The organism is Collinsella sp. AM40-7AC (assembly GCF_003468125.1).
Taxonomy (GTDB): domain Bacteria; phylum Actinomycetota; class Coriobacteriia; order Coriobacteriales; family Coriobacteriaceae; genus Collinsella; species Collinsella aerofaciens_O.
In genome coordinates, this window is record NZ_QSGK01000001.1 from 1 (window position 1) to 57671 (window position 57671).

The window sequence follows — 57671 nt, forward strand, 5'->3', positions numbered from 1 at the left end:
CCAGGCCCGATTTTGCCTCTTGACAATGTCCTGCTCATATTAAAAGGAACGTCCCTAAGTGCCGGCCGCAGCTACAGTAGCCCAAAGTGCTTGGCGGCGCTGTAAATGCCGTCGTCGTCTACGGCGGTCGTAACGTAGGTCGCCGCGGCCTTCACGGTATCCTGCGCGTTGCCCATGGCCACGCTCGTGCCCACGGCGGCAAACATCGACAGGTCGTTCTCGCCGTCGCCAAAGGCAATCGCCTCGCTCGCGTCGATGCCCAGGCGCTCCAGCGTCGCCGCCACACCCAGGTCCTTGCCGCCGTTTGCCGGAATAATGTCGCAGAACAGATCGCACCAGCGCGTAGTGAGCGAATGCGACACCGCATCGGTCACGATATGCTCGTCGGCCGGGTCCACAAAGGCGCAGAACTGGTAAACCGGCGCGTCAAAAGCGTGCTCAAACGGTTCCTCGTGGTAGACGATTCCCGCGTTGCTACCGGCCGTCACCACGCGCTCGGACAGGCGGTTCACAAACGAGTTCTCGCCCTGCATGCACAGCGAGTCGTAGCGCCCCTCGGCCACCTGGTCCACGATCACCGCGACGTCGTCCGGATCGATCGGGCAGCTGCGGTAAACCCCCTCGGCATCAAAGCAGTGCTGGCCCGAAAGCGTAATGTACGCATCCCAACCAAGATCGAATAGCCAATCGGGCATCTGATAGGTCGGGCGACCCGTGGCGATCACGCACGCGATCCCCTGCTCGCGAAAGCTGTCGAGCACCTGCTGCGCCGACGCCGGAATCCGATGGGTCTTAAAGCTCAGCAGCGTACCGTCGATATCGAAAAACGCGGCCTTGATCATCCTCGCCTACTCCTCGCCCTCGAGCTTCTCGCTCGCCTCGAGCCACGCCATCTCCAACTCGTCCATGGCGGCGTGGGCCTCGTCGATCTTTGCCTGCTGCTCGCCCAGCGCCGTGTAGTTGGTGGGATCGACCTGGGCCATTGCTGCCTCGGCCTCCTCAACGCGGGCGCGCTGCGTCTCCATTTTGCGCTCGAGCGAGCTCACCTCGCGGCGAAGCTTCTGGCGTTCGGCGTTGGAAAGGCCATTGGGCTGGCCGCTCGACTTGGGCTTTTCGGCCGCAGCCGCCGCGGCACCGGTGTCAAACGTGCCGGTCTTGGCACTCGGTGCGCCCACGGGCTCGCCCTCGGCAGTAGCGTTGCACAGGCGCAGGTACTGGTCCACGCCGCCGGGCATATGCGTCAGGTGGCCGTCGAGCAGCGCCCACTGCTGGTCGGTCACGCGCTCCATCAAGAAGCGGTCGTGCGTCACCAGGATCAGCGTGCCGGGCCAGCCGTCGAGCAGGTCCTCGACAATCGCCAGCATATCGGTATCCAGGTCGTTGCCGGGCTCGTCCAGGATAAGCACGTTGGGCTCGTCCAGGATCGTCAGCAGCAGCGACAGGCGACGGCGCTGGCCGCCCGAAAGATCGCCGATGCGACTCCAGAGCTGCTGTGTCGTAAAGCCCAGGCGCTCGCAAAGTTTCTCGGGCGAAGTCTCCTTGCCGTCGATGACGTAGTACTTCTTATAGTTGCCGAGCACCTCGCGGATCGTGTCACCCATGTAGGGCTCGAGTTCCTCGAGCTGCTGCGACAGAACGCCAAAGCGCACCGTCTGGCCAATCTTCACACGGCCGCGCGTGGGCTCAATCTTGCCCTGGATCACGTCGAGCAAGGTCGACTTGCCGGCGCCGTTCTCGCCCAACAGGCCATAGCGGTCGCCCGCGCCGATGAGCCAGGTCACATCGGTGAGCACCTGCTTGGGCGCACCATCGGTATCCGCATAGCCGGCATCCACGTCGATGACATCGATGACCTGCTTGCCCAGGCGGCTCACGGCAAGGCGCTTGAGCTCCAGCTCGTCACGCACGGGCGGTACGTCGGCGATCAGCTCGCGAGCAGCCTCAACGCGAAACTTGGGCTTGGTGGAACGCGCCTGGGCGCCGCGGCTCAGCCACGCGAGCTCCTTGCGCGCCATGTTGCGACGGCGCTCCTCGGTAACGGCGGCCATGCGGTCGCGCTCCACGCGCTGCAGGATATATGCCGAGTAGCCGCCCTCGAAGGGACCTACCTGGCCGTCGTGGACCTCCCACATGCTGGTGCAGACCTCGTCCAAGAACCAGCGGTCGTGCGTGACCACGAGCATGGCGCCCTGGCCGCGCTGCCAGCGGGCCTTTAAGTGACGCGCAAGCCAGTTGATGGTGCGCATGTCCAGGTGGTTGGTGGGCTCGTCGAGCATGAGCACATCGTAGTCGCCAATCAGCAGGCGCGCGAGGTCCACGCGACGGCGCTGACCGCCCGAGAGCTCGCCCACCATGCCCTCCCAGGGCACATCGCTAATAAGACCGGCCAGAATCTGGCGCGTACGCGGGCTCGACGCCCACTCGTACTCAGGCGTGTCGCCCACAACGGCATGATGCACGGTATCGGTGTCGACAAGCTGGTCCTTTTGGCCGAGCAATCCGATCGTCGTGCCGCGGCGGTGCGTCACGCGGCCGTCGTCGGGTTCCAGCGTGCCGGCGAGCACGCTCAGCAGCGTCGACTTGCCGTCGCCGTTTTTACCGACGATACCAATGCGGTCGCCCTCGCCCACGCCGAGCGTCACGCTATCGAAAATATGCTTGGTGGGAAACTCTAGGCTGATGGAATCGCATCCCAAAAGAATCGCCATATGCCCTGCTCCTTCGTAGAAATTCAACGTTGTCCATGATAGCAGCGAGCCCCGCCCCAAACCACCACGAAGGTGCCTGTCCCCTTTGTGGTGGTCGTTTCGGTCGCAGAGCAAAAAGGCGGGCCATCTCGCAAAAGAGATGACCCGCCTCTCCAATCAGTCCCGCGACAACCGTGGCCGCCGCGGGCCTCAAGCATGTCCCGGACTAGGAGAACATACCGGTGAGGTAATCATTCAGCCGCTTATCCTTGGGCCGTTGGAAAATCTCGTCGGTCTCGTCGTACTCGACCATATCGCCCATGTAGAAGAACGCCGTGCGGTTGGACACGCGCGACGCCTGCTCCATGTTGTGCGTCACGATGACGATGGCACGGTCGGCAACGATCGACGACATCAGGTCCTCGATCGCCAACGTCGAGATGGGGTCGAGCGCCGAGCAGGGCTCGTCGAACAGGATCACGTCGGGGTTGAGCGCCAGCGTGCGCGCAATGCACAGACGCTGCTGCTGACCGCCCGAAAGCGCGTAGGCGCTCTTGTCGAGCTTGTCTTTGACCTCGTCCCACAGCGCGGCACCGCGCAGACTTTCCTCGACCATGCGGTCGAGCTCGTCACGGTCGGTGATGCCGTGGCGCTTGGGCGCAAAGGTGATGTTGTCGCGAATGGACTTGCGGAAGGGGTTGGGCTGCTGGAACACCATGCCGATGGAGCGACGCAGCTCGTACGTGTTCTCGGTCTTGGTGTTCACGTTGCGCCCGCGGTAGTTGATCTCGCCCTCCACGCGACAGCGGCGAATCTCGCGATTCATCAGGTTGAGGCTACGCAAGAAGGTCGACTTGCCGCAGCCCGAAGGCCCGATGAGCGCCGTGATCTCACCCTTGTGGAAGTCGAGCGACGTATTGTGCAGCGCATGGTGGTCGCCATAGTACACGTTGACGTCCTTGGCGGAGAGCACGACCTCGTCGCTCACGGCCTTGCCGCTCACGCGCACGCGCCTCTCGCTCTCCCCCACGCTCGACAGAAAGTCCTGGGTCTCGGACGTGGCCGCCTCGGTTGCGGGCGTTGCATTCATCTCGCTCATTCGGCCGTCATCTTCCTTGCCAGTTGCTTGCCCACGATACGGGCGATTTCGTTAAACAGCAGCACGCAGATCATCAGCAGTGCCGCGGTGCCCCAGACGATCTGCTGGGCCTCGGGGCTGCCCTCGCCATAGATCTTGTAGATGTGCACGGCCAGCGACTCGCCGGGACGGAACACGTTCCAGGCGCAGGTGGGGCTCGACAGGTTAAAGCTCAAGAAGTTCAGACGAACCGGCGAGCTCATGCCCGAGGTAAAGAGCAGCGCCGCGGCCTCGCCAAACACGCGGCCGGCCGAAAGCACGATGCCGGTCACGATGGCGGGCATGGCCTCGGGAATCAGGATGTGCAGTGTGGCCTCCCAGCGAGTGAGGCCCATGGCCAGGCACGCATCGCGCTGGGCCTGCGGCACGTCCTCGAGCGCCTGCTGAATCACGCGCACCAGGATGGGGATGTTGAACATGGTGAGCGCGACGGCGCCGGAGATGATGGAGTACTTCCAGCCCAGCTGCACCGAGAACACCAGAAAGCCGAACATGCCGACGACGATGGAAGGCAACGAGGACAAGGTCTCGATAGCGGTGGAGGCGATGTCGCGGATAGGGCCGTTCGGCGCGTACTCAACCAGGAAGACCGCTCCGCCCAGGCTGATGGGCACCGAGATGACTAGAGTGATCAGCAGCAGGTAGAACGAGTCGAACAGCTGGTAGAGCACGCCGCCCTGGGTTCCGTTGGCGCGCGCAGGCTGCGTGAGGAAGCCCGGCTGGAACAGCGTCGAGATGCCCTCGAACAGGATGTAGGCCACCATGGAGACGACGATGAGCATGACGATGGCGACGATCGCCGTCAGCACGCCCGTGGCGATGCGGTCCTGCCTTTGGACACGCCCGAGTCTCGCCTCGTCGATATGGATGCGCGTGCTAGCCACGAGCCTTCGCCCCCTTGCGGCCAATGAGATGGATGATCAGGATAAAGATGAGGCTCATGCCCATCAGCAGAAGACCGAGCGCCCACAGGACGTCGTCCTGGGCCGAGCCCTCGGCATAGACCGCCATGGACGTGGTGAGCGTGGTGGTGATGGTGGAGGCCGGCGACAGCAGCGACGTCGGCATGGCCTCGATACCGCCGATAACCATGCGCACGGCGAGCGTCTCGCCAAAGGCGCGGGTCATGCCAAGGATGACCGCGGTCATGAGCGAGGACATGGCGCTCTTGAGCACCACGTGCCAGATGGTCTGCCAGCGGGTGTAGCCCAGCGCGAGCGAACCCTGACGGTAGCTGTCGGGCACGGCACGCAGGCCATCGACCGAAAGCGTGGTCATGGTCGGCAGGATCATGACGGCCAGCACGATGGCGCCGGGCAAGATGCCCAGGCCTGTGCTCACGTGGAGAACGCTCTTCATAAGGCCGACGACCACGTGAAAACCGATCAGGCCAAAGACGACCGAGGGAATGCCGGTCAAAAGCTCAATAAGCGGCTGAAAGACCTTGGAGCCAAACTTAGGCTGGATCTCGACCGCAAAGATGGCAGAGCCGATGGCGATGGGCAGCGCGATGAGCGTGGAGAGCACCATGACCGCAAACGAGGTGACGATCAGGGGCAGGGCGCCGGTGTAGGGCAGGCCGTTTTCGGCTGTGTTGGCCAGATCCCACTTGGTGCCGGCGAAGAACTCTACGACCGAGACGCCGTCCTTGAGAAAAGCCGAGAGGCCCTTTTGGGCGACCATAAAGATGAGCGCGGCAACGACAAGCGTCACGAGCGCTACGCACGCGCCCGTGACGCCCAGGCCCACGTTCTCAAGGTCGCGCTTTGGCAGCTGTTTTGCCATTGCAAACCTTTCCGGGGCGATTACTTATTTAGCGGATACCTTGCCGCTGGCGTCCTTGACGACCTTCATGGCAGAGACTGGGATAAAGCCCTGCTCCTCGACGAGCTTGCCCTGGACGTCGTCGGAAAGCATGAACTCCAGGAAGGCCGTGGTGGCCTCGTCGGCGTCCTTGGAGCAGTACATGTGCTCGGTCGCCCAGATCTTAAAGGAGTCGTCGGTAACGTTTGCGCTCTTGGGCTCGACGCCCTCGACCTTGATGGCGTTGAACTTGGAGTCGTCGAAGTGCGAGAAGTCGAGGTAGGAGATGGCGTTGTCGGTGCTGGCCATCTGGGTCTGGACGTCGCCGGACTTGTCGAGCTCGGCGTCGCCCTTAAAGTCGTTGGCCTCGTCGCCAAAGACGGCAGCCTCAAAGGTGGCGCGGGTACCGGAGCCGGCCTTGCGGTTGAGGACGACGATGGTGGCGTCGTCGCCACCGACCTCCTTCCAGTTGGTGATCTGGCCGGAGAAGATGCCCTTGAGCTGCTCGAGGGACAGGTCGTCGACCGTAACGTTCTTGGAGACGACGGGGCCCATGCCCACGACGGCGACCTCGTGGTCGACGAGGTTCTTGACCTGATCGGCCTCGAGCTTGGTCTCGGCGAAGACGTCAGAGTTACCGATGGTGACGGTGCCGGCGGCGACAGCGGTCAGGCCCTTACCCGAACCGTTACCCGAACCGGAGACGGAGACGTCCGGATTGGCATCCATGAACTTCTCGGCAGCGGCCTCGACGAGAGCCTGGAACGAGGAGGCACCGTCGTAGGTCACCTCACCGGAGACGGACTCGGCGGCAGCGGCGCTACCCTTGTCGGCGGCGTCGGAAGCGCCTGCGCCGCCGCAACCAACGAGGCCGAGGCCCACGATGCTGGCGAGACCACCAGCGAGGCCGAGGAACTGACGACGAGAATAAGCCTGATCGAGCATGATCTTCCTTTCATACAAGCGACTCGCGGGCACCCTGCCCGCTTTGCTGTTTGGAAAGATACGGTCTCGATCGGGCAGCGCCCGCGTCAGCTGCGCTTTATTACGGGCATCTGATAGACCCTTACCGCAAGCGCGGCCCAGCCTTTACAAACGAATAACAAACCCGCCGGCAAGCATGGCCAGCCTTTTACACCAATAAAAACAAAGTTGCGGTGAAATAGTTCCTGTTTGGCCATCAAATGGCCCATTCTAGGAACTATTCCACCGCAACTTAGATTGGGAAACCGCGAGACCTTAAAGCTCTAATTCATTCAAACGGAGGATCGCAACAATATAGATCTTGAGCGCCTGCTTGAGCTGGTCCTCGTTGGCGCACTCGTTGGGGCCGTGCATCTGGCCGCCCCATGCGGGCAGCTCCAGGCCGGTCTCCTCGGGGCCAAACGAGACGGCGCGGGCAAAGTTGCGCGCATACGTGCCGCCGCCCATGGCAAAGGGTTCGGCATGCTTGCCGGTGAACTCGTTATAGGTATCGATAAGCGCCTTCACGGCCGGATCGTCGGCAGACACCGAGAACGGCACCTTCGCGCGACCCAGCTGGCACGTCACGCCAAAACGGCCCACGAGCGGCTCGAGCTGCTCGCGGATGGTATCGGCACTCGTGCTGTCGGGGAAGCGCACGTCGATGACCTGCTCGATATGGCCATCCGCCACACGGATGACGCCAGCGTTGCAGGTAAGCGGGCCAAACGCCGGGCTCGTCGCATCGATGCCCAGGCCGCGACCATAGGCGTCCGCATGCACAAAGGCCAGGAACTTGACGAACTCGTGCTCGGCAGGCGTCAGCAGGCGCTCGTCGCGTGCACCAAACGCGTCTTCGGCCTCGCGCAGATACGACACGATCAGGCCGACGGCGTTGATGGTGCCCTCAGGCATCGAAGCGTGGCCGCCAATACCGTGGGCGAAAATCTGCGCACGCCCGTTATCAAGCGCCGTGATCTCCAGGCGGTCGGCGTTCTCAACGGGCGCCGGCAGCTCATCGGCGGCAATCGCGAGCTCGCAGATGGACTGCGACGGAATGGCATTGCTCGCCTCGGAGCCGCTCCACGACACGATGCGCCCGCCGTCGATCTTGGGACTCACGAACGTCGCCCCAAACTGGCCCTTCTCGGCATTGCAGACCGGAAACTCGGCATCGGGCGTAAACAAAAAGTCGGGGTCTGCGTGGTTCTCCAGATAATGGTGAACGTCGGACATGCCCACTTCCTCATCGCAGCCCAGCAGCGCGCGGAAAGTATAGCGCGGGGTAATGCCGTGCTTGAGCAGATAGGCGCCGGCGTAGAGTGACAGCACCGCCGGACCCTTGTCGTCGATAACGCCGCGGCCGAGCAGCCAGCCCTCGCGACGCTCCAGCGCAAACGGGTCGGTGTTCCAGCCCGGGCCGGCGGGCACCACGTCCACGTGGCAGATGGTCGCGAGCTGCTTGTCGCCACGGCCAGGGATATCGGCAATGCCCACATAGCCCTCGTCGTCGCTCGTCTGATAGCCAAGCTTCTGCGCGATGCCGAGCGCACAGTCGAGCGCGTCACGGACCGGGCGGCCAAACGGCGCGCCGGGCTCTGCATCGGCAGAAACTGCCACGGACGGATAGCTCACCAGTTGCTCGATATCGGCGACGACATCTTCCCAGACCTCGTCAACATACTCGGCAACGCTCTGCTCCACCTGATTCATGGACGACCTCCTAACCCATGAGCGGCGATCACGCCCGCCCCTCACATTACGTCTATTAGATAGCGAAAAGTTTAGCAAGCTCGGCCACCGAGTGCACCACCGCATCGGCGCCCGCCGCCTCGTGCTCCCCCGGCGCCGCCGCACCCGAATAAATGCCGATGCACGGCACGCCCATCGCGTGCGCGCCCTCAACGTCGTTAAAACGGTCGCCGATCATCACGGCCTCGTCCGCGACCGCACCCAAGGCCGCCAACGCGTCGCGGACCGAATCGGCCTTGGTCTCGCGCCCCTGCGGCGGATTCATGCCAACCACCGCCTCAAACTGAGAAAGTCCCAGCTCTCCCACCATGTCGATACACTTCGCCTCCATGCGTGACGTTGCCACGGCCAAGCGATGTCCCTGCGCGACAAGGCCATCGAGCAGCTCGGGGATTCCGTCGAACACGGGATACTCTTCCGGTCCCAGCTCATCAAAAAAGGCACGGTACTCGTCAGCCACCACAAGCGACTCCTCGCGGGAGAAGCCATAAAAGTCGTGAAAGCTCTTCCACAGGGGCGGCCCGATCATGCGGCGCAGGTCACCCATCTGCGCCTCCGAAAACCCGCGCGCGGCCAACGTCTTGCGCGTCGAGGTCATCACCGCCCGGCCCGTATCGGCCACCGTGCCGTCAAAATCGAACAGCACAACCGGCCGCCTGCATATCTCCAACGCCTCCATCGGCATTCCTCTTCCCCAGTTGATGATTTCCACACCGACACTTCAAACTGTTGACTATTCAACAATTGAACCTAGAAATGTGGAATGACTCCACTATACTTGTCGCACTTTGCTCTCAGAAGGCGGCACGCAAGCGCCCCAATGAAAGGTGCAATTATGTCTTTTGCCATCATAACCGACTCCACGTCGGACATCTCCCCCGCCCGTGCTCAAGAGCTTGGCATTTACGTCATTCCGCTACATGTGATTATCGAGGGCGAGGACCTGCTCGACCAGGTGCAGATTACCGCCGAGGAATACGTCGCCCGCATGGCCGGCTCCGAGCAGCTGCCACACACCTCGCAGCCGAGCGCCGGCGAGTTCAAGGCACTCTTTGACCGCGTGCGCGCCGACGGCCACGATAGCGCGATCTTTATCTCGCTGTGCAGCGAATGGTCCGCCTGCTATTCCAACGCATGCCTGGTCGCCGAGACCCACGAGCTCGACGTGCGCTGCATCGATTCGCGCACTGGCTCGGGCGCCGAGGGCCTGCTGGTGGAGTACGCACTGGCCATGCGCGAAGACGGCCGCAGCTTGGACGAGACCGAGGCGCAGATCCGCGCGACGCTGCCCGACGCCCACCTGCTGCTGATTCCCCGCACGCTCGAGAACCTCGTTAAGAACGGCCGCGCGCCCAAGCTCGCCGGCCAGCTCACGCAGATGCTCAACATTCGCCTAGCCGTTTCGCCGGAGTGGAAATCGGGCGAGATCAAGGCCATCAAAAAGGGCCGCGGCGCCAAGCGTATCGTCGCCAGCACCATGGCAGACTGCCTCACGTTTTTGGACGAGCACCCGGGCTCAAGCGTGCGCGTGCTCACGACCGGCGCCGCCGAGGAGCAGGAGCTCGTCAGCCAAGCGCTCGCGGGCCAAGACTACGTAGACGCCGGCACCGGCCCCATCGGCTGCACCATCGCCACCCATGTAGGCGTCGACGCAATAGCCATCAGCTACTGCCCCCACTACCAACCTGCCAATTAGGGACAGGTTTATTTTGGCAGGTTTTATCTGGGCAAACGTTAAACAGTAACAAAGGCTTGCCTGGCAAGATCGGACATGCCAAAGCCGTCGAACAACCGAAGTACACCCAGCCACAACAAAGCCATCACGCCGACGCGCCGCAACTCAAGGCGCGCCGGCGTCTTTTTAGGAGTCGCGGCGGAAAAGGGGCCGTTTTAGCCAAAAGGCCGCGAAACGCTTCCCATTACGCCGCAACTTCATTGCCGCCCAACCAGCCAATCGAGAAATTGGCGGCGATCGATGCTTTGTCCAACCCCCTTGCGATACCCTCTGGGCAAAAAATGGCAAATATGAGTACTGTTACCAGTTTAGTAACAGCGAAATCTGGCTGAATTTGCCGTCTTCCGCCAATTCCGAGCGTCATAAAGTCCCGAATCGCCATGTTTATAGGGTTGATTATATCCAATCCGAATCGATTGGTCTTAAATACTTTCCTGATGATATGTTACTGCTCAAACCACAGTACTCATATTTGCCATTTTTTGCCCACAGGGTCTATTCGAGGATAGTTTCCTGCGCCTCCAGCCCACCTCATGGCCGCCAAAACCCATTCAGCAACAGCTACCGCACATTTTGACATCAGCCAAACACCACTCACGGAGCTGTACTCCGCTATCGCCGAACCAAAATCAGAGCCGAGTCCCTTAAAAATCAAAATAACGTACCCTCATTTCAATGAACTCCGACAAGAACGGCATTTACATGAGCACCGTCACGCATCAATACGCCCTCATCGGGGGCACGCTATTCCAATTCAAGAAAATCGTCGCCCATGTATCGGAGCCGCACAGCCAAATCGTCATCTGCGGCAACGGTCCAGACATCCGTTACGCAACACTGGAAGAATGGGAGAAAGCTGGCGAATCTTTCGATAGACGGGCGCAGGTCGAGGGTGTCGTCACCAGTGCGAGCCCAGCGCGCGACAAACTCGAGCTCTTTCGCAATCTCTTTACTGGCCGCAAAGATGTTTACGCCCATGGGTACCGCAGAAAAGACGGGGGAATCGGCTATACGCCCGCCTGCGCAAACGAGTGGAAGTCAGGCATTTGTCCCAAAGCAAATCGTCAGAAAACCAAATGCGCTGAATGCGGCAACCGCGTCTTCCCCGAGTTGAGCGATACCGCGATCATCTCCCATTTCAAGGGCAGTGACGACAGACTCCGAGACGTCATAGGTCAATATGTTCTCGATAATGACAGCAACACAAAAGTCCTGGTCATCGACTTTGACGGAGCCGATTGGAAAGAAGCGACAAACGCCATTCGGCTTGTCGCAAAAAACCATGGAATCGATGCTGCAGTCGAGCGATCGAGATCAGGTAACGGCACACATGTCTGGTTTTTCTTCCTAGAGCTCACCAGCGCGAAGATCGCACGAGAATTTGGAAGCAGCCTTATCACCGAAGCGGCGGCGCTCAACAAGACAATCACCTTTGAAGCTTTTGACCGGATGCTGCCCGCGCAGTCCACCATTCCTGAGGGAGGCTTTGGAAATCTCATAGCGCTGCCTTTTCAAGGAAAAGCGCAGCGAAAAGGGAACAGCGTATTTGTTGACGAGCAATTTGAGCCCTTTCCCGATCAATGGCTTTACCTTTCTCAAATCCAGTTAATCCCGCGCACGACGGTGCAAAATCTGATCGAGAGCATCGACAATAGGTCGCACGGAATAGCGGCTGCGACGGCGGCAAACACCGCCGCACCGCATTCCCAGAGGCCGCGAAAGCGGCTTCCGCTCACACCGCGGGACCTCCCGTCATCGCTGTCCGTCACGCAGGCCGATATGCTCTATATCCCCGAAAAATCTCTGAGTCCCGCAGCTCAAATGGAAGTCCGCAGGCTTGCAACATTTGCCAACCCAGAATTCTTCCGCGCGCAATCTATGCATCAATCGGTATTCGGCAAACCGCGGTACATAGACCTCAGCGAACTTAGAGACGGCTGCGTCGCGATTCCCAGAGGCTGCAAGACTCAGCTTGAGCGGCTGCTTCAAGAAGCCGGCGTTGCTGCCCACTATTCAGACAAGCGCCAGTCTGGAAATCCAATTGTAATGACATTTAAAGGGACTCTTCGCCCTGAACAGCAAATTGCCGCTGAACAAATGCTCGGCCATGAAGACGGGATCATGTCTGCACCGACGGGTTTCGGGAAAACCGTCATTGGAGCCTATCTTATTGCTGCCATCGGTCTTCCAGCGCTCGTCATCGTTCCCAAGACTGCGCTCATTGCCCAATGGAAAACCCAGCTCGAACGATTTCTCGACATCACGGACAACAGAGAGCCCGTCCGAACCCCAAAAGGACGAATCAGCAAAAGGCAGCCTCCGCTCATTGGTCAAATCGGAGGAGGCAAAACCGCCATAAGCCATCTCATCGACGTTGCTTCATTCCAGTCTTTGTCCAGCAAGGACCCCCAGACCGAAGAACCAATAGCCAAGGAGTTCGTTCGTGATTACGGCCTCATCATCTGTGATGAATGTCACCATGCAGCCGCACCACAGCTTGAGCTCGTCCTCAAGTCCGCTCCAGCAAAATATGTATACGGCCTTTCCGCGACGCCCGAACGCTCGGACGGACTCACGCGAGCACTCTCAATGCTCTGCGGCCCGCTTCGCCATGCCATTGATCCAAAAACGCAAGCAATCCAACAGGGAATTCAGCGCGTTGTTAGGCCGCGTTTTACCGGAGTTCGACTACCCGCCTACGAACCAGGGGCGTCCTTTAATCAAGTTCTCGATCTCCTGTGTGCGCACACAGCGAGAAACGAAGCAATTGTCGACGATGCCCTCGAGACCGCGTCAAACGGTCGACATCCGCTTGTGCTATCCAAAAGGAAAAAACATGCCGAAGAGCTATGTAGGCTGCTTCAAAGCCGCGGACACGAACCTATACTCTTAACCGGAGAAATCGACGCCAAAGAAAGAAAGGCAATACTGAACAGCCTTCCCGGCTTCGAGCATGAGCATCGAATTATCATCGCAACCGAAGGCCTTCTGAGCGAGGGTTTCGACCTGTCTTACCTTGACACTCTGCTCAGTGCCACACCGATATCTTGGGACGGCAGCATAACGCAGCAGGCAGGCAGACTACATAGAAGTCACGAGGGCAAGCAGCGGGTTGAGATATTCGACTATGTTGATTTGTCGATACCCATGCTCGCGCGTATGTACCAGAAGAGACTCAAGACCTACGCAAAGCTAGGATATGAAGTCTTTGCAGCAAATGACAACAAACGGGCCGATCAAAACATCCTCGTTAGGCCGGCAAGGGCCGTGGAGGCCTTAGCGGATGACATCGCGCGCGCAACGAAAAGCATTTTTATTGCCGCGCCCTACGCATCCGCTGCATGCCTCGCAAAGCTCGCTGCCGTACTCACAGGCGCCGCCGCCCGTGGGATTGCCCTTGAGATTTCAATTGCCTCGACTCCGCACAATGACGTGAAAGCGATTTTTACCGAGATGAACGTCGACTATTCCATCAAAGCCGAAGGGCGCCTGTGCGCGTCAGTAATTGACGAGGAAACCGTCTGGTACGGAACCATTCCATTACTGGCCTTTCCTAAGAAAGAGGACTGCAGCATCCGTTTCAAAAGCAGCGAAGTTGCAGCCGAACTTTTAAGCGAAATCCAGCGAAGAGGAGAACCGGAGGTCGCAGCCACGAACGGGACGTCTCCAACAGTTACGGTGGAATAGGGGCCATTTTTGGCCAATCGGCCGCGAATCAATCCCTATTCCCCCGCGAATCATAAGCGAGCAATCAGCCCTGCGGGCCCTGGAATAGTTCCTCATGCGAGCCCATTCTGACCAGCCGGATCACAGGATTAGTCTTATGCGGCAAGTAGAGAACGACCACATCGACCAAGCCATCGGATAGATGGAAATCGATGTGGCCGTTGTAGTTGCCGCCCGGGTTTGAAAGCTCGTGGGCACCATATTCCGCGGGAAGCGAGCCGTGAGCCGCAAGCTCTGCGACTGCCGCCTTAAACTCGGTTTTTAGCTGCGGATGGATGCGCATCGTCCGTTTGTAATCCGCCTTAAACTGAGCCTCGACCTTAATCTCAAACATCGCTAGTCCTCATCGAGGAATGATATAAGCTCATCAGCGTTATTGAATGACGGGCTGTCGTCCGGCAGAATCCCCAACTCATGAGCTTCGGCGATCACCATGGCACGCCTCGTTGCCTCGTTGGGCACCTCCGCCCTTCCTACGATCTCAAAAGGAATCTTTCGTTGATTTACCAGCTGCCGAACAGCAAGGTTGAGATAGGAATTGAGGCTGAGGCCGACCGAATCCAAGAACTCAGTCGCCTGCTCCTTGAGCCCCTCTTCGATTCGAACCGTCGTAGGCTTAACTGTTGCTGTAGACATTTGCGACCTCCTCGCCCTCGTCTTTTACACCAGTATACCCAATATAAATGGCAATCTGATGTTAGATAACATCAGATTGCCATGCGTATTCATGTCGCGTGGGCACGATTGATCTACATCAGCCCGCTCAGGGCAATGTCGACGGCTTCGTTGAGGTCGTCGGTGATGTGCACGAGCTCGGGATCGAGCGGGCTAATCATACCGGCGTCCATCACCGGGCCGTTGAGCCAGTCGAACAGACCCTGCCAGTACTCGGTGCCCACCAGTACGAGCGGCATGCGCTTTACCTTGTGCGTCTGCACCAGCGTGAGCACCTCGAACATCTCGTCGAGCGTGCCAAACCCGCCGGGAAACACAATAGCGCCGGAGCTGTATTTGACGAACATAGTCTTGCGCACAAAGAAGTAACGGAAGTCCATACCGAGGTTCACATATTTGTTGAGCCCGTGCTCGTGCGGCAGCTCGATACCCAAGCCGACCGACTTGCCATTGACACTCGCCGCTCCCCTGTTGGCCGCTTCCATGATGCCGGGGCCGCCACCGGTGATGACCGCCACGCCACGTTGCGCGATCTTGCGGCCGACCGTGCGCGCCGCCTTGTAGAGCGGATCGGTCTTGGGCGTGCGGGCGCTGCCGAAGATGGTCACTGCAGGACCAAGCTCGGCAAGCGCGCCAAAACCATCGACAAACTCTGCCTGAATGCGCAGCACGCGCCACGGGTCGGTATGCAGCCAGTCGGTTGAATCCTCGGGCGCCAGCAGGTTGGCGTAGGTGTTGTCCTTAGGAATCATGGGGCCGCGCATGACCACGGGGCCGCGGCGGTACGTCTCGTCGTAGGCAGGCTCGCCCTCGACATTCTCGTTCTTAATCATGGGTACTCCTATCGAGAAAAAGAAAAACGGGCGGGGTCGACGCCATGCGCCAAACACCCGCCCGAACATCAACTATTCGGGATGGTACCCACGATGCATCAAGTGCTTGCAAGCTATCGGTCATCGGTCGCGCAGACGGTGTTAGCGAACGTGATGACCGGCCGGCGCTCGCCCCTTGCCGTTGCCTGCGCTCTGCAAGCGCCCGTGCCGCTCTTAGTAGTCCACCGCCGCAGGACTGTTCATCCAGTCGCTCACAAACGCGCCGTAGCGGCCCTCGATAATGGCCTGACGCGCCTGCTGCATAAGGTTGAGCAGGTAGTAGATGTTGTGCATCGAAAGCAGAATGCCGCCGAGCATCTCCTTCTGCGTGACCATGTGACGGATGAGCGCACGGCTGTAACCGCCCGTGCACACCGGGCAGGTGCAGGTGGGATCGATGGGACCGTCGTCGTGCGCAAAGCGAGCGTTGCGGAAGTTGAGGCGACCCTCGCTGGAGAATGCCGTGCCCATACGGCCGGTGCGCGTCGGCAGCACGCAGTCAAACATGTCGATGCCCACGCCAACGCCGCGCACGAGCGTGGTCGGGTTGCCGACACCCATCAGGTAGCGCGGCTTATGCTTGGGCATGTACTCGCTCACGAGCGGCGCCAGGGTCTCGAACATGGTCTCGTGATCCTCGCCCACCGAATAGCCACCGATACCATAGCCCGGGAAGTCGCCGCACTCCTCCAGATGGCGCAGCGAACGCAGGCGCAGATCCAGGTGCATGCCGCCCTGAACGATGCCAAAGAGCGCCTGGTCATCGCGGGTATGCGCCTTATAGCAGCGCTCGGCCCACATGCTCGACAGCTCAACGGCGCGCTCAACGTAGGCGCGCGTGGCGGGATAGCCCGGGCACTGGTCGAGCTGCATGCAGATATCGGAGCCGAGTTTCATGGCGATTTCCATGTTGTCCTCGGGCGTCCAAAACACGTGGCGGCCGTCGTAATCGTTGACGATAAAGCGCACGCCCTCATCGGTGAGCTTGACGGCATCGTTGTGGCTGAAGACCTGGAAACCGCCCGAGTCGGTGAGGATGGGGCCGTGCCAGTTCATGAACTTGTGCAGGCCGCCCAGCTCGGCGATGGTATCCTCGCCGGGACGCATGGACAGATGATAGGTATTGGCGAGCACGATCTGGGCGCCGAGCTTCTTGACAGTCTCGGTAGGAATGCCCTTGACGTTTGCCTTAGTGCCCACGGGCATAAAGATCGGCGTCTCGATGTCGCCGTGCGGGGTGTGCAGTACGCCGGCGCGCGCGTGCGTCGTCGGATCCTCGGTAATCAGGTCGAATTTAAAAAGGTTCTGGTCCATAAACTGGAACTCCTTGGTTGCGGTTCATACGCAAACCATTATACGGGCAACCCGCAAGAAGCACCGACTCGACAGAAACTGGTGCGAGGAGGATACGGCAGGGACACGGCAAATGAGCGTGGATTTTTGGACGCTTACCGGATGAGCGTGGATAATCTCCCACTTTTGCCCAAAGCACAGCCCAAAAACGGGAGATTATCCACTTTCATTCTGCGGGCACTCATTTAAGTACGTCCCCGATGAGTGGAGCTATTTACCAGCCACGGCAACGCCGATATTTTGGCAACGTCAGCGAGCGGTCACCAGGGCGAACAAATTGGCATGAAAAGAGGGCGGCATTGACCTTCTGGTCATGCCGCCCTCTTTGAATGACAAGTTGTCGCCCTGGTGACCGCGCAGCGTCGACCCGTTACGCGGTTTGGTAAAACCGCGTAACCCTACGGACGCTGGCCCATGCCACCCTCGAGGGTGACGGTCTCGCCGTTCATATACTTAAAGTCGGGACCGCAGAGCTGAACGACGACGCGGCCGATTTCCTTCTCGACGTCGCCGTAGTGACCCGCCGGCGGCATGTGGACGTTGGCCTTGAACGCCTCGGGATAGGCATCCTGGAAGTTCTCGAGCGCGGCGGTCCAAGCAAGCGGGCAAACGATATTGACGTTGATGCCGTCCTTGCCCCACTCGTTGGCGGCAACGCGAGTCAGACCACGGATGCCCTCCTTGGCGGCGGCATAGCTGCACTGACCATAGTTGCCAAACAGGCCGGCGCCCGAAGCAAAGTTGACCACGGAGCCCTTGGTCTCCTTCAGGTGCGGGTAGGCCTTCTGCATGTACAGGTAGGTGGCATACAGACCGGAGTAAATGGCGAGGTTGAACTGGTCCATGGTGTGATCGGCGATCGTCACGCCCGAAGCGCTGGCCTGAGCATTGTTGACGACGGCGTCGATGCGGCCGAACTCCTCAATGGCCTTGTCGATGACGTTCTGGACGACGGCCTCGTTGTCCTGACCAGCCGAGACATCGGCCTGAACAGGCAGAACCTTGACGCCGTACTCGGCCTCGAGGGATTCCTTGGCAGCCTCGAGCTTGGCAACGTTGCGGCCGGTAATGACGAGGTTTGCGCCCTCCTTGGCAAAAGCGATATCGATACCGTAGCCGATGGAGCCAGCGGAGCCGTCCTTGAGCGTGGCCTTGCCGCCGCCGGTGACGATCACGGTCTTACCAGTGAAAAGTCCCATATAAAGTCCTTTCAAATCGCGACGGGCCTGCCCGTCGACTGCGCGCATCCAACTTCACGCGCCAAAAGCTGAAATGCAACTTTAGCGGGTTCAAGTGAAAAATAAAGCCCATGGCAGGCGAACGGCGCAACGTCTTTCGGCGAAGGGAATGTCAAGTACAAACTGGATAAAGTGGCCGAGTTTTTGCTATCGACGCGAGCCATCGAACACGTTTTGAAACTTTGCTGCAGCGCGCGGGATGTCGGCGCGAGACTTTATCATAGGGTGACAAACAACGATGAGGAGCACATGCCTATGACAGACGAGCTGGACCCCCAGACTCAACAGCATATTGATGATTCCGCAGACGTCACTGCAGATGCCGACGCTGTGACCTGCGATGATATTGACCTCGACGGCCCATTCTTGGACGAAAGCGCTACGGCGGAAACCCCTGGCGCCGAAGATGCAGACGAGCAAAACGACGATGCGCCCGCTCAGGACGACCGCCCCGTACAGGATGCTGCTCCGCAAGCTGCGGGCCCTATCGAGGTTTCTTCGGAAGAAGAGCTCGACGCCGTCATGGACTCCATGATGGATGCCGTCAAAGCGATGAAAGACGCCGTGGCCGACGCTGACGTTGACGCCGAGGAAGAGGAGGCCGCCGAGGCAGCCTCGACCTTCGTACCCGGCGAGACTCCGGTTGCCGACCAGGGCAGCACCATGCCCTCGTTTCTGCAGCTCGAGCATCCCACGATTGGCACCGATGCGGTCGACCCGCACGCAGCAGGCTTTTCTGTGATCGAAGGCGGTACCGGCAATATCGCCGTGCCGCAGACTGCCGATGCGGACGCTGCCGACACCGCTCGCCCGACCGCCCCGCACTCCTCCGCCGCGAGCCGCGATCTGGGGACCGCTGTCTCGAACACTGCGAACGCCGTGGGCACCTTTATCGCCCAGGGTGCCTCGGCCATGCGCGAGATGAACGCCGCGAAAAAGGCACTTGCCGATGCCCGCGCCCACCTGGCCGAACTTGAGCAGCGCATTGCCGATCAGGCCGAGGAACTCGAGACGCGCCAGGATATCGCAGGCCGCTACGACCAGATCGTCGCCGACCAGCGCCAGGCGATTGCCACGGCCCAAAAGACTGCAGCGGCCGCCGAGATTGATCGTGATGCCCACGCCTCCAAAGCGACAGAGCTCAAGGGTCAGCTCGAACAAATGAAGACAGAGGATGACGCGACTGAGCTCCGCCTGAAGGCCGCGCTCGACGCCGTGGAGGTCCGCGAGGCGAGCTCTCGCGAGACCGGCAACCGCCTCGTTCGACGTCTTGAGGATTCCAAGCGCATCCGCGACAAGGTGAAGGCCGAGCGAGACGCCGGCATTGCGGCCGCACAACAAACCGTCGACGCCACGCGCGCCCAGCTCGAGACGCTGCGCCATGAGTATGCCGAGCTGCAACGCAATCCCTCGGCAAATCCCGCCAACTATACGGTGCGCACCAGCGAGCTCTCGATGCAGATTTCCGACACGGCAGATGCCCTGCGTAAAGCCGAAGAAGATGTCCCGCGCATCACCGCCGACCTTGAGCACTCGCTTGCCGCAGCCGAGCAGGCCGTCGAGCAGGCTCAAGCCCCTATCGCCGACGCAAAACGCGCGCACCAAGCCGTGACGACCGAAGCCGATGCCGCGCGCGACGAGCTGCAGACGGCGAAGACAGCCGCCGCGACTCGTCAGCGCGAACTGCGCGAGAAGATCGCCGCGGAGGACAAGGCACGCCGCGAGCAGGAGCAGACCATCGCCAACGCCCAAGCAGATGCCGCACATGCACAGTCGATCATCGAACAGGCGACCGAGGTGCACGACCACCCAGAAATCACTGAGTCGCTTGCAGGATCCTTGGCCCGAGACAAAGCCGAACACGCCGAGACCGAGCGAGAAGTCGCCCAGCTCGAGGCCACCGAGGACGCGGTGCGCGAACGTACCCGCGACTCACGCATCAAATTCACCGGCGCCATCGTCTGCATCGTCGCCGCAATCCTGGCGATCATCCTAGTCTGGCTGTTCGCAAGCAAGTAGTCATTGGGGACGTTCTTAAACGACTAGTCAAACAAGAACGTCCCCAACGACTAGCCCAATGACGAGAGTGGATAATCTCCCACTTTGAGCCCCCAAGCAGGCCAAAAACGGGAGATTATCCACTCTCATTCTGCAGGCACTCATTTAAGTACGTCCCCAATGAGTACCTGCCGATGCTTTGGCAAAGTCAGCGAAAACGCCCCTGAGCGAGCAAGGTGACGTGAAAGAGGGGGGCATTGACCTTCTGGTCATGCCCGACGATTGAACATCAGATTGCCGCTTAGGGGGGTTTGCAGCGTCGGCCGGTTACGGCGTTTGTAAAACGCCGTAACCTACAAAATGAGCATCGCGTCGCCAAAGCTGAAGAAGCGGTAGCGCTCTTCGATAGCAGCGGCGTAGGCATCCATGATCTGGTCGCGGGTGGCAAGCGCGCTTACGAGCATCATGAGCGTGGAGCGCGGCACGTGGAAGTTCGTGATCAGCGCGTCGACCACGTGATAGGTCGAGCCGGGCATGAGGTAAAGCTGCGTCGTGGCGTTCTCGCGCGCCACGATGTCGCCGCGGCCGAGCGTGTCGGCACCGTCCTCGCGGCCTTCAAAATAGCGCGCCGTCACAGCCGGATCGGACACCGGCGCGTCCGCGTCAAACGCACTCTCGAGCGAGCGCACCGCGGTGGTGCCGACGGCGATCACACGATGACCCTCGGCCTTCGCCTTATGCACGGCGTCGACAACCTCCTGCGACACGTGGTAGCGCTCGGTGTGCATGACGTGCTGCGTAGGGTCGTCCTCCTCCACCAAGCGGAAGGTATCGATGCCCACCTCGAGCTCGACGGCGGCAAACTTCGCGCCCTTGGCCTCGATAGCGGCCATGAGCTCGGGAGTAAAGTGCAGACCCGCCGTAGGAGCGGCAGCCGAGTGCTCCTCCTTCATGGCGTAGACGGTCTGGTACTTCTCGGGATCGCCCTCGTAATCGGTAATGTAGGGCGGCAGCGGCACGTGACCGGCAGCATGAATGGCCTCGTCGAGCGTGCGCGGCTCGCCGGCGGCATTGCAGCCGGCCGGCTCAAAGCGCACCAGACGGCCTCCGCGGCTATCGGTGACAAAGTCGATGACCTCGGCCGTCAGCACCACGGGAGCCCCCTCGGGCGCATGGGCGCCACCGGCGCGATACTCAATCTGAGCACCGGGCTTCAGGCGCTTACCCGGCTTGACCAGGCACTCCCAAACGTGGCCCAGCGGGTCAACATCCTCACGGCGCTTGAGCAGCAGCGTCTCGACCACGCCACCCGAGCCGGCTTTGCGACCGATCAGGCGGGCCGGCATCACACGCGTCTTGTTGATGACGAGCACATCGCCCGGCTCGATATAGTCGATGATGTCGCGGAAGATGCGGTGCTCAACGGTACCGCCGTGCTCCAGCGGCTTCCCCGCCTGGGAGCCTTTGCGATCCACCACCAGCAGGCGGCAGGAGTCGCGCGGCTCGGCAGGAGCCTGGGCAATCAGTTCCTCAGGAAGGTTGTAGTCAAAATCATCGGTACGCATAGACACGTCGGATACTCCTTATATAGCTAAAGTCCGCTCTACATCCTAGCAGGCTGACGTCCCAAACGAACTACTTTTTGGCGGCTTTGCGCTCGTCGCGGATGCGGGCGCGGTCCATGGCCGCCTCGACAGCAGAAAAGCGGCAGCCGCAGTAGTTCTGTCGATACATGCCCAGTTCGCGCGAACGGCGCGTAGCCTCGGGATAATACGGGCGAAAATCGCGAATCACCGGGGTGAGCCCATGGGCGGCCGCCAAACGCTCAAGCACGTCATTGCAGGTGTCGAACAGCTGATACGGCGAGACGGCGAGCGTCGTACCCACATATTCAAACCTGCGCTCCTGGGCAACGCGGCATGCCTCGGCCAAGCGCAAGGCATAGCACGAGCGACAGCGACGGGGCCGATCGGCACCCAGCGGGGCCACGCCGGCCTCCCAGCGCTCGCGGTCCTCCCCCGCCTCGATGAGCTCGATGTCGCCATCGGCACACCACCGGCGCAGCTCGTCCAGACGCCGCCGCCATTCATCGCGCGGTTGAATATTGGGATTGGTCCAGCAAATCGTGGGCTCAAACCCCTCCTCGCGCAGCAGGCGAACCGGCTCAAGCGAGCATGGTGCACAGCACGCATGCAGCAACAACGACTTCATCGACATCCCCGTCCCAGAAAACTCACACCGACATCATGGCAGCTAAAATAGCCCCGTCCCAAAAAGACTACTTTGCGAAAAAGCGCACGCCAAAGGACGTATCCTCGCAGGCGACGATACGGCGGTCGCGCAGAATGGTCCGCACGTAATACCAATCACCCACACAGCCCGACAAGTGCAGACCAGCCGCCAGGTAGCACAGCAGCGGATAGTCCGAGAACGCAAACCCCAGGGCAAATGCTGTCGTCACAACAACCGTCGGCGCCAGGCAAACCGCCATGTACCGCCGGCGCGAATACACAACGCCCTCGGCGCAGGCATAGATCATCGCCGTCTCGCGATTCGCCCCAAAGGTCACCTGCGCGCCCGCAGGCGCCAGCAGCTTAAAAAACACCGCATGCACCAGCTCGTGCACGGCAAACGATGCCATTGAGACCGCAGCCAAGCCGACTATCCAGCCCACGACAGCCATCCAGCCGCCCGCCTCAGCCGCGTCCAAGTCCGCAGGCCCGCCCAACAGCATAAACACCGGCACCAGGCACACGGCAAACACCGCGATCACGGCCATCCCCCACACGAAGCAAGCGTGTAGAAAATCCTCGTCCTCAAACGCATGTATGTTGGAAATCTCATTCATAGCATCTTAGGATAGCGCCCCTGCCACGCACCCGCCCGCATGTGCGATAATGTCGAACGATATGCACGAATTGACCACCGCGCCGCCGAACCCCGTGCCCGGCCGCGCTCTTACCTATATGCGAAGGAGTCCCATGGCATCCAAATACTCCATGAACGACCGTCCCAGCTGGCCGCGCCGCGCCATCGTTACCGCCGGCGAGCCTTACGGCAACAAAGGCCTGCACTTTGGCCACGTCGGCGGCGTCTTTGTCCCGGCCGACTTCTTTGCCCGCTTCCTTCGCGACCGCCTGGGCCGCGAGAACGTCATCTTCACCTCGGGCACCGACTGCTACGGCTCGCCCATCATGGAGAGCTACCGCAAGCTCAAGGAGAATGAAGGCTACGATAAGTCCATCGGCGAGTATGTCGAGTCCAATCACTCCCGCCAGGCCGCGACCCTCAACAACTACAACATCAGCTGTGACATCTACGGCGGCTCGGGCCTTGAGCCGGCTGCGCAGATTCACAACGAGGTGACCGCGGAGATTATCGAGCGTCTGCACGAGCAGGGCACCATCTCCAAGCGCTCCACGCTGCAGTTCTACGATGCCAAGGCCGGCACGTTCCTCAACGGCCGCCAGGTCATCGGCCGCTGCCCCATCCAGGGCTGCAAGTCCGAGAAGGCTTATGCCGACGAGTGCGATCTGGGCCACCAGTTTGAGCCCGAGGAGCTCATCGCGCCCAAGAGCCAGCTCACCGGCGAGGTGCCCGAGCTGCGCCCGGTCGACAATCTCTACTTTGATCTGCCGGCCTACCTCGACTTTATGAAGACCTATACCGCCAAGCTCGCCCAGAACCCGCAGGTTCGCTCCGTGGTCTCCAAGACCATGGAGGAGTGGCTGCTGCCGGCTCAGCTCTACATCCAGAACAAGTTCCGCGAGGCCTTCGATGCCGTCGAGGACCAGCTCCCCGAGCACACCGTGCTGGAGCCCGAGGGCAACAAGAGCAGCTTTACCGTCACCTTCCCCAGCTGGAAGGAGCGCGACGACGCCCACGCGGTGCTCGCCAACGGCGGCGTGCGCTTCCGCAGCGGCAAGGCGCTCGTGCCCTTCCGCATCACCGGCAACATCGACTGGGGCGTTCCGGTGCCCGAGGTCGACGGCGTGACCGACGTCACCTGCTGGTGCTGGCCCGAGAGCCTGTGGGCGCCCATCAGCTACACTCGCACCGTGCTCGCACGCGATGCCAAGGCCGCCGGCGTGACCGAGGGCGTCGCCGCCCAGGATGCCGCCCTCATGGGCGAGCCCGCCGCCGATTCCACGCAGGTCCCCGCGCCCACCTACCAGCACAGCTCGCTCGACTGGCGCGACTGGTGGTGCTCTGACGACGCGCAGATCTACCAGTTCATCGGTCAGGACAACATCTATTTCTACTGCATCGCGCAAACCGCCATGTGGGAGGCCCTGGGTTGGGACCTTACGCAGAGCACCGTCAGCGCCTGCTACCACCTGCTCTACATGGGCAAAAAGGCCAGCTCGTCCTCGCAGACGCCTCCCCCGCCGGCAGACGACCTGCTCAACCACTACACCTGCGAGCAGATGCGCGCTCACTGGCTGTCGCTCGGCCTGTCCGAGAAGCCAGTGAGCTTTAGCCCCAAGGCATACGACACGCGTGTGACTGGCAAGGACAAGGACGGCAACGAGGTGCGCGCCTGCGACGACAAGCGCGTCATCGATCCGGCCCTTAAGGAGAGCGCCCTTTTGACCGGCGTGTTCAACCGTCTGGCCCGCAGCTGCTTCTACGGCGTCGCCGTCAAGGAGGGCGACGAGAGCCCCTACCGCAACGGCTGCATCCCCGCCGGTGCCGCTTCTGACACCGTGGTCGAAGCCGCCGAGCAGGCAGCTCTCGCCTTTGAGCAAGCCATGTACAAGTTCGAGACGCACCGCGCGCTCGCCGTGTGCGACGACTACCTGCGTGCCGCCAACAAGCGCTGGAGCGACGCCTCTAAGGCCGCCAACAAGCTCGAGGGCGAGCCGGCAAACGCCGCAATGACGCAGGCCCTCGTCGACGCCTTTACCGAGCTGCGCGTGGCGACCGTGCTCATGCACGGCATCGTCCCTGCCGGCTGCGAGCTCATCTGCGAGTACTTCGACGTTGACCCGGTCGCCTTCTTTAGCTGGGATAACATCTTCGCCTCCACGGATGAGTTTGTGGAGAGCCTGGGCGAGAAGCCCGGCGAGCACCGCGTGAAGCCGCTACCCCCGCGCTTCGACTTCTTCAGCAAGCACGAGAGCCAGTACTAAAACACTCGACATGTAATGGAATGGGAAGGAAAGACGGATGTCCAAGCCGCGTCGTCGTAAGCAGAAAAAGCAGGTCAAGGCCGAGCTCAAGCTCAGGCAGTTTGCCGCCACCGAGCTTTCCGACCAGCTTGCCGCCCAACACTCCGCCGCCGATCTGCCGCGCTTTATGGTCGACACGGTCGCCGGCGCCTATGCGCCCGCCGATGCCGAGCTCATGATCAAGGGCTTCGGCGCCGCGGTCACACGCCCGGTCACGCTGCGCGCCAACACGCTCAAGGCGACCGCCGAGGACATCGCCGCCGCGCTCGACGCCGCCGGCATCGCCCACCAAACCGTCGCCTGGTACCCGGACGCTTTCATCCTGCCCGAGGCCCAGGTTTCCGACCTGTGGGACCTCGACATCTACCGCGACGGCAAGATCTACTTGCAAAGTCTGTCGTCCATGATGCCGCCGCTGGTCCTGGGCGCACAGGCAGGCGAGGACATCCTGGACATGTGCGCAGCCCCCGGTGGCAAGACGACGCAGATCGCCGCCCTCACGCAGGGGCAGGCGCACCTTACCGCCTGCGAGATGAGCATTCCCCGCGCCGAGAAGCTCGAAGCCAACCTCCACCGCCAAGGCGCAAAAAACGTGCCCGTCATGCGCATCGACGCACGCGAGCTCGACGAGTTCTTCCGCTTTGACCGCATCCTGCTCGACGCCCCCTGCACCGGCACGGGCACCGTCATCAGCGGCAACGAGAAAAGCCTGCGCGGCCTGACCGAGCAGCTGCTGAGCAAGTGTGCCCGCTCGCAGCGAGCACTTCTGGACCGCGCCATGGGAGCCCTTAAACCGGGCGGCACGCTCGTCTATTCGACTTGTTCGATCTTGCCGCAGGAAAACGAGGACGCCCTGCAAGAGGCCCTCGACAAGCACATGGATTGCGAGCTTATCCCCCTCGACGGCACGCCGAGCGAAAGTGAAACGCGCCGTGCTCAGGAAGTTGGCGAAGAGCCACGCATCGAGTGCAACGCCCTCACCGAGGCCATCGCCGCCAGCCACGTCTCGTCCGTCGCCAACGGTATGCCCGGCACGCTGACCATTCCGCCTAGCCGCGACTTTGAGGGCTTCTACATTGCCCTGATCCGAAAACGCAGCTAGCGCACGGATCCAAAACTCAACAAGCTATCTCTGTGCGCGTTTGCCCTGCTGGTCGCGATGCTGTTTAAGCATCGCGCGCTCCTTGCGTTCGACCCTTTTGCCCTTAATGGCCGTGACCACAAAGTAGATGACCGCGGCGGCAACGATTGCGCCCACACACAGGCCAATCGAGCCCAACATTGCTGTCAATTCCATACCGCGTCACCTCTCTTTTAAACGGGACTTTCAAGATAGCACCTCGATCCCCGCCACCACAGCTCCTTCACGTTCGCCGCCCTTCGGTCTAACGGAGGACGCGGCGGGGAAAAATCAACTCGTCAAACGATTTAGCAAGCACAACGCTGCCGGTACCCTGCCGGCCGTCATCACATAGAATCGAGCCTCCATGGATACCCTCAACGATCTAAACGAGCGCGTCGACGCCTTCGTCGGCACCAGCTCCTTCGACACGCCTGCCGCGGCAAACGACCAAGCTCCCATCGATGTGCCCGCCGAGGTTCACGAAGACATCGTCGCCTCGGTCGATTTCTCCGAGGTCGAGCTCGCAGACGAGTTCACCGAGCCCCAGGTAGCCGTCACGCCCAACGGCCTGCTCCCTATGGAGCCCCTGCCCATCGACGGACGTCTGCGCAAGGCTGCCCTTCGCATGCCCGACGAGATCGAGGAGGCCAGCGGCTTCACGCTCTTCGGCCGCCGCATCAAGTCGCTCATTTACACCACCGATGTCGCGGTTATCCGCAACTCCAACGCCGATGCCGTCTTTGCCGTTTACCCCTTCACGCCGCAGCCGGCCATTACGCAGGCACTGTTGACCGTCGCCGAGTGCCCGGTCTTTGTAGGCGTGGGCGGCGGAACTACGACCGGTAAGCGCTCCGTTCAGATGGCAGCCGTCTCCGAGATGCAGGGCGCGGCGGGCTGTGTGGTCAACTCCCCCGCCACCGCCGAGATGGTCGAGCACATCACCAACATCGCCGACATCCCCGTCATCGCCACGGTCGTACGTTGCGACGACGATGCTCACGCAAAGGTGCGCGCCGGCGCCAAGATTCTTAACATCGCCGCTGGCAAAAACACGCCGCAGGTCCTGCGTGAACTGCGCGAGCACTATCCCAACCTGCCGCTCATCGCGCCGGGCGGCAAGACGCCCGAGAGCATCCGCGAGACCATCGCCGCCGGCGCCAACGCCATCATCTGGACGCCGCCTTCGGCACAGCAGCTACAGACCGACATGATGCAGCGTTATCGCAAGATGAAGGAAGACGCCACGCCCGTTATCTCGCGCGACGATGTGCCCATTATCGACCAGGTCGCCGCCGCCGAAGTCAGCCAGGTCGAGAACATGAATCCCGACGTGCCGATTCCCGACGAGGTCATCGAGCGCGTCGCTTCGATCCACGAGCGCGTCGAGGAGCGTCGCGCCAACCGCGGGCTCAAGCCCTCACTGCACGGCTTTTTCTTCCGAGGAAAGAAACGCTAGCAAAACATCTTGGCCCGCCCCACAAACGTGAGGCGGGCCGTTTTCGTTTGAGCAATCATGCAGCGATGTGATGGGGCAAATTAATCCACGCGCTTGTCGCCCATAAAGAAGAGCGCCACCGTACCAGGTCCGGTATGCGAGCCAATCAGAGTACCGATGTTATTGATCTCAATCTTGCCTTTAAGCTGCGGAACCTGTTCCTCAATCAGCGCCGCAACTGCTTCGGCATCCTCGCGGCACGCCGAGTGCGACATGATGCACTTACCCGAATAATCCGCACCGTCCTGCACGTGTGCCATCATGGTCTTAGCCATCTCGGAAATCGCGCGCTTCTTAGTGCGAATCTTCTCACGTGGCGACAGCTTGCCGTCGCAATCGACCGTCATAAGTGGGCAAATCTTAAGCGCCGTGCCGATGATCGCGCTCGCAGCCGAAATGCGACCGCCGCGCAGGTAGCTCGACAGATCGGTCGAGAAGAACCAGTGGTGCAGGTTGAGCTTATGCTCCTCGATCCAAGCGGCCGTCTCGTCGAGTGAAGCCCCGCTATCGCGCACGTCGGCGGCACATTCCGCCAGCAGGCCAAAGCCCGAAGACGCTGCCAGCGAATCGATGACGCGCACCTTGCCGCCCTGGGGATAGCGATCCGCGAGCATCTGCGCCGCAACGCAGGCCGATCCATACGTGCCCGAAATACCCGACGACAACGTCAGGTGCAGCACGTCTTTGCCCTCGGCAACAAGCGGCTCCCAAAACTCCTCGTACTCACCCACGCTCACCTGAGACGTCTTGGGCATGGCGCCCGCGGATATCTGGGCAAAAAACTCGTCCGGCGTAATCGACTGATACAGATCGTCCGCATAGACAACATCGTCGATCTCGTAATGAAAACACACGACAGGGATATTGCGCGATTCAAAGAACTCCCGAGTTCGATCGGCGGCGGATTCACAGGTCAGGACAAAATCACTCATATGAGGCTCCTTACGTATAGTTATAAAAATTATCGCACAGCAAGCATAAATACGGTACAAATGTCCACTATTTACCAAATAGAGCCAAAGGTGGTGAACATCTTTACCGTCATCATCTCTATCGATCCCGGAGGCATACGTCTGTAAAAGCGACCCTACGTCTCCACCCAACCGCCATATCTACCTCAACTAAATCGATTTACCAAACCGTTCGGCCAACAATTCGACCTCCCATCCCCAATCGAAACAAAAGCGGCGCATACTGATAAACGTTTGACGCTGTTTATCAGTTTTACCAGCTCCATCGGAAGGTGTTTCATGGTCGCATTCGATCGCAATCCGCAAGACTTCAAGTATCTGCGTCTGCTGTCGAGACAATTTCCCACCGAGCAATCCGCGTTTACCGAGATTATCAATCTCTCGGCCATTCTCAACCTGCCCAAAGGCACCGAGCATTTTATGAGCGACGTGCATGGCGAGTACGAAGCCTTTATGCACATCCTCAACAACTGCTCGGGCGTCGTGCGCGAACATGTCGACGAGATTTTTGGCGACACGCTTTCCTTTGACGAAAAGGGCGAGCTGTGCACGCTCATCTACTACCCGCGCGAGAAGATCGACCTGGTCCGCAGCCGGCGCGAAGACTCGCCCACCTGGTACAGGACGATGCTTGACCAGCTCATCATGGTCGCCCGCTCGCTTTCGAGCCGCTATACGCGCTCCAAGGTGCGTAAGGCCATCCCGCGCGATTACGCCTACATCATCGACGAGCTGCTGCACACGCATCCGGACGAGAACAACTATCGCGTGCGCTATCACGAGCGCATCGTGGAGTCCATTCTGGAGACCGCCAGCGCCGACGACTTTATCGAGTCGCTTGCCTCGCTCATCAAGCGCCTGGCCGTCGACCACCTGCACCTGGTGGGCGACATCTTCGACCGCGGCGGCGGCGCGGCCAAGATTATGGACCGCCTGCTCACCTACCATTCGCTCGACATCCAGTGGGGCAACCACGACCTGCTGTGGATGGGCGCCGCTGCCGGCGAGCCCGCCTGCATCGCCACGGTGCTGCGCAACAACCTACGCTACGACAACTACGAGATCCTGGAGAACGACTACGGCATCTCGCTGCGTGAGCTTGTCGCCTTTGCCGATGCCACCTACACCGACGGTGAGCCCATCACCCCGCTGATCAAGGCCATCAACGTGCTGCTCTTTAAGCTCGAGGGCCAGATTATCCAGCGCCACCCCGAGTTCGATATGACCGACCGCCTGTTACTCGACAAAATCGATCACGACACCGGCACGGTCACGCTCGCCGACGGCAGTGTGTGGCCGCTCACGACCAACGACTTCCCCACCGTCGACCCGGCGGACCCCTATACGCTCACGCCCCAGGAGCAGCACATCATCGACAAGCTCGTGTCCGAGTTTGTCACCGCCGATCACCTGCATCGCCATATCGATTTCCTCTTTTCCCATGGCTCGATGTACAAGGTCGCCAACGGCAATCTGCTCTTCCACGGCTGCGTACCGCTCAACGAAGACGGCACCTTTAGCAGCATGAACTGTCTGGGCACCTGGCACGCTGGCCGCGATTATCTCGATTTTTGCGACCACATCGCCCGCCGCGCCTGGCGCGTGGGCGACCGCGACGCCCTCGACTGGATGTGGTACCTGTGGATTGGCTTTAACTCACCCGCCAGCGGACGCCTGGTGCGTACCTTTGAGCGCGCCTATATCGCCGATAAGAGCACCTGGGTCGAGCCGATGGACCCGTACTTTACGCTTACCAAGTCGCCCTCGGTCTGCGATGACATCATGCGCGAGTTTGGCGTCGTGCCCATGGCATGTTCACCGACCGGCCACATCATCAACGGCCACACGCCCGTTAAAACCACCAAGGGTGAGCAGCCCATCCGCGCCGAGGGCAAACTGCTGGTCATCGATGGCGGCTTCTGCCGCGCTTACCATCCCAAGACGGGTATCGCCGGCTATACGCTCATCTCGAGCTCGCGCGGCTGCCGCCTCAAGTCGCACCGGGCCTTTACGACGGTTGCCGAGGCACTCACGCGCAACGTGGACATCGAAAGCGAGACCAACCGTTTTGACCAAGCAGACCGTCGCCGCATGGTGAGCGACACCGATACTGGCGCCAAGATTCGCAGCCAGATCCAGGATCTGCGCCAGCTGCTCGATGCATATAGAAACGGTGCTATCGAGGAGCGCGTCTAGCCCCACCCGCGGGGATTGGCTAAACTTGCTGAGTTTGTCATCCCCACGGCGCCCCGGCGCCACCATAAGGCAGGTACCATGCAAAAGCTCCTTGCGCAGATCATGAAGTTTGGCGTCGTCGGTGTCATTGCCACGGTCATCGACTTTGGCATTATGAATCTGCTCCACTACGGTCTGGGCCTCAACATCCTGATCGCCAATACCAGCGGCTTTATCATCTCACTCATCTTTAACTACCTCGCCAGCATGAAGTACGTGTTTGCACACAAGGAAGGCATGAGCCGCCGCCGCGAGTTCATTATCTTTGTCGTGCTGTCCGTGATCGGCCTGGCACTCAACGACGGTATCGTGTTGACACTCAACGCCGGTCTGGGACTCGAGGCCAATATCGCCAAGATCTGCGCCACCGCGCTTGTCATGGTCTACAACTTTGTGACCCGAAAGATCTTCCTGGAAGGCGACGAGACCAAGTAACTCGCAACCTTACAGCTTTACGATGCCCACGGATGACGCGCGTCGAGCGCTGTGTTGTTCGTGGGCTTTGCTCGTTTACGGGCAAATTTTCAACGTTTGCGGATTAGCTCTTGAAAATTTGGCGAGTTCGTATAGTTCTTGGCAAAGACCTTACGTTTCCCTTGCAAAAGCTCTAAAGTATCCTCTGCTCGATTCATCAACGCATTGGATGTGATTACGTGCGCAAGGCACTGGCACAACCTCATACCAAGCAGTTCCTCAAGTTCGCTGTCGTGGGTCTTATCTCCTTTGGCATCGACTGGGGTATGCTCATTGCGCTTGTCGAGCTGTTTCATCTCGACTTTTTGATGAGCACCACGGTCTCGTTTACCACGTCCGTCGTGGTCAACTACTGGCTCAGCATGAAGTATGTGTTCGACCACCGCGAGGGCATGAGCCGCAAGCGCGAGTTCACGATCTTCACCATCCTGTCGGTGATCGGCCTGGGCCTCAACGACCTATACATGTTTGTGGGCGTCACGTTTTTGAGCATCGGCTACCAGGCCATGAAGGCCATCGCCACGTTCCTCGTCACCTGGTACAACTACTTCAGCCGTCGCTTCTTTCTCGAGGGCGCACGGTCGTAGTCGATTCACTATTTGCTTGAATGTATAACCGGTTGGAATTCCCGTTCCAACCGGTTTTTTTGTTTGCCGAGAGACCCGGCGACCCAGTCCCATTCGCATGAAAAACGGGCGGCCCGGATGTTTGTCCGAACCGCCCGTCTGGCGCACTATGTCGAGGTCCCTAGCCTGTAACGTAATACCAGACCACGTTGTCGCCATTGGAGAGAACGTAGTTACTGCAGGCCGTCATGGGCGTTGTGCCGTTGACGGAGTACATCCAGCCGCTCGTGCCACCGTACTGTTTCTCGGCCAAACCACCAATCGCGGAGACATACGTGCCGTACGACGAGCCATGTGCGTTAACGGAAAGGCCCAGCGCGCACAGGGCATCATAGACGGTAGCGCCTTCGTTAAAGGTAAAGGTGCCACCAGAAGACACAGGATTGCCCACAGCGCTCGATGTGACCGAAACCGTCACTGTTACGTAGCTGGACTCCTGCGAGCCGCTCTGGCCGCCCGAGGAGGCGTTTCCACCATTAGAGGATGAGGCTCCATCAGACGACTGGCCACCGCCAGACGCATTGGAAGTATCACCGGCTCCCGTATTTTGGGCAGCGGATTTATCGCCAGACTTCTTGCCGTCCTGGTCCTCGGACTTCTTGTTATCCGAGTTCTTGTCCGATTCCTTGTTTGAAGACTCGGAATCGTCCTTGGACTTGGACTCATCTTTTGCGTCATTCGATGACTTGGAATCCTTGGAACTGGCCTCGCCCGAAGTCGTAGTCGAGCCAGACACCTTGGTGTCCTTGGTGACGACGCTCTCCCCCGTCACGGTCTGAATGATCCAGTCGATGGACCAGGCACCGCTCTCGGAAGGATGGACGAAACCCAGCGAGACGACGATCAGAATGGTGCACGCGGCAGTCAGGACGCCGAGGAGCGTCTTGCGACGAGGGGCGGACGCCGCCGAAGCGGCGCCCTGTTGCTTTGCTTCGTCGAACTGAATGAACGAGGAATCTGGTTGCTTGGGGTCAGCGTCCTTGGATTTATTGGACACAGCCCTCACCTACCGACGTTTGGTGAACACGAACACGCCGACGATGGCGAGACCGATGACGCCGGCGGCAACGCCAACAATGGCGAGCGGGTTGGTGCCAGTCTCCTGCTCGGAAGCACTAGAGGACTTCTTAGCAGTGGTCGTGGAAGCAGCACCCGTATCGGACTTGGAATCGGACTTGGAATCGGACTTCTTGTCGGACTTGTTGTCCTTCTTGTCAGACTTCTTGTCAGACTTCTTCTCGTCCTTCTTATCGGACTTATCGGTGTCCTTCTTGTCGGACTTGTTGTCCTTGGTCTCGGTCTTGGTCGACACCGTCGTCTTGGTCGTCGGCTTATGACCCGGGGCGATAGCGCCGCCGGCCTGCTGGCCCTTAGAGCCGGAGCCGGAACCCGTGCCAGTGCCAGCGCCAGCGCCGGAACCGTTGCCAGCGCCACCGTTGCCACCATTAGTGCCAGAACCGCCATTGCCGCCAGGGTTAACGGCATTCTTGGTCCACTTGGCATACAGTGTCAGATCGGCCGTCACTGGCGTACTGAAGTCATACGCCTGCGTGCAAGCCTCATCGGTGAACCAACCGCCGAAAGTGTAGCCCTTGCACTGTGGCTGAGTCGAGGGCTCCGTCGCCGCCTTGCCTTCCTTCACGCGTTGAGAATCGGGCATCGCCGCATCCTTACCGTTGGCGTCGAACGTCACGGTATAGCGTTTGACCCTTTGGCCATTACCCTTGACAGCAAACAGCTTGCCCGAGTCATTGACATAGTAGAGTGAACCATCGGATCCGACCGAAATAGAAGCCATGCAGTACTGCTGGTCGCCCGCCACGGGCGTATAAAGCAGTTCGGCCTCGTCATCGCCAATACGGTAACGATAGATGCCGCCCGGGTTGTTGTTGGACGTAAAGTAGACGTACGTCTCGCCATTCTGGACAGAAACGACCGGCTGCGACTTTACATCACCGCCGCCCGAAGCCCCCTGACGAATATAGCTACCGTCCGCCTTGCAAATGGAATAGTCCACGGAAAGCGTCTCGGCATCAATCACTGTAAGCTGACCGTAGTGATACGTGTACTTGTTCTGATAACCGCCCATAAAGGATTCGGTCGATGAGCCTCCGACCACAATCTTGCCGTTGGCCAGCACCGGCGTCGAGGTCGAGCTGCCACCAAACGTCACCTTGCCAAGCTCAGAAAGGGTTCCGTCCGTTCCAACCGAAAGCTTATGCAAAACGCCATCGGCGCTCACGACATAGGCAATCGATCCATCGACCAGCACCGTCGTGCGCACGCGCTCGGCAATCTTGAGCAACGCAACGGTCTTTCCAGTTTCGGGGTCGACCGTGCTCACCGTACCGGAATCATCTGCGATGACGCCATAATTGCCCGAGAACGCCAAGCCGGCCCAGTAATAGCCCTTGCTGTTCTCGTTCTTATGCTGCCACATAACCTTGCCATCGGAGATGCGCACGCAGAGCAGGTAGCCGTCGCTCGAGTCGGACCAGCTGGCCGATGCCGTCCCAAAGTAGGCAAAGCCGTCACGAACCGTAATGGACGCAAGAGACTGCTGAGCACCATCGGGGCCAGCAGGCAACTCATCGGTTACCCAAACCGTCGCCAGAGTATCAACCGTCAGCGCCTGCAGGCGACCGCTCGAAAGCGGCACGAGCATCACGCCGCCAGTGTATACCATACGCGAGGTCGAATCGATCTTTGCCGCCAAAGGCGATTCGGCAACGGTCTCACCCGTGTCGACATCTTTCTTGAGCAGCTTGGAACCAACGGCCACGTAGAGGTAGTCACCGACCAGCAACGGGTCGGAAATACCCTTGCTCCATTCGTTCGAGCCCTTGAGCTCGCTCACCCATTTTGCCTCAGCGTCTTTCGTGGGCACAGGAGCGTCGGTTACTTTGTCGGCGCTCGTATAACCAGGCCAATCGCTATCCCAGTTAGGACGTGCGGCACCCGGGTCAACAACAACACTGTCGACGCCGGGCACAGTATCGCCGGGAGCAAAAGCCCAGACGATTTTGTCGCCAGACTTGAGCACATAATCGCTATCGAGCTGAGACCCAGGAACGCCGTTGACAAAGAACGACCATGCACCCGACAGCTCGATGCCATCAAGCGGAGATACGAGACTATAGACGCCACAATAGCCAAATTCGTCGTACATTTTTGACTTTATGCCAAGGGCATCGAAGTAAGCAGCGGAGGCATCCTTGATCGACGTGCCCTTAACAAACACCTGGATCGACGGGTTCGTCCAACGCTGAGCTATCCCGGTCTTTTTGCCAATAATCTCCATCGTGACGGAAACCTGCTCGGGCGCGGGGTCGCCGTACTTCGAGTAGCACCAGACGACGGAGTCGCCGTCCTTGAGCGTGTAGCCGCCCGCGCCGACCTCGGAGGCGCTGCCGTTGACGAACAGCTGCCAGTGCGCGCCGGTCGCCGAGTCGTAGCCGAGCTTGCGGTCCTTATCGAAGGGCGACGTGATCGTGTTGAGCGCCCAGCCCCAGGTGCCGTTGGGATCATAATCGGTGGTCAGGCCGGCCTGCTTGAAGAGCTGCTCGGAGAGGTCGGCCGCGGTCGAGCCCTCCTTCAGCGTGATCCGCTGCGCGGCGGCCCAGGTCTGCTGGGCGCCCTTGGCGTCGGTGCCGACGACGGAGCACGTGGCAGAGACATCCTGGCTCTCGGCCTTGGCAGGCTGAGTCTTGGCCTCTCCAGCGGCAGAGACAACGGCGGCGTCCTGCTTCGAGGCATCGGACGTCGATGCAACCGGCGCCTCATTGCCTGCAGCGCTATCGTCCTCAGTCTTGTCGGTAGGGCCCGAAGTTGTCGCGGCGGCATCTTGCTCGGCAGTGCCCCCATTCGCCACCACGCCGCTCGCATTGAGGTCGGCAGCGGGGCTTGTCGCGGACTCACCAGAGCCGTTCTCGGCAGGCGTCGCAGCCTGAGCCACAGCCCCGGCAATGCCCTCGGCGCCCTCGGCCCACAGCTGAGCCGGCGTGGTGCCAAAGGCCATCGCGAAGGCCAGGAATGCCACCAGGCCGCGCTTGGCTACGCCGCGCGCAATTGCGCCACGGCGATGCGAGACGCGCTGGCGCTCGTCCACAAACATATCCATTTGTCTCCCATTGTCTGTACTTGGAGCGTTGCCTTGAGGCTGCCCCACGTCATCGCGCATGTTGCGCTCGAGTTCCCCCATCGGGGTCCCCCTTCCCTCCAGAGCCCTATGCACACCGGCGGCATACGCCGCAGCCGCATGCAAGATGGGAGGCGATCCGACTTAACCTTAACGACTCGGGCACGTCGTCCGATCTGCGACGCGAACATCCCGAGCCAAGAGGAATTACGGTTACTGGTACAGCCGGGGACTTGCACCCCAATTCTCCCAAACGCGCAGGTAAACCGCGCATTCGTGCGTCTCCGCACCACCATCTAGGCCATCGATTATTACCGTCAAAATGGTATCACGCAAAAGGGCCTCGCACGCAGGCGAAGCCCAAGGTAAAAGCTATTGTTTGCGATAGGAAAATGCGGTGACGGTCGCGGCCTCTAGTGCTTGCCGCCGTGACTGTTGAGCCAGATATTGCGGCCCAGCATAAGCGCCAGCACCAGTGCGCTGACGTAGCCCATAAAGCCAATGACCGGGATACCAAACACAACCGGCTCGATGCGCGCGTAGTACACCACCGACGAACCGATAAACAGGCCAGCAATCACAATTGCCATCGACATACGGTCGATAATTCCGCCCAGCTGTCGCAGCGCTTTATCGCTGCTCATGATCTGCGTGTTCACCTTAAGCTGGCCGCGCGTGAGCATACGCGAAGCCAAGCCCAGATACTCGGCCGCCTCGAGCGAACCTTTTGCCGCGCGATAGCTGCTCGCGGCAAGATCGCGTCCCATATCACGCACGCGCGCATAGGTGCTTTTTTCGTTTTTGATGTGCGTCTGGATAATCTGGATCATGTTGACATTGGGCATATACTCGGTCAGCAGACCCTCGAGCGTCACCATGCCGCGGGCGAACATCGTCACCACGCTCGGCAGCTCAACGTCGTTTTTGCGCGCCAGGTTTAACAGCGAGGTCAAAAACTCGCCGATATCCAGATCCTTCAGGTCAAGGCCCGCAAAGTCAGCCACGATAAAGTCAAGATCGGACAAAAAGGCCGAATGATCGAGCTCAGCCGAGTCGCCACGCGTCACGGCGAAGCGCATGAGCGAATCCTTGAGCTTGGGCACGTCACCCTCGGCCACGGCGAAAATCATGTCCTTGACGATACCGCGATCGTGACTCGACATGCGTCCGACCATGCCCAAGTCGATAAAGTAAACGATGCCGTCCTTGAGAATAATGTTTCCCGCATGCGGGTCGGCATGGAAAAAGCCGTCGTCGAGCACCTGCGTCGAGTAGTCCTCGACAATCGCGGCACCGATCTTTTCCAAGTCATAGCCCTCGGCCACCAAGCGTTCAGGATCGGCGATCGAAATGCCGTCGACGTAGTCCATAACCACCACGTGCTCGGTGCACAGGTCCAGATAGGATTTAGGGCACGTCACGCCATGAACGCTCTTATGGAACTCGTAGAAGTCGTTGAGGTTTTTGGCCTCGGCCAAAAAGTTGGTCTCCTCGCGAAACGAAGTCCACAACTCCTCGACTACGCCGTGCAGATCAACGAATTGATCGGTGTTGACGAACTTGGAAACGATACGCACCACCGAGCGGATGATATCGATGTCCTGTGCCATAACCTGCTGCGCACCGGGGCGCTGCACCTTGACGGCCACGTCCTCGCCCGTCACCAGACGAGCGCGGTGCACCTGCGCGAGTGATGCGCTACCAAGCGGATTGGGGTCGATCGCATCGAACATCTCCCCCAGGCGCAGGCCGTATTCTTCTTCCAGACAACTGAGTACGACCTCGTACGGCACCGGCTCCACGTCGGACCGCAGACGACGCAGCTCGTCGCAAAAGCGTTGCGGCAGAATCTCGGACCGGTTAGCCAGAATCTGCCCCATCTTGACGAACATGGGGCCGAGCTCTTCGAGCAGGCGGCGCAGGCGCACCGGCGTGAGGTTATCCCACACACGATACTTTTTGACCAGGCGAACGATCTGACCGATGCGTTCGCGGCGACCTGCCGGTGTGAGCTGGTATTCCTCGTCCGGCGCCATCGCGTCGGGCTCCTCGGGGACCATATCGACAGCGCGCGGCTTCTTGCGAGCGCCCGAGACGGCGGCGTCGACCTCATCGACAACCGCCGCCTCGTCACCCAAGGGATCTAGATTGTTGTAATCGGTGGTGGAATCTGCCATCTGCGCTGCTACTCGGCCTCTTCGGTATCCTTCGCATCGTCGGGCTCAACGGACTCGACGGGCACCGAGGTCACGTTGTCCTCGACCGAATCGACGATGTCGCGCACATGGGCCAGGAAGGCCGTGCGCTCGGGGGCGGTCATGACGCGGACGCGGGCAAGGATGAGCTCGTCAAGCACGCGCTGGGCCGCGGTCTCGCCCTGCATGCCCAAGCGCTCGGTCAGATCGGAGATGGTACCGCCGGCCTGTTCGAACATGTCGGACACACTGCGGGCGATACCGGGGGCGCCTGCGTCCTTGCGCACCTGCTCGCCCTTGGTGTTAAGGTCGTCGAGAACCTTCTTGCTGCCCTCGACGGCAACGGCGGCGGCGCCGAAGCCCACGTTGATGGCGCCGTTAACAAGCTGATCGAGTTTCATAACCATGGTTGTCTCCAATCACAAACAACTGCATTGGCGTTCTTGTACCCAAGATTGAGTGAAAGCGACAAAGCGTTTAAGCGCTATTCGATCGACGGGAAATCCCTATCTCACGTTGTCGTTCATCGCGAAAGAGTTCTTCATGGCGCAGCTCGTGGTGTAGAGCACCTTGCCCAACAGGGCATCGGTCTCCACGCGCACGAGCTCGGCAAACTCCTCGTTGGCGCGTGCAAGCTCGGCAGGCACCTCGGCCTCGGGCAGAACGGCTACGGCAGCGTCGACGTCATGAATCTGCTTGTGGCCCATGCCGCCGACCTTCTCCTGATAATCCTCGACTGCGCGGCCGCACTCATGGAAGCGGACGTCGGCCAGCGCGCCGATCAGGCGGTTGGCCCAGTAGAAGTTTTCGGACGTCACGCGAGCCTGCGTGTCGGCAAAGTACTCGGGCATGGTCTCGACGTTGGCGTACAGCGGAACCAGCGCGTTAAACGAGTTGGAGCCAAAGGCCATCCACTGCACGGCGCGGTAGGCCGGATGCGCATAGGGGCGCAGCTGCAGCACAGCGAGCTGGCTGTTGCGGTTGATGCCGATGGGGCGATAGGCGCCACGCGTGGCGGGCGTGCCCTTGCTGCCGTAGCAGTCGTACTCCGTGCCCTGGTAGTGGCTCGAGAGTACGTACTTGATGTCCTCGATGGTCACCTTGCGCTCGGGCACGCGGCTCCAGGGAATATCGTCGCTCTCGGGCGTGTAGTCGGCCTCGGGACCGTCCCACACATCGCTGGGGTTAAGGCAGCGCTGCATATACCAGGCGCGCGGCGTGTTGTAGACGTGGTCGCTGTCGCTGTGCGAGCCAAAGGCCTCGCGCGGGTTGAAGACCGCGGCCGGACCGTCGCCCTCGACGCCCAGCGTCAGGTCCAGATGCCACTCGGCCATCCAAGCGCGCAGGTCGGCGGAGCACATGTGATCGGCCTGGGCGCCCTCGGCGTCATCCAGGTCAAAGCTGTCGATACCCAGCTGGTTGGGCATGGTCACATAGGCGTCGTCAGGCACGCGCTTGGCGATCCAGTGGTGACCGCCGATGGTCTCGAGCCACCAGATCTCGTCCACGTCGCTAAAGGCGATGCCGTTGTTCTCGTAGGTGCCATAACGCTCGAGCAGGTCACCCAGAATGCGTACGCCGTCGCGGGCGGATTTGGCATATGGCAGCACCAGGGTCACCATGTCCTCCTCGCCCAGACCGCCGGGCTGCGCCGGAACATAGCCGTCCTCGTCCTCGTTGCCCTTGGCGGGCACGTAGTCGACGAGCGGGTCGGCGCCGCGAACGCGCTCGTTGGTGGTGAGCGTCTCGGTTGCGGACATGCCCACATTGAGCTCGTTGAAACCGGCCTCGGCCCAGATGCCGTGGCCCGGGACAACATCGGGGACGCTCGTGTAGCGCATGGGGTTATCGGGCAGTTCAACGGTCAGGTGACTCAGGACGCTCGTATAGACGCGCGGCTGCTCGTCGGGATGCACCACACGCATACGCTTGGGCTCAAACACCCCGTTGGACGAATCCTCGTTGCGGGCGACCAACGTCGACCCGTCGTAGCTCGCGTTCTTACCAACCAAAATCGTTGTGCACGGCATGCGCATCCTCCTTGAGCGAAGAAATCAAACGATAACAGTGTATCGCTTCGGCGCAGAAAGGGCGAAACCACGGCGCTGGCAACCCCTGTGGTCAAAAAATGCCAAATATGAGTACTGTCACCAATTTAGTAACAGCAATTTTGCTACGTATGGGTGTCGAAAGTCTACATTTGTTCAAAAATTAGATGATGTAATTCCTCATAGGTCCAATAAAATAAGCTCTCTATCGATAATAAATATCGTTAGAGAGCCTATTTGACCTAAAATATATGTGACTATCTTGGCAACAGTACTCATATTTGGCATTTTTTGTCCACGGGGTATAGAACTAACCCCTCAAACAGCCCAAAACGCCTATTTCGATGCGCGCTCGGCCGCTTCGATCACGTGTTTGGCGAGGATCGCCGTCGTCACAGCGCCCACGCCGCCCGGCACGGGCGTGATGGCGTTAACGACCGGCTCCGCAGCATCAGAATCGACGTCACCCACCAGCTTGCCAGCGGCCTCGTCCCAATTAATGCCAACATCGATGATCGTCTGGCCCTCGCGAACCGCATCCACGCCAATCGTACGCGCGCGTCCAACGGCGGCAACCACAATGTCGGCAGCACGGCACTCGGCAGCAAGGTCGCGCGTATGCGTATGGCACGTCGTCACGGTCGCATTGCGCGCCGTAAGCATGGCGGCAACAGGACGCCCGATCACCAGCGAGCGCCCGACCACAGCAACCTTAGCTCCATCCAGCTCAACGCCGTAATGATCCAGCAAAGCAAGCACGGCTTCGGCTGTGCAGGGGGCAAAACCCTCGCCGCGCCCCGAAAGCGTGGTGAGCAGCGAAACCGGCGTCATGGAGTCAACGTCCTTGGCAGGATCGAGTGCCGCGGCAACCGCATCCTCGTCAAGGCCGGCGAGCAGCGGGCGGAACATCAGGCAGCCATGAACAGACGAATCGGTATTGATGTCCTCGATGGCCGCCAACAGCTCGTCCTGCGAAACATCGGCGGGAAGCAAAACGCGGCGAGCCTCAATGCCAACCTTTTCGCAGCGCTTGAGCGCACCGCGCTCGTAGGATAGGTCGTCCTCGCGTTCACCCACGCGCACGATAGCCAGCGTCGGCACAACGCCGCGCTCGCGCAAAGCCACGCAGCGAGCAGCAAGTTCCTCAGTCAAAGCGCGAGCAACGGGGGCACCCTTCAGCAGTTCAGCCATGGCTATCCCCTCTTCCTTGCGGCGTCGGCGGCGCGGCGCGCCAGCGCATCGGCGCGCGGCAACCACATGTCGAGCAACTCATCACACGCCGTCTCGAGCTCCTCAGCACGAGCGCGATCCTTCATAGACGTGGTGTTCGCAAAGAGCGTCAAGCTCGCGCCCTGCATAGCGGAACGGCAGAACACGGCGCCGCACGCCACATCGGACAGCAGCTGACGCGAACCCTTGTCGGCCATGTCCTCGAGCAGCGCCAGCGCGCGCCCGCAGGCATCCATAATGCGATACGGCGGCATAGCGGCCACATGCAGCGCATCCTGAATCGCGGTCGCTCGAGCCGGATCGTCACGCGGAATACCGTATGCCGCGGACACCTGCCCATAGGCACGAACGTCCTCGGCAACCAACTCGACAAGCTCCTGGGCCAGCTCATCAGCATGGGCAAACGCACGCGTCAGGTCATCCGCACGATCAGCAAGCGCGGGATTGGTCGCACCGTAGCGGGCAACCATTCCGCACAGCGAGGCGCCCAGCGCGCCCACAAAGGCGCTCGCGCTGCCACCGCCGGGAACCGGCTCGCGCGCGGCCAGCGCCTCGGCAAACCCGCGGCAGGTCTTGTCCATCATCTCTTGGCTCATGCACATGCACCTTCAAGTCATATACATCGGTCGGGTGGCAACCGCCGACCGACCGCATCGATCACGTAATGGTGCTAAGTCTAGCCCATAAGCACATGAGCGTCAGCGCACCTGGCCATCGCGGATTTCTATGGCACACGATAGGCGGCAGCGACACAAACATGGGACACATGGCCCACCTTTCGAGACTCCCGGGCAGCACAAGCTGGGGCATACATATAGGTAAGGAGCCCTATGTTGGGGCAAGCTCATCACGGCACCGGACGACGAATGGAAGAATAACCGCACAGTAAACAAAGACATCATGCGCATGCGTAACCGCCGCCCCAGCGATCCGCGGCACACGATGTCCCTGGCAGACAAGGAGGACGCCACCATGAAGAAAAAGACCCTATCGATCCTTTCCCTTTGCATCGCCCTCTTTGCCGCGTTTGCCCTTGTCGGCTGCGGCGGGAGCGCATCGGGCGGCGGTAGCGCCCCCAAGAGCGAGAGCAAGGAAAAGGCCCCCGTCGCCAAGAAGACCGACTTTATCTGGTTTAAGGTCGAGATGCCCGAGAACGTTGGCGTGAGCGACTCCGCCGGCAAGAATGCCGACAGGGTCCAGCTCACCTTCCCCGAGAACGAGAATGCCTCGCCCGATCGCTTTATCCCCGTTTGGAAAAAAGCGCTGACGGCCGAGGAGTCCCACGCCGACCAGGCAGAAAAGAAGGGGGATACGTTCCAGTGGAAGGATGGCGGGTCCGTCGAGTATAACGGCAGGACGTGGCTCGTCGGAACATACGAGGACAACAGCGGCATCTCAACCATGCTTTTTACCGACGTTGAGCCGGGAAGCGTCTGCGTCCTCATCTCGAACTTCGACCAGCACAAGAAAGAAGCCGAGACGCTCCTCAACTCCATCGAGTTCCCCGATGACATGGCAGAGGCAGTTTCCGAGGCGCGCGAAGTCGAGATTTCGAGCATCGAGCTCAAGTAACGGGACACCCGCACGCGCCTACGCGCACCTGCGCACATGCGCCCCATTAAAGCAACGGGCACCCAACCCCGGGGAGGGCCGACAGGCATCGGCCCTCCCCTCTTTTGGACCCGCGCATATTGCCACTTGTCGGCGCAAATCCGGCCCTCAGAATGGGACACATGGCCCACCCTAGCGAGCCGTCCACGCGTACAGTAAAGGCAGGTAATCCATGGGCGGTTACAGATCGAGGAGGACACGACCATGAAAAAGAAGGCCTTTGCGATTCTCACACTCTGCATCAGTCTCCTTGCCGCGGTTGCCCTGGTGGGTTGCGGCGGAAGCGGCGGCGCTACCGGCAGTGGCGGTGGCGGCGGCGCAGAAAAGCCAGCCGTGGATATGAGGACCGACTTCATTTGGTTTAAGGTCGAGGTGCCCGAGGGCGTCGAGATCACCGACGTTGCCGGCGACACCGCCGACAGGGCCCAGTTTAAGTTCACCGAGAGCGAGCACGCCAGCGATCGCTTCATCCCTGTCTTCGACTCTGACAAGAACGCTGACGAGCTGTTCGACTACGAGACCAAATGGAAGGCCAACTTTGAGTGGACCGAGAATGATCCCGTCAAGTACAACGGCAAGACCTGGCGCAGCGCCTACTTTACGCACTCGGGCGGCGTGACGACCGAGTACTTCACCGACGTTGACGGCGGCAGCGTGTACGTGCGTATCGACAACGTCGAAGAGCACAAGGACGCCGTCGAGACCATGATGAAGTCTCTGGAGTTTGCCGACGACATCGCCGAAGCCAAGACCGAAGCCATGGACGTCAAGCTCGACGATATCGAGATCAAGCGCTAAACGACTGGCGAGCGCAGCGGGAAACACGGGCACAGTGCAAACAAGCGACGATACCCGAGCGCTTCGCACCAAGGGAGGATCGGCTCGCCGGCCCTCCCTTTCTTATGCCGATAGCCGGCGAACGCGAGGGTGCCGGACGCCGGAACCGCCCCAAATGTGGCAACAGTACGAAAACGACAAACACCTCAACACGTCCGCCCACCGATTTATTGCGCCGCGCAGACAATTAAACCAGCATCTTTAAACATCTGGGCAGTATAGTGACCAAAACTATCGCATAACCGCACGCTGCGAATGGAGGAGTTATGACCGAACACCATGCCATCAGCCGCCGAGCATTTACGCTGGGCTTAGGTCTTGCGGCGCTGTCGCCGCTTGCAAGCCTGCCAGAAACCGCGGCACCGGGCATTCCCCTGCGAGCGGCATTTGCAGACGACACGCCCAAACCGGCGGAGCACCTCGGCAATTTCGTCATTCGCCTTCGCCCCGCGGGCTATTTTCGCACCGCGAGCGTCAACCAAGACGGCAACGTTCGCGGCAACGTCTGCCACTTGTTTAACGACGGCACGTCCAGCAAGCTCATCCTTGAGAACGTAACGACCAAGAATGACAATACAAACTGGTATGCCATCCGCACCTTGCTCAATTTCGAAGAGCATAAAAAGACGGGCTACAGCATTTGGTCGGTCGATGGCGACTCGGACAAAGATGGAAAGGTCATCCACGTATGGGGCGGCGAGTATGACAACAAGCCCAGCCGCGCTTTTGCGTTCGAGCGTCAATCAAACGGAACCTATATCATCCGAGACCGCACGGTCGAGAAAGAAACCGAGAAAAAAGACATTAAGTACCTGGCAATAGAATCGAACGGCAAAGACCAGGACAACAATAAGATCTGCCATAAGAGTAAGAGCATTCCGTGGGAGCTCGAACTTATCGGTTACGACATGAAAAAGAACGATGCCACGGTTAGCAGCCTCGACTGGATCACGTACAGCAGCTACGTCGATGGACCATGTTGGATGAAATACGTCAACGACAACAAGTTCCTCGACGAGCTGAGCATCCCGGGCACGCACGATTCGGGCACCTGCAGCGTGGACAACGACACTGAGCCCCAATCCTCGCAAGTAAAATGCCAGCAGGATTACATTCCCACGCAGTTGCTCGAGGGAATCCGCTATTTTGATATCCGACTCGGAAAGGGCGACGACCCCGGCATCGACCACGGGATTTTCTACCTACTCAAAAAAGACGGGAACTATCTGCATCTCTCCGATGTCATCGGGTACTTCAAAACGTTTTTGAACGAAAACCCGTCAGAAGCGCTCATCATGCTCGCATCGCGCGGCAACGATGAGGCTACCGACGAAAGCATAACAACGGCCTTCGCCAAGGTTATGGACGATAATCCCGATCTGTTCTACACGTCGAGCCATGTCCCCACGCTGGGCGAGGTTCGCGGAAAGATCGTTCTGCTGCGTCGATTTAGGCTCGCCGGCAACAGTGTAAGCGGCCATACGTGGGGCCTCAACCTTACCGAATGGGATGACAAGATCAAGGCTCACTCCGACAGCACCACTATGTGTCTCGTCCAAGACGCGCGGGGCTTTGAAGCCGCGGGGGGAACAGGCGACAAAGAGCCCTATTGCACCAAGGTATACGCCCAGGACAAGTACAAACTCACGGGAACCGACAAGCTCAGCTGGGTCGATAATGCGCTGAAGGAAACGACCGGGCGCACGCGCAACGAGGTAGATGTCGAGGACGATAACGGGGCCAAGGAGCAAGTCCTGGAGCGCTGCTGGTCTATCAACTACACCAGCTGCACGGGCTTGTCGCACGGAGGCAATCCTTTTACCTCGGCACGAGTAGTCAACGAGCATCTGTATAAGAGCCCGTACATCAACCCCAGCGGCACCGAGGATACAAAGTCAGATTACCTCAAGCACATTGGCATCATCGCATCCGACTTTGTTGATGCGGCGCTGGCCCGGAGCATCTACCAGCGCAATTACGATACGGAGCACAAGCAGACGGCTTCGTACTATCTCCCGTACTATCTCCCGACCCGCATGCGCATGACGTACGGCGACTCGCTGAGCGATGCCTCATTCCAGGATGGCAAGACCGTTGGCGAGGGTCATTTCCGCCTTGCCGACAGCAGCAACGCGCTCAACGCGACAGCTTCGGGCCATGCGTTTGCCATTGAATACGTGGATGTCGACGCCCTGGGCAACGAGACCGTTACGGGGCTGCAGGGCTCTGTGCCCATCGATATCGATCCACGCGCGCTGACGCCCCATTTTGAGGGACTCGAAGGCCTTAAGGCCGGCGAAGACGTGCGCGCCAAAATTGCGGCATCACTCGAGGGCAAGCTCGAAACCGATGCCTGCACGGCCCAGCTCGAGTTTGTGCACGACGCGAACGGCGCTCCGGGCACGGCAATGGCCGAGGGCGAAACATTTGCCGCAGGAACGTACTGGGTGCGCGTGAACGGTCTCTTGGGCGACGCGGCGCAGAACTACACGCTCGCCAGCGACGGAGCCGCAAGCTTTACCGTAGCGGCCTCGGGCAGTGCAGGCGGCACCGGCAGCGACACGGGTTCCAACGCAGGCGGCGCCGACAAGAACGGCAAGAGCAACAAGAGAGGCCAGGGCAAGAGCTCGGGCGGAAAGCTCGCCAACACGGGCGACGGCTCTGGCGTTGCCGCCGGGCTCGCTGCCGCCGCCGTGGCGACAACGGTCGCAGGTGCAGCAATGCTTGCCAGTGACCGCGACAATACCGAGGACGTTAACGAATAGGCAAGCCAGTCTTTTGGGCGCATTAACTCAATCGGGGCGCAGAATACCGTTCTGCGCCCCGATTTTTACCTTGGCCCGAACGCCGCTATCGGCTACATCACCATGTTCAGAGCTTTCACAAATTCCTGGGCCTTCGCACGGCTACTCAGGCTAAAGACGCAAGCGGTCAACAGCCTGTTACGCAGGGAAACGTCGCGACCCTTGATCCTGTTGACCCCCGTGATGTCCTTAAGGTAGACAATCTCGGTGTGCCTGTCGCCAAAAGTGCCCTTCTTGAGCACCTCGATACGATTGGGGTAGATCTTAACGTCTTTAAACCTACCCGAACCTTTGTCCTGGAATAGCAGCGTGTTGTTGTCCATACGCGTCACTCCCGCGGGGTTCGCTAAAACTGTCTCTATTGCCACATTTTAGTCACCGCAAGGCTCCCATGCGAAGGTGCCAGACAGCACAGCAATTCGTGTCCGCGCGAGGCTTTAAACTAGATGCGATAAAGATGCATTCCACAAGAGGAAAGTGGGGCGACAGTGATGGGCGAACTGGTAAACCGTGGAGAATCGGCAATCGTGCCCGAAGGTTTTTACAAGCAGGGTTCCTCGATTCTCAACGCCGCTCGCGACAAGGCCTATACCGCCGTTAACTTTGCGATGGTTGAGGCGTATTGGGAGATCGGCAAGAGCATAGTTGATGAGCAGGGCGGAGAGGAGCGCGCCAAGTATGGAGAGGCGCTGCTCAAGGCCCTCGCAATCAGACTTACCAAGGATTTTGGTAAAGGTTTTGGAGCAAGAGAGCTGCGCAAAATGCGTCAGTTCTATCTTGCATTTCCAATTCGGGACTCACTGCGTCCCGAATTGAGCTGGACACATTACCGCAGGTTAATACGCATTCCTGACCCCGAAGCTCGCACCTGGTACATGAACGAATGCGCCGACTCTCGCTGGAGCACGCGCCAGCTCGAACGCCAGATCAACACCATGTTCCGCGAGCGCCTACTTGCCAGCAAAGACAAGGAGGCTGTCACCCAAGAAATCCAAAAGAGCGCCCCAGCTCGTCGCCCCGAGGATATCATCCGCGATCCATATGTACTGGAGTTTTTAGGTTTCTCGGACGATACTGCGTTTCGCGAGAGCGATCTAGAGCAGGCGCTCATCACACATCTTCAGAAGTTCCTGCTGGAGCTTGGCCGTGGCTTCGCTTTCGAGGCGCGCCAAAAGCGCATCACCTTTGATGGGCGCCATTTCTATATTGACCTTGTTTTTTACAACTATCTGATGCGCTGCTTCGTGCTCATCGACCTTAAGACCGATGACCTTACGCATCAGGACCTGGGCCAGATGCAAATGTATGTGAACTACTACACGCGTGAGCTCATGAACGAAGGCGACAATCCGCCCATAGGCATCGTGCTCTGCGCGGACAAAAGCGATTCGATCGTCGAGTACACGCTGCCCGAAGACAACGACCAAGTGTTTGCCGCCAAATACCTGCCGTATCTTCCAAGCAAGGAAGAGCTGGCGCGCGAGCTGAGTGCCGAGTACCGCGCCATCAACGAAGCGACCAATGGCGAAACGCAAGGGTAGCAGCACGTTGCGACCGAAACGCCCGACGGCGCTCCACATCACCCGGGAAAAGAGGAGCTTTCCATGACACACAGACCGAAAACAACACTGCGCGACTGCATCTATGGGCTTGCCGTCGGTGACGCGCTGGGCGTTCCCTACGAGTTCAGACCTCGTGGCACGTTCGAATGCACCGACATGATCGGCTACGGCACGCACGAGCAGCCCGCCGGCACCTGGAGCGACGACACATCTATGACGCTCGCCACCTGCGACTCCATCAGAGAGCTCGGCCGCATTGACACCGAGGACATGCGCGACAAGTTCGTAGGCTGGATTGCCCGTAGCGAGTATACGATCGACGGCGTTTTCGATTACGGCGGTACGACCGCCCGCGCCCTGCACACCGGCAAAGGAGGCTCCGGCGAGCGCGACAACGGCAACGGATCGCTCATGCGCATCGCTCCCCTGGCGTTCACCGATGCGACAGACGAAGAGGTCAGCAAGGTCTCCGCGATTACGCACGCCCACAGAACGTCGACCGGTGCATGCGTCATATTTGTCGAGCTGATGAGAGATGTGATGAACGACGTGCTCCCCTCGTGGGCACTCCATCTGAAAGGCGTGCCTGAGCAGGAGATCAGGTCAGGTGGCTTCGTGCGCGACACGCTTAAGGCAGCCACCTGGTGTTTCGTCAACACTAACAGCTACAAAGATTGCGTGCTTGCCGCCGTCAACCTGGGCGACGACACCGACACCACCGCAGCCGTCGCCGGCGCCCTCGCAGGCACGGCATACGGTCTCAAAGCCATCCCGCAGGAGTGGGTCGACACCCTACGCGGAAAAGAGCTGATTGAGCAGTGTTTGTTTTAGGGCGCACTTACGATAGAAACTGACCAGGGGGCATCATGGAAAGAGAGGTCGCAAATATAGACGAGTTCCAAGTGGACGAAAACGGGATTCCGCTATTTCCAGCAGGACTAAAGGAAGAAGCCAACCTCTATGTCCTCCCCGACGGGCGTTACCTCCCCTGCGGCGTCTACAGGACCGCGGACGGCGGTTCGCTCATTTATGAGCCATCCGAACTAAGCTTCTTCGGGCAGATGCTTGCTCAATTCAAAAAGAGCTAGAGGCTTGATTGCCCGTTAGATCGACACTGTTCCAAACCATGGGATGGGTAAGATGTCTCCCACCGCGGCCTGTGAGGTAAAATCTTGACCGCCGCGGAATCCGCCTGCGGGCAACGCTCCGATCTCCGATTGGGGTGAAGCCTATGAACTTGTTTCTTGAAATCCTGCGCCTCTCGATGTATGTGACCGGCATTGCCCGGAACCTCTACTCGATCTGGCGGGAATATAAGCAGTAACGGATAGCGAAGGGAGTCATAGAAAAGGGTCGGTTGCAGCCGACCCTTTAAGACGATAGCACCTGCGTTGCCCGCGCTTCCAAAGTTGACCGACTGAGGAGCGGGTTCCGCGGCACATCCTGATTTTACCCAGTGGCAAGGCTCTTTTACAGCCGTTCCACCGTTTATTTACATCCGCCAATCAAGACGAGGCTACTACGCACCTTTATTACACACGATGTTTTCAGCCTGGTATAAACAAGTTCAATAATAGAATGCAAATCCAACCATCGTGTCTGATTACGAAAGGATTTTTGCCTTTTCTGCAGCAAACTCTTCCTCGGTAAGTACTCCACTCTCACGCAGTGCTGCAAGCCTCTCAAGCCTTGCAACTACATCAACCACTATCCGCCAGCGTCTCAATAGTCTGTGAAACCTGCGGATACCGCTCGAGCTCCTTCGATAGGGCATCGACTATCTTGGCAATATTCTTTGCATTTTTGCCCCCGTTTAATACGTTTGCCCTGACCTTAGATGACGACTTGACAGTAACGCCAGATCCGCCTTCAACTGGAACAACCGAAATACTGATATTTTCGCCCCAAGACCAAAGGCTCATACCAATCTCGGCTGCAACTGTTCTTGTTGTGGGCGATGCACTATCAACTTTTACTTTAGGCAGCTTTTCCATAGCTGCCTTCAAGGCATTAAACGTGTCGTCAGGAGAATACGGTACCTGAAGCTGAAGCTGCTGATCCGCAAAACCCATAATCTGGCCTCCGCTTCTTACAAGATTAAGGCTATCGGCAATGGTAGCACGTTCCCAGCAGTCTTAAGTTCGTCTCATGACCTTGCGATGCAGCCCGACGCCCCGGCACCACTCCCCTACTTACCAAAAATCGCAGCGAACAATCCCTTGCGTTTGGGCTTTTCTTCTCGGTAGGAACCCTCAGCTGCCGCTGCAACCTGGCGCGGTTGATCGCCACCTCCACGGCGCACGATCTGGTATAGGAAGGGCGATTTAACGTATTTGACCTCGATGGGCGTGGCATGCACGGTACTTTCGCCGGACAGATGCAGACTCGGATTGAGCGACGCCACCACATGCGTCTCGCGCTTGTCGCTAAACACCACCGCTGCCGCGCGGCTCGTCTGGCCGTTTACGGCAATGCGCACCTGCTCGCCATCGCGGCTGTCCGTCGCCGGACGATCGACAAAGTACACCGGCACCATCACCAGGCCGTCCTTATGCTTGCGGGCCTTGCGCGCCCAAGTGCGGATGCTCTTTTTATTGAGCCCCAGCACCGCCTCGGCATCGTTGCCGGCAATGTCGAGCGCCAACTTATCAATGACCACCTGGTCCTTGGTAGACGCATCGACGGAGACAACGCGAAAGTCACCTTCCTGCATGGCCGGGTCAAACGGCCCAACCTTGGCAAAGTCCCACGGCTCCAAAATGCCCATAAGGCGAACATCCAGATAGTTTGCCCGCGGATACGCCCAGTCGAGCACCTCGTAGTACACCAGGGTTTCCTTGCTCAGGCCCTTGCCCGGGAAGCTCGCCATCATACGCAGGTCCGCCAGCGCCATGGGGAAATAGAAGAGCATCATGTCGTTTTGGATCGCGTCTTCCACATCGTGCCCGGCAAAGGCATCCGGGTACTGGCGCACCAGCTGCAGCGCGTTGGCACGTGCCTGCTGCGGTGAGATTTCGCAGGGAATACCCTGCTCCGGCACATACTCCGCACCCACGCCCATGGTCAGACGTTTGCTAAACGTACCGGGCTTGAGCAGGTCGGCAATGCCGATCTTGTTGCCGCAGGACGGGCACTCAAACACACGCTGCGTTGACTCACCCTCAAAGGACGCTCCGCAGAAGGGGCAAGGAATGCTCACATGTGTGGCCTCTTGGAACTCCTGCGCCGTGCCGCGATCCTCCCACAGCAGGTGTTCCTGGACCGACTGATTGCGCCAGTGCGAATTGAAGAAATACCAGTCCGGGTCCTCCGGGCGCTCGAGTTGCGACACATGCGTGAGCTTGAGCAGTCCATCCACCACCGTCAACGGCGTATGGCGAATGCCCAAAGCGCTCTTGGGCTCTCCGGCGTCCGCCTGCCACGGAATGACCGCGCCGCAATAGGTGCACTCAAAGCTGCGCTTAGCCTGGTGCGAGTACATAGGGCCGCCGCAGTTTTGACATTTAATGGCAAACATCTCGTCCATGGAAACGTCCTCCTTTGCACAGGGGCTGTCGACGTTAAGTATGTCGAGCAAACAGGCACATGCCCATACCCATGTGGCCCAAAATGGACCACCCAGGCAGACGAGAAGGCTCGCTCGTTAACACCGGCAGACCATTGCTGCATTTTCTGAGCATCGGTGCACAGCGCCTCCGCGCGAGCTACACTATCCCCTTAAACATGATTGTGAGGACGACCGCTATGCTATTTGTAAATCGGCTGGTACATACGCTTGTTCCCGGCAGCGAGGGCGAGCCGGTCGATACCTCCTGCCGCACCAACGCGGGCTTCGCCGCAAGCCTCATCTGCATTGGCCTCAATATCACGCTGTGCCTGGCCAAGGGCATCGCGGGCCTGCTCGCCGGCTCTGTCTCGCTCATCGCCGACGCTTTCAACAACCTCTCCGATGCCTCGAGCAACATCGTGAGCCTGCTCGGGTTCCGCCTCGCCAGCCGCCCGGCAGACGAAGGCCACCCCTATGGCCACGGCCGCTACGAGTACCTCGCCGGCTTGTTTGTCGCCGTCCTGGTTTGCGCCGTCGGCATCAACCTGATCCTCGAGTCGGTCACCAAGATCATCAAGCCTTCCCCCACCGCTTACACGCTCGTTTCCCTTGCGGCGCTGGCTACATCCATGCTCGTTAAGCTCTGGATGGCCGCATTCAACCGCGCGCTGGGCAACCGTATCGATTCCGAAACACTCATTGCCACAGCACAGGACTCCAAAAACGACGTCATCACCTCGGGCTCGGTCTTGGTGGCGGCGCTTATTTCGCAGACGACCGGCTTTGACCTCGATGGCTGGGCAGGCCTGGGTGTGGGCATCTTCATCTGCATCAGCGGCATGGGCCTAGTGCGCGACGCCATCAGCCCGTTGCTGGGGCAAGCGCCCGACCCCAAGCTCGTCCAGGCAATCCGCGACAAGATCATGTCCTATCCGCAGGTCTTGGGCACACACGACCTGATGGTGCACGACTACGGCCCCGGTCGTCAGTTTGCCAGCGCTCACGTGGAGATGCCCGGCGAGGGCGACGCATTTGAGCACCACGAGATCCTGGACACCATCGAGCACGACATCAAGCGCCAGATGGGCATTGGCATCACGCTGCACTGCGACCCCATCGCGACAACCGGCGATGATTTGCGCGGCTGGGTCAAGCGCGGCGTTATGCAGATCGACCCCGCGCTCTCCATCCACGACCTGCACGAGCACGACGGGTTCGTTTCGTTTGACCTGGTGCGCCCCGACGGCTTTGACATATCCGACGAGGAGCTGCTGGAGCTCGTCACGCGCATCGTGCACGAGCGCCGACCCAATGCCTCATGCGTCGTTACGTTTGACTCGGGCTTTAGCTCGCCCGACCGTCCGGCTGAACAGCTGTAGCCCGCTTAACAGCTAGTTTCCCTGCGCGCCCGAGATGCCGTTTTGCAGTGCATTCCAGGCACCCGTCGCCATGTCGCCCAAGTTCTGCGCGGTGTCGCCCAGGTTTTGTGCCGTATCGCCCAGCTCTTGCGCCTTGTCTCCCAACTCCTGTGCCTTGTTGCTCAAGTCCTCCAGCGTATTGGAACTCGAGCTGTCGGTACCGCTTTGGCCGTCGGGCGAGTTGCCCGAGCTATTCTTGTGCGTGAGTTGAATTTCGAGGTTGCCGCTGTCGTTATAGTAAGCAGAAGTAACGACCCAGTTGGCATCGATGACGGGCGTTGAGCCATCATCAGTCAGGACCACGGCATTCGAAAGATTGGCGCCGCGCGACTTGAGAAGTTTCTTGGCGTTGGACCAGTACTGCCCCGGGATATCGCTCAGATCGACGGTGCTAGACGAGGCGGACTCGGTTTGCTCGGCAGCGGTATCGGCCGTTGAACTCCCTCGCTTGTTGAGCATGCCCGACACAATGGCAAACACAACCGACAGCGCAAAGAAGATCGCCAGCACGATGAGGATCTTCTTGATCACGCTCGACGAACGCGACGGCTTCTTCTCCTCGTCCTCGCCATATTGCGGAATCGACTTGGGGTACTCGCGATACGGCTCGCGCGACTCGTAGCGAGGCTGCGCCGTGCGAGGCATATACGTCGTCTGCTGAGGCTGCGGAATGGGATTTTGCGGCAGGTCATCATAGGGATTCGGCGTCGAGGCGGCATAAGAATCCTGCGGCGCGTAATCAAACGGGTCCGGAGCTGCGTCGCCATAGGGGCCTTGCGAAGATACAGCATAAAAATCCCGCGCTGTGTCGCCATAGCCCATAACCCGGATTGGCTCGGCAGAAGGCTGCGTCGCGGCGGGGTCGGTATAACCGGGGTTGGGAACAACGCGGGTCGCATCGGCGCTATCGCCAGCCTGCGCGGAACCGTAGCCGCCCATCACGGTTGTCTTGTCCTGATCCATGCAACGATTCCTTTCCGTCGCCCGTAAGCATCAAGTTATCCATGCATTCTACCCGCGCAAAAGCCCGTGACGGACAGAGCCCGTCCATATCTACAAGACAAGCGCGGCTAGAAAACAAAAGCCCCGCCGGGCCTTGGTAGGCGCGACGGGGCGGGCAAGCAGCTATGGGCAACAAGCTTAGAACAGGCCGGTGATGTTGCCGTCGTTGTCGACGTCGATGTTCTCAGCCGCGGGGACCTTGGGCAGGCCCGGCATGGTCAGAACACTGCCAGTCAGTGCGACCACAAAGTGGGCACCGGCGGAAACCTTGAGCTCACGCACCGTGATGCGGAAGTTCTCGGGAGCGCCCAGGGCCTTGGCGTTGTCGCTAAAGCTGTACTGCGTCTTGGCGACGCACACCGGCAGGTTGCCAAAGCCGTTCTCGCGCAGCTCGGCAAGCTGACGCTTGGCAGCCGGCGTAAAGTCGACGCCGTCGGCGCGGTAAACCTTGGTGGCGACGGCCTCGAGGGCGTCAGCCACATCGGCGCCGTCCTCATAGGCAAACTTGAGCTCGCTCGGCTGCTCAATCAGACGCATGACCTCATCGGCCAGCTCGAGCGCGCCCTCGCCGCCCTTGGCCCAGACCTCGGAAAGCTTAACGTTGACGCCGAGCTTCTGGCACTCGGACTCGATGAGCGCAAGCTCAGCCTCGGTGTCCGTCGGGAAGCGGTTGATGGCGACCACGCAGGGCAGACCATAAACGTTCTGGATGTTGTCGACGTGACGCAGCAGGTTGGGCATGCCGGCCTTGAGTGCCTCGAGGTTCTCCTCGTTGAGGTCGGCCTTGGCGACGCCACCGTTGTACTTCAGCGCACGAGCGGTGGCGACGACCACGACGGCGCTGGGGCGAACGCCCGTCATGCGGCACTTAATGTCGAGGAACTTCTCGGCACCCAAATCGGCACCGAAGCCGGCCTCGGTAATGGCGACATCGCCAAAGCGCATCGCCATACGCGTGGCCATGATAGAGTTGCAGCCGTGGGCAATGTTGGCGAAGGGGCCGCCGTGGACAAACGCAGGCGTGCCCTCGAGCGTTTGCACCAAGTTGGGCTTGAGCGCGTCCTTAAGCAACGCGGCCATGGCACCCTGGGCCTTAAGGTCGCGGGCGCGGACGGGCTCGCCGGCAAAGCTGTAGCCGACGACGATCTCGCCCAGGCGCTCCTTGAGGTCGTTAATGCTTGTAGACAGGCACAGGATTGCCATGACCTCGGAGGCGACGGTGATATCGAAGCCGTCCTCGCGCGGCACGCCCTGGGCCTTACCGCCAATACCGTCGATGACGTGGCGCAGCTGACGGTCGTTCATATCGACGACGCGCTTCCAAGTGATGCGCTTAACGTCAATACCGAGCTGATTGCCCTGCTGAATATGGTTGTCGAGCATGGCGGCCAGCAGGTTATTGGCGGCGCCGATAGCATGGAAGTCACCGGTAAAGTGCAGGTTGATATCCTCCATGGGGATGACCTGAGCCCAGCCGCCGCCGGCAGCGCCGCCCTTAACGCCAAAGACGGGGCCGAGCGAAGGCTCGCGCAGGGCCACGGCACTCTTGACGCCGCGACGACGCAGGCCATCGGCCAGACCGATGGTCGTGGTGGTCTTGCCCTCGCCCGCAGGCGTTGGGTTGATAGCGGTCACGAGGACGAGCTTGGCCTGGTGATCGGTCGGCTCGTTGAGCAGTGAATAGTCGACCTTAGCCTTGTCGAAGCCGTACGGAATAAGGTGCTTAACGTCGACGCCGGCGTTCTTGGCCACCTCGGTAATAGGCAGCGGCGTGACAGAACGTGCGATTTCGATGTCAGTAGGCATGGGCGGTCCTTTCGTTACCGAATGAGAAAAAGACCAATTCAGCATAGCACGGGCGCGCAATAGTAAAACGCCCATAACCGATGAACGGCGATATGTTTACCCGATGCCCGGCGATAGCCCAACAGCCCGCCAAAACAAAGCGCCCTAAACGGTAGGTTCAATCCCCAGGTGCTCAAAGGTGCGAAGCGTTGCCTGACGGCCCTGCGGCGTACGAATCATCAAGCCGCACTGCAGCAGATAGGGCTCATAGACATCCTCGAGCGTTCCCGGGTCCTCGCCCACCGCGCTGGCAAGCGTTGTCAGGCCCACGGCACGTCCGGAGAACGTCTTAGCGAGTGTCTCCAAAATGCGAATATCCATCCAGTCCAGACCAAGCTCATCGATCTCGAAGAACTCGAGCGCCTGACGGCAAATATCAAGCTCAATGGGACCGTTGCCGCGCACCTGCGCGTAATCGCGCACGCGCTTGAGCAGGCGGTTGGCAAGACGTGGCGTGCCGCGCGAACGCGAGCCGATCTCGAGCGCACTGGGATGGTCGATCGCCACGCCCAGGATGGACGCCGAGCGCGTCACAATCTGCGCGAGCTCCTCGACCGTGTAGTAATCCAGGCGATATGAAATGCCAAAGCGGTCGCGCAGCGGGCCAGTCAGCATACCCGAGCGGGTCGTTGCTGCTACGAGCGTAAACTTGGGGATATCCAGGCGAATCGAGCGCGCCGCCGGACCCTTGCCAATCACGATATCGAGGGCAAAGTCCTCCATCGCGGGGTACAGGACTTCCTCGACCGAACGGTTGAGGCGGTGGATCTCGTCGATAAACAGCACATCACCCGGCTGCAAGTTAGTGAGGATGGCCGCCAGGTCGCCGGTGCGCGCAATAGCGGGGCCGCTCGTCGTCTTGATCTGAGCGCCCAGCTCGTTGGCGATAACGGTGGCCAGCGTGGTCTTGCCCAGGCCCGGAGGACCCGAGAAAATCACGTGGTCGAGCGTCTCGCCACGGCTCTGCGCCGCTTCGATCAACACGCGCAGGCTCTGCTTGATGTGCTCCTGGCCACAGTAGTCGTCCAGGCGCTGGGGGCGCAAAGTGCGGTCGACATCGAGGTCCTCGGCCGTCAGCTCCGAGCCCACCATGCGCTCGCCGTGCGCCATGGATGCCGCCGGCGAGTTGCCGGGCGTCGCCCACAGGTCCTGAGAGTCATCGGCTTCCCACATCACGCATCCATTCCGAGTCGCTTAAGCGCCGCGCCGAGCAGATCCTCGACACGCATATTCTGCCCATCATACCCGCTCAGGGCAACATCGGTCTCCTGCGGGCTAAAGCCCATGGAAAGGAGCGCCGCACGGGCGTCATCGATGGCCGAGGGAGCGGCAGCGGGCACGGGCATCGCAACCTGGCCGGGAATCACGTCGACCGGCACAAAGCCCTTGTCCTTGGCAA

49 protein-coding genes (1 of these 49 running past the window's edge) are annotated in these 57671 nt (G+C 60.0%); 16 read left to right on the forward strand and 33 right to left on the reverse strand.

Annotated elements, in window-relative coordinates:
- Window positions 1-71: 71 nt before the first annotated feature.
- The 8 genes from DW892_RS00005 to DW892_RS00040 form a co-directional block, all read right to left on the reverse strand.
- A complete protein-coding gene (locus DW892_RS00005) occupies window positions 72-842 on the reverse strand; it encodes a Cof-type HAD-IIB family hydrolase (protein WP_117764897.1) in 771 nt (256 codons plus the stop codon).
- A 6-nt stretch (window positions 843-848) separates the two neighbouring features.
- On the reverse strand, window positions 849-2708 hold the full coding sequence (locus DW892_RS00010; RefSeq protein ID WP_117764899.1) for an ABC-F family ATP-binding cassette domain-containing protein: 1860 nt from the start codon (window positions 2706-2708) through the stop codon (window positions 849-851).
- Window positions 2709-2913: 205 nt separating this feature from the next.
- A complete protein-coding gene (pstB, locus tag DW892_RS00015; RefSeq protein WP_117634962.1) occupies window positions 2914-3786 on the reverse strand; it encodes a phosphate ABC transporter ATP-binding protein PstB in 873 nt (290 codons plus the stop codon).
- Window positions 3783-4709 (reverse strand): phosphate ABC transporter permease PstA, encoded by a 927-nt coding sequence (gene pstA, locus DW892_RS00020; RefSeq protein ID WP_187364952.1) that lies wholly within the window; start codon window positions 4707-4709, stop codon window positions 3783-3785. Before pstA ends, pstB begins: the two co-directional genes overlap by 4 nt.
- The gene (pstC, locus tag DW892_RS00025; protein WP_117637294.1) at window positions 4702-5610 is read right to left on the reverse strand and encodes a phosphate ABC transporter permease subunit PstC; all 909 of its coding nucleotides are present in this window, start codon (window positions 5608-5610) and stop codon (window positions 4702-4704) included. Before pstC ends, pstA begins: the two co-directional genes overlap by 8 nt.
- 24 nt (window positions 5611-5634) lie before the next feature.
- Window positions 5635-6573 carry a phosphate ABC transporter substrate-binding protein gene (locus DW892_RS00030; RefSeq protein ID WP_117637295.1) on the reverse strand — a complete coding sequence of 313 codons (939 nt, stop codon included), beginning with the start codon at window positions 6571-6573 and terminating at the stop codon, window positions 5635-5637.
- Between the two features lie 294 nt (window positions 6574-6867).
- Window positions 6868-8304 carry a M20 family metallopeptidase gene (locus DW892_RS00035; RefSeq protein ID WP_117639718.1) on the reverse strand — a complete coding sequence of 479 codons (1437 nt, stop codon included), beginning with the start codon at window positions 8302-8304 and terminating at the stop codon, window positions 6868-6870.
- A 55-nt stretch (window positions 8305-8359) separates the two neighbouring features.
- Window positions 8360-9022, reverse strand: a complete 663-nt coding sequence (locus DW892_RS00040) for an HAD hydrolase-like protein (protein ID WP_233524904.1) — start codon at window positions 9020-9022, stop codon at window positions 8360-8362.
- A 156-nt stretch (window positions 9023-9178) separates the two neighbouring features.
- Here DW892_RS00040 and DW892_RS00045 point away from each other — a divergent pair, with 156 nt between their 5' ends.
- Window positions 9179-10039, forward strand: a complete 861-nt coding sequence (locus tag DW892_RS00045; protein ID WP_158549274.1) for a DegV family protein — start codon at window positions 9179-9181, stop codon at window positions 10037-10039.
- A 741-nt stretch (window positions 10040-10780) separates the two neighbouring features.
- Window positions 10781-13765, forward strand: coding sequence for a DEAD/DEAH box helicase family protein (locus DW892_RS00055; RefSeq protein WP_158566977.1), 2985 nt, complete (start codon window positions 10781-10783; stop codon window positions 13763-13765).
- Between the two features lie 64 nt (window positions 13766-13829).
- Here the strand turns inward: DW892_RS00055 and DW892_RS00060 are convergent, their stop codons facing one another.
- From DW892_RS00060 to DW892_RS00080, 5 genes are all read right to left on the reverse strand, one after another.
- The gene (locus tag DW892_RS00060; protein ID WP_117583790.1) at window positions 13830-14138 is read right to left on the reverse strand and encodes a type II toxin-antitoxin system YafQ family toxin; all 309 of its coding nucleotides are present in this window, start codon (window positions 14136-14138) and stop codon (window positions 13830-13832) included.
- A gap of 2 nt (window positions 14139-14140) precedes the next feature.
- Window positions 14141-14440 carry a type II toxin-antitoxin system RelB/DinJ family antitoxin gene (locus DW892_RS00065; RefSeq protein ID WP_117639722.1) on the reverse strand — a complete coding sequence of 100 codons (300 nt, stop codon included), beginning with the start codon at window positions 14438-14440 and terminating at the stop codon, window positions 14141-14143.
- Between the two features lie 113 nt (window positions 14441-14553).
- Window positions 14554-15312 carry a TIGR00730 family Rossman fold protein gene (locus tag DW892_RS00070; protein ID WP_117639724.1) on the reverse strand — a complete coding sequence of 253 codons (759 nt, stop codon included), beginning with the start codon at window positions 15310-15312 and terminating at the stop codon, window positions 14554-14556.
- A gap of 213 nt (window positions 15313-15525) precedes the next feature.
- Window positions 15526-16665, reverse strand: coding sequence for a tRNA guanosine(34) transglycosylase Tgt (gene tgt, locus DW892_RS00075; protein ID WP_117639726.1), 1140 nt, complete (start codon window positions 16663-16665; stop codon window positions 15526-15528).
- A 437-nt stretch (window positions 16666-17102) separates the two neighbouring features.
- Window positions 17103-17903: an SDR family NAD(P)-dependent oxidoreductase gene (locus DW892_RS00080; RefSeq protein ID WP_006235414.1), complete on the reverse strand. Its 801-nt coding sequence runs from the start codon at window positions 17901-17903 to the stop codon at window positions 17103-17105.
- Window positions 17904-18197: 294 nt separating this feature from the next.
- On the opposite strand from DW892_RS00080, the gene DW892_RS00085 reads away from it, so the two are divergent.
- The gene (locus tag DW892_RS00085; protein WP_117639728.1) at window positions 18198-19961 is read left to right on the forward strand and encodes a hypothetical protein; all 1764 of its coding nucleotides are present in this window, start codon (window positions 18198-18200) and stop codon (window positions 19959-19961) included.
- A 332-nt stretch (window positions 19962-20293) separates the two neighbouring features.
- Here DW892_RS00085 and queA read toward each other — a convergent pair whose 3' ends face one another.
- The 3 genes from queA to DW892_RS00100 form a co-directional block, all read right to left on the reverse strand.
- Complete coding sequence (gene queA / locus DW892_RS00090) at window positions 20294-21505, reverse strand: tRNA preQ1(34) S-adenosylmethionine ribosyltransferase-isomerase QueA (protein ID WP_117639730.1); 1212 nt, start codon at window positions 21503-21505, stop codon at window positions 20294-20296.
- Between the two features lie 70 nt (window positions 21506-21575).
- A complete protein-coding gene (locus DW892_RS00095) occupies window positions 21576-22151 on the reverse strand; it encodes an epoxyqueuosine reductase QueH (RefSeq protein ID WP_117564473.1) in 576 nt (191 codons plus the stop codon).
- Between the two features lie 67 nt (window positions 22152-22218).
- Window positions 22219-22788 (reverse strand): DUF3267 domain-containing protein, encoded by a 570-nt coding sequence (locus DW892_RS00100; protein ID WP_117564474.1) that lies wholly within the window; start codon window positions 22786-22788, stop codon window positions 22219-22221.
- 133 nt (window positions 22789-22921) lie between these two features.
- On the opposite strand from DW892_RS00100, the gene DW892_RS00105 reads away from it, so the two are divergent.
- Both DW892_RS00105 and DW892_RS00110 read left to right on the forward strand, forming a co-directional pair.
- Complete coding sequence (locus DW892_RS00105) at window positions 22922-25072, forward strand: methionine--tRNA ligase (protein ID WP_089572112.1); 2151 nt, start codon at window positions 22922-22924, stop codon at window positions 25070-25072.
- 37 nt (window positions 25073-25109) lie between these two features.
- Entirely contained in the window at window positions 25110-26213 is a 1104-nt protein-coding gene (locus tag DW892_RS00110; RefSeq protein ID WP_117639732.1) for an RsmB/NOP family class I SAM-dependent RNA methyltransferase, read from the forward strand.
- Window positions 26214-26237: 24 nt separating this feature from the next.
- Here the strand turns inward: DW892_RS00110 and DW892_RS10350 are convergent, their stop codons facing one another.
- Complete coding sequence (locus DW892_RS10350) at window positions 26238-26408, reverse strand: hypothetical protein (RefSeq protein ID WP_158549278.1); 171 nt, start codon at window positions 26406-26408, stop codon at window positions 26238-26240.
- Between the two features lie 190 nt (window positions 26409-26598).
- Here DW892_RS10350 and DW892_RS00115 point away from each other — a divergent pair, with 190 nt between their 5' ends.
- The gene (locus tag DW892_RS00115; RefSeq protein ID WP_117639734.1) at window positions 26599-27690 is read left to right on the forward strand and encodes a hypothetical protein; all 1092 of its coding nucleotides are present in this window, start codon (window positions 26599-26601) and stop codon (window positions 27688-27690) included.
- 80 nt (window positions 27691-27770) lie between these two features.
- Here DW892_RS00115 and DW892_RS00120 read toward each other — a convergent pair whose 3' ends face one another.
- Window positions 27771-28661 carry a DegV family protein gene (locus DW892_RS00120; protein WP_117639736.1) on the reverse strand — a complete coding sequence of 297 codons (891 nt, stop codon included), beginning with the start codon at window positions 28659-28661 and terminating at the stop codon, window positions 27771-27773.
- A 318-nt stretch (window positions 28662-28979) separates the two neighbouring features.
- Here DW892_RS00120 and DW892_RS00125 point away from each other — a divergent pair, with 318 nt between their 5' ends.
- From DW892_RS00125 to DW892_RS00135, 3 genes are all read left to right on the forward strand, one after another.
- Window positions 28980-30896, forward strand: a complete 1917-nt coding sequence (locus DW892_RS00125) for a fructose-1,6-bisphosphatase (RefSeq protein WP_117639738.1) — start codon at window positions 28980-28982, stop codon at window positions 30894-30896.
- Window positions 30897-30974: 78 nt separating this feature from the next.
- The gene (locus DW892_RS00130) at window positions 30975-31370 is read left to right on the forward strand and encodes a GtrA family protein (RefSeq protein WP_006235398.1); all 396 of its coding nucleotides are present in this window, start codon (window positions 30975-30977) and stop codon (window positions 31368-31370) included.
- A 218-nt stretch (window positions 31371-31588) separates the two neighbouring features.
- The gene (locus DW892_RS00135) at window positions 31589-31996 is read left to right on the forward strand and encodes a GtrA family protein (RefSeq protein ID WP_055250894.1); all 408 of its coding nucleotides are present in this window, start codon (window positions 31589-31591) and stop codon (window positions 31994-31996) included.
- 160 nt (window positions 31997-32156) lie between these two features.
- Here the strand turns inward: DW892_RS00135 and DW892_RS00140 are convergent, their stop codons facing one another.
- The 7 genes from DW892_RS00140 to DW892_RS00170 form a co-directional block, all read right to left on the reverse strand.
- Complete coding sequence (locus DW892_RS00140) at window positions 32157-33032, reverse strand: DUF4430 domain-containing protein (RefSeq protein ID WP_233504111.1); 876 nt, start codon at window positions 33030-33032, stop codon at window positions 32157-32159.
- 9 nt (window positions 33033-33041) lie between these two features.
- On the reverse strand, window positions 33042-36155 hold the full coding sequence (locus DW892_RS00145) for an InlB B-repeat-containing protein (RefSeq protein WP_158566979.1): 3114 nt from the start codon (window positions 36153-36155) through the stop codon (window positions 33042-33044).
- A gap of 431 nt (window positions 36156-36586) precedes the next feature.
- Entirely contained in the window at window positions 36587-38350 is a 1764-nt protein-coding gene (locus tag DW892_RS00150; protein ID WP_117639742.1) for an AarF/ABC1/UbiB kinase family protein, read from the reverse strand.
- An 8-nt stretch (window positions 38351-38358) separates the two neighbouring features.
- Complete coding sequence (locus DW892_RS00155; protein WP_117639744.1) at window positions 38359-38775, reverse strand: hypothetical protein; 417 nt, start codon at window positions 38773-38775, stop codon at window positions 38359-38361.
- Window positions 38776-38874: 99 nt separating this feature from the next.
- A complete protein-coding gene (locus DW892_RS00160; protein WP_117564483.1) occupies window positions 38875-40398 on the reverse strand; it encodes a C69 family dipeptidase in 1524 nt (507 codons plus the stop codon).
- 354 nt (window positions 40399-40752) lie between these two features.
- Complete coding sequence (locus DW892_RS00165; protein WP_117639746.1) at window positions 40753-41607, reverse strand: bifunctional 5,10-methylenetetrahydrofolate dehydrogenase/5,10-methenyltetrahydrofolate cyclohydrolase; 855 nt, start codon at window positions 41605-41607, stop codon at window positions 40753-40755.
- Between the two features lie 2 nt (window positions 41608-41609).
- Window positions 41610-42242: a cyclodeaminase/cyclohydrolase family protein gene (locus tag DW892_RS00170; protein ID WP_158549281.1), complete on the reverse strand. Its 633-nt coding sequence runs from the start codon at window positions 42240-42242 to the stop codon at window positions 41610-41612.
- 376 nt (window positions 42243-42618) lie between these two features.
- On the opposite strand from DW892_RS00170, the gene DW892_RS00175 reads away from it, so the two are divergent.
- From DW892_RS00175 to DW892_RS00185, 3 genes are all read left to right on the forward strand, one after another.
- Entirely contained in the window at window positions 42619-43218 is a 600-nt protein-coding gene (locus tag DW892_RS00175; protein WP_147325168.1) for a hypothetical protein, read from the forward strand.
- Window positions 43219-43461: 243 nt separating this feature from the next.
- Window positions 43462-44055 carry a hypothetical protein gene (locus DW892_RS00180; protein WP_117764907.1) on the forward strand — a complete coding sequence of 198 codons (594 nt, stop codon included), beginning with the start codon at window positions 43462-43464 and terminating at the stop codon, window positions 44053-44055.
- Between the two features lie 305 nt (window positions 44056-44360).
- A complete protein-coding gene (locus DW892_RS00185) occupies window positions 44361-46859 on the forward strand; it encodes a phosphatidylinositol-specific phospholipase C (RefSeq protein WP_117639755.1) in 2499 nt (832 codons plus the stop codon).
- Window positions 46860-46951: 92 nt separating this feature from the next.
- Here the strand turns inward: DW892_RS00185 and DW892_RS00190 are convergent, their stop codons facing one another.
- Window positions 46952-47221 carry a hypothetical protein gene (locus tag DW892_RS00190; RefSeq protein WP_117639757.1) on the reverse strand — a complete coding sequence of 90 codons (270 nt, stop codon included), beginning with the start codon at window positions 47219-47221 and terminating at the stop codon, window positions 46952-46954.
- A 168-nt stretch (window positions 47222-47389) separates the two neighbouring features.
- Between DW892_RS00190 and DW892_RS00195 the strand changes: the two genes are divergently transcribed.
- From DW892_RS00195 to DW892_RS00205, 3 genes are all read left to right on the forward strand, one after another.
- Window positions 47390-48439: a YhcG family protein gene (locus tag DW892_RS00195; RefSeq protein ID WP_117639759.1), complete on the forward strand. Its 1050-nt coding sequence runs from the start codon at window positions 47390-47392 to the stop codon at window positions 48437-48439.
- 63 nt (window positions 48440-48502) lie between these two features.
- Window positions 48503-49291 (forward strand): ADP-ribosylglycohydrolase family protein, encoded by a 789-nt coding sequence (locus tag DW892_RS00200; RefSeq protein ID WP_117639761.1) that lies wholly within the window; start codon window positions 48503-48505, stop codon window positions 49289-49291.
- A 35-nt stretch (window positions 49292-49326) separates the two neighbouring features.
- Window positions 49327-49548 (forward strand): hypothetical protein, encoded by a 222-nt coding sequence (locus tag DW892_RS00205; RefSeq protein ID WP_117764909.1) that lies wholly within the window; start codon window positions 49327-49329, stop codon window positions 49546-49548.
- Between the two features lie 515 nt (window positions 49549-50063).
- Here DW892_RS00205 and DW892_RS10660 read toward each other — a convergent pair.
- The 3 genes from DW892_RS10660 to DW892_RS00220 form a co-directional block, all read right to left on the reverse strand.
- Window positions 50064-50234, reverse strand: coding sequence for an SHOCT domain-containing protein (locus DW892_RS10660; RefSeq protein ID WP_117764911.1), 171 nt, complete (start codon window positions 50232-50234; stop codon window positions 50064-50066).
- Window positions 50161-50532: a DUF1499 domain-containing protein gene (locus DW892_RS00215; RefSeq protein WP_055250926.1), complete on the reverse strand. Its 372-nt coding sequence runs from the start codon at window positions 50530-50532 to the stop codon at window positions 50161-50163. The genes DW892_RS10660 and DW892_RS00215 overlap by 74 nt, the downstream gene beginning before the upstream one ends.
- A gap of 116 nt (window positions 50533-50648) precedes the next feature.
- A complete protein-coding gene (locus DW892_RS00220) occupies window positions 50649-51986 on the reverse strand; it encodes a hypothetical protein (RefSeq protein WP_117764913.1) in 1338 nt (445 codons plus the stop codon).
- Between the two features lie 218 nt (window positions 51987-52204).
- Between DW892_RS00220 and DW892_RS00225 the strand changes: the two genes are divergently transcribed.
- Entirely contained in the window at window positions 52205-53386 is a 1182-nt protein-coding gene (locus DW892_RS00225) for a cation diffusion facilitator family transporter (protein ID WP_117764915.1), read from the forward strand.
- A 12-nt stretch (window positions 53387-53398) separates the two neighbouring features.
- Here the strand turns inward: DW892_RS00225 and DW892_RS00230 are convergent, their stop codons facing one another.
- The 4 genes from DW892_RS00230 to ruvA all read right to left on the reverse strand — a co-directional run.
- Window positions 53399-54388 carry a hypothetical protein gene (locus DW892_RS00230; RefSeq protein ID WP_117764917.1) on the reverse strand — a complete coding sequence of 330 codons (990 nt, stop codon included), beginning with the start codon at window positions 54386-54388 and terminating at the stop codon, window positions 53399-53401.
- Window positions 54389-54565: 177 nt separating this feature from the next.
- On the reverse strand, window positions 54566-56233 hold the full coding sequence (locus DW892_RS00235) for a formate--tetrahydrofolate ligase (RefSeq protein ID WP_022095139.1): 1668 nt from the start codon (window positions 56231-56233) through the stop codon (window positions 54566-54568).
- 144 nt (window positions 56234-56377) lie between these two features.
- On the reverse strand, window positions 56378-57445 hold the full coding sequence (gene ruvB, locus DW892_RS00240) for a Holliday junction branch migration DNA helicase RuvB (RefSeq protein ID WP_117764919.1): 1068 nt from the start codon (window positions 57443-57445) through the stop codon (window positions 56378-56380).
- Window positions 57445-57671: the 3' end of a Holliday junction branch migration protein RuvA gene (gene ruvA / locus DW892_RS00245; RefSeq protein WP_055310211.1), read on the reverse strand. Its footprint extends 394 nt past the window's final position; 227 of the gene's 621 nt are visible here — the last part of the coding sequence; its start codon lies beyond the right edge, outside the window; it ends in the stop codon at window positions 57445-57447. Before ruvA ends, ruvB begins: the two co-directional genes overlap by 1 nt.

What these genes read in the sequence shown, in the direction of transcription:
- DW892_RS00005 (WP_117764897.1), bottom strand. Translation starts at nt 842, where the DNA reads ATGATCAAGGCCGCGTTTTTCGATATCGACGGTACGCTGCTGAGCTTT.
- DW892_RS00010 (WP_117764899.1), bottom strand. Translation starts at nt 2,708, where the DNA reads ATGGCGATTCTTTTGGGATGCGATTCCATCAGCCTAGAGTTTCCCACC.
- pstB (WP_117634962.1), bottom strand. Translation starts at nt 3,786, where the DNA reads ATGAGCGAGATGAATGCAACGCCCGCAACCGAGGCGGCCACGTCCGAG.
- pstC (WP_117637294.1), bottom strand. Translation starts at nt 5,610, where the DNA reads ATGGCAAAACAGCTGCCAAAGCGCGACCTTGAGAACGTGGGCCTGGGC.
- DW892_RS00030 (WP_117637295.1), bottom strand. Translation starts at nt 6,573, where the DNA reads ATGCTCGATCAGGCTTATTCTCGTCGTCAGTTCCTCGGCCTCGCTGGT.
- DW892_RS00035 (WP_117639718.1), bottom strand. Translation starts at nt 8,304, where the DNA reads ATGAATCAGGTGGAGCAGAGCGTTGCCGAGTATGTTGACGAGGTCTGG.
- DW892_RS00040 (WP_233524904.1), bottom strand. Translation starts at nt 9,022, where the DNA reads ATGGAGGCGTTGGAGATATGCAGGCGGCCGGTTGTGCTGTTCGATTTT.
- DW892_RS00045 (WP_158549274.1), top strand. Translation starts at nt 9,179, where the DNA reads ATGTCTTTTGCCATCATAACCGACTCCACGTCGGACATCTCCCCCGCC.
- DW892_RS00055 (WP_158566977.1), top strand. Translation starts at nt 10,781, where the DNA reads ATGAGCACCGTCACGCATCAATACGCCCTCATCGGGGGCACGCTATTC.
- DW892_RS00060 (WP_117583790.1), bottom strand. Translation starts at nt 14,138, where the DNA reads ATGTTTGAGATTAAGGTCGAGGCTCAGTTTAAGGCGGATTACAAACGG.
- DW892_RS00065 (WP_117639722.1), bottom strand. Translation starts at nt 14,440, where the DNA reads ATGTCTACAGCAACAGTTAAGCCTACGACGGTTCGAATCGAAGAGGGG.
- DW892_RS00070 (WP_117639724.1), bottom strand. Translation starts at nt 15,312, where the DNA reads ATGATTAAGAACGAGAATGTCGAGGGCGAGCCTGCCTACGACGAGACG.
- tgt (WP_117639726.1), bottom strand. Translation starts at nt 16,665, where the DNA reads ATGGACCAGAACCTTTTTAAATTCGACCTGATTACCGAGGATCCGACG.
- DW892_RS00080 (WP_006235414.1), bottom strand. Translation starts at nt 17,903, where the DNA reads ATGGGACTTTTCACTGGTAAGACCGTGATCGTCACCGGCGGCGGCAAG.
- DW892_RS00085 (WP_117639728.1), top strand. Translation starts at nt 18,198, where the DNA reads ATGACAGACGAGCTGGACCCCCAGACTCAACAGCATATTGATGATTCC.
- queA (WP_117639730.1), bottom strand. Translation starts at nt 21,505, where the DNA reads ATGCGTACCGATGATTTTGACTACAACCTTCCTGAGGAACTGATTGCC.
- DW892_RS00095 (WP_117564473.1), bottom strand. Translation starts at nt 22,151, where the DNA reads ATGAAGTCGTTGTTGCTGCATGCGTGCTGTGCACCATGCTCGCTTGAG.
- DW892_RS00100 (WP_117564474.1), bottom strand. Translation starts at nt 22,788, where the DNA reads ATGAATGAGATTTCCAACATACATGCGTTTGAGGACGAGGATTTTCTA.
- DW892_RS00105 (WP_089572112.1), top strand. Translation starts at nt 22,922, where the DNA reads ATGGCATCCAAATACTCCATGAACGACCGTCCCAGCTGGCCGCGCCGC.
- DW892_RS00110 (WP_117639732.1), top strand. Translation starts at nt 25,110, where the DNA reads ATGTCCAAGCCGCGTCGTCGTAAGCAGAAAAAGCAGGTCAAGGCCGAG.
- DW892_RS10350 (WP_158549278.1), bottom strand. Translation starts at nt 26,408, where the DNA reads ATGGAATTGACAGCAATGTTGGGCTCGATTGGCCTGTGTGTGGGCGCA.
- DW892_RS00115 (WP_117639734.1), top strand. Translation starts at nt 26,599, where the DNA reads ATGGATACCCTCAACGATCTAAACGAGCGCGTCGACGCCTTCGTCGGC.
- DW892_RS00120 (WP_117639736.1), bottom strand. Translation starts at nt 28,661, where the DNA reads ATGAGTGATTTTGTCCTGACCTGTGAATCCGCCGCCGATCGAACTCGG.
- DW892_RS00125 (WP_117639738.1), top strand. Translation starts at nt 28,980, where the DNA reads ATGGTCGCATTCGATCGCAATCCGCAAGACTTCAAGTATCTGCGTCTG.
- DW892_RS00130 (WP_006235398.1), top strand. Translation starts at nt 30,975, where the DNA reads ATGCAAAAGCTCCTTGCGCAGATCATGAAGTTTGGCGTCGTCGGTGTC.
- DW892_RS00145 (WP_158566979.1), bottom strand. Translation starts at nt 36,155, where the DNA reads ATGGATATGTTTGTGGACGAGCGCCAGCGCGTCTCGCATCGCCGTGGC.
- DW892_RS00150 (WP_117639742.1), bottom strand. Translation starts at nt 38,350, where the DNA reads ATGGCAGATTCCACCACCGATTACAACAATCTAGATCCCTTGGGTGAC.
- DW892_RS00155 (WP_117639744.1), bottom strand. Translation starts at nt 38,775, where the DNA reads ATGGTTATGAAACTCGATCAGCTTGTTAACGGCGCCATCAACGTGGGC.
- DW892_RS00160 (WP_117564483.1), bottom strand. Translation starts at nt 40,398, where the DNA reads ATGCCGTGCACAACGATTTTGGTTGGTAAGAACGCGAGCTACGACGGG.
- DW892_RS00165 (WP_117639746.1), bottom strand. Translation starts at nt 41,607, where the DNA reads ATGGCTGAACTGCTGAAGGGTGCCCCCGTTGCTCGCGCTTTGACTGAG.
- DW892_RS00170 (WP_158549281.1), bottom strand. Translation starts at nt 42,242, where the DNA reads ATGAGCCAAGAGATGATGGACAAGACCTGCCGCGGGTTTGCCGAGGCG.
- DW892_RS00175 (WP_147325168.1), top strand. Translation starts at nt 42,619, where the DNA reads ATGAAGAAAAAGACCCTATCGATCCTTTCCCTTTGCATCGCCCTCTTT.
- DW892_RS00180 (WP_117764907.1), top strand. Translation starts at nt 43,462, where the DNA reads ATGAAAAAGAAGGCCTTTGCGATTCTCACACTCTGCATCAGTCTCCTT.
- DW892_RS00185 (WP_117639755.1), top strand. Translation starts at nt 44,361, where the DNA reads ATGACCGAACACCATGCCATCAGCCGCCGAGCATTTACGCTGGGCTTA.
- DW892_RS00190 (WP_117639757.1), bottom strand. Translation starts at nt 47,221, where the DNA reads ATGGACAACAACACGCTGCTATTCCAGGACAAAGGTTCGGGTAGGTTT.
- DW892_RS00195 (WP_117639759.1), top strand. Translation starts at nt 47,390, where the DNA reads ATGGGCGAACTGGTAAACCGTGGAGAATCGGCAATCGTGCCCGAAGGT.
- DW892_RS00200 (WP_117639761.1), top strand. Translation starts at nt 48,503, where the DNA reads ATGACACACAGACCGAAAACAACACTGCGCGACTGCATCTATGGGCTT.
- DW892_RS00205 (WP_117764909.1), top strand. Translation starts at nt 49,327, where the DNA reads ATGGAAAGAGAGGTCGCAAATATAGACGAGTTCCAAGTGGACGAAAAC.
- DW892_RS10660 (WP_117764911.1), bottom strand. Translation starts at nt 50,234, where the DNA reads ATGCCCTATCGAAGGAGCTCGAGCGGTATCCGCAGGTTTCACAGACTA.
- DW892_RS00215 (WP_055250926.1), bottom strand. Translation starts at nt 50,532, where the DNA reads ATGGGTTTTGCGGATCAGCAGCTTCAGCTTCAGGTACCGTATTCTCCT.
- DW892_RS00220 (WP_117764913.1), bottom strand. Translation starts at nt 51,986, where the DNA reads ATGGACGAGATGTTTGCCATTAAATGTCAAAACTGCGGCGGCCCTATG.
- DW892_RS00225 (WP_117764915.1), top strand. Translation starts at nt 52,205, where the DNA reads ATGCTATTTGTAAATCGGCTGGTACATACGCTTGTTCCCGGCAGCGAG.
- DW892_RS00230 (WP_117764917.1), bottom strand. Translation starts at nt 54,388, where the DNA reads ATGGATCAGGACAAGACAACCGTGATGGGCGGCTACGGTTCCGCGCAG.
- DW892_RS00235 (WP_022095139.1), bottom strand. Translation starts at nt 56,233, where the DNA reads ATGCCTACTGACATCGAAATCGCACGTTCTGTCACGCCGCTGCCTATT.
- ruvB (WP_117764919.1), bottom strand. Translation starts at nt 57,445, where the DNA reads ATGTGGGAAGCCGATGACTCTCAGGACCTGTGGGCGACGCCCGGCAAC.